The organism is Paenibacillus sp. GYB004, from assembly GCF_036577605.1.
In the GTDB taxonomy this organism is placed as follows: Bacteria; Bacillota; Bacilli; order Paenibacillales; family NBRC-103111; genus Paenibacillus_AB; species Paenibacillus_AB oceani.
In genome coordinates this window covers 1-55,811 of record NZ_JARBDB010000068.1, presented here as the reverse complement: position 1 = coordinate 55,811, position 55,811 = coordinate 1, and the positions used below count along the sequence as shown (strand labels likewise).

Below are 55,811 nucleotides of genomic sequence, written 5' to 3'. Positions count from 1 at the left end.
TCGTACCAGAGGTGGACGCGGGCCTGGTTTTTCACGTCGATCCGCACCGGGGCGTCGGCAAAAAGCGCCTGCGCCTTGCGTACCGTCCGGTCCTCCGCTTCAAAGCTCAGATCCCTGTCGTCGTAATAAACGAAATCCGCATCCTCGATTCCGTAAAGCGGGTCGTAGCCCGACAAAACGTTCCATACCGTCTGGACGATACAGCCGGCTCCCAGATAATAGCTGTGCTGTCCAAGGGAAGGCGCCGCCTCGAGCATGGCGGATAGCCACCGCTGTCCGGAAACCATCGACCACAGCAGCTCGGTCTGGGCGGTTATATCGCGGTTGTAGCCTGCACATTCGTTCACGCCGGTACCTCCTTTCAGGATGGATAGATGCGCCGGAAATGCTCGACGGTCGGGAACGGATCGTAGAAATGATGCAGCAGCCTTTTCCATTCCTGATACTTCTCGGAGCCGCGGAAGCCGATCGTATGGTCTTCCAGGGTGTCCCAGCGGACGAGCAGCAAATATTTGCGTTCTTCCTCGATGCAGGCATGCAGCTCGTGCGACCGGTACCCCGGCATGGACGAGATAATCGCCGACGCTTCGGCAAAAGCGGCTTCGAACCGCTCCGCCTCTCCCGGCTTAACTTGCAGCATGGCGGATTCCAAAATCATGATCATCTTCCTCTCTGGGCAGGACATTCGGCGAGTAGTCCCTGTTCGCGACATTATAAGCTACATCCCCTTGGAGGGACAACTATTTTGTGGAGTAGGCGGTACCACGATCGTACCCAATAGCCGCTGACGCAAGTGTCGCCTGAACTTATGACGAATTAATGCCGGTGCCGCCTAGTAAGCCGCCGTTTCCGGGATCGGAAGCCTCGGACCCGCTACAGGTAACCTGCCTCCCCTCCTGGTGCAACATACCGATTGCGCGGCCGGATTGCTTTTGTTAATATAAGAACATATGTTCTTATTATAACAGGTGGTGAAGGTGAATGAAACGTCAAATTCGTTACGAGCCGATGCCCGTCAAAACCATGCTTAACGCCGTTAAAGCCCCGTCCATGCCGTTTGAGCAGTCCATCAATCCGTACCGGGGATGCCAGCACGGCTGCGCCTTCTGCTATGCCCGTTCCACGCATTCGTTCCTGGGCGCCGAAGCCGACGATACGTTTCAAAACCGCATCTTCCTGAAAACCAATGCGGCCGAAGCCCTTAAGGAACAGTTGGAGAAGATGGCGCGGTCGCGTAAAGGCATCGGAGGTATAGGTCGGATTGCGATCGGCACGGCAACCGATCCGTATCAGCAGGTCGAGGCGAAAGCGCAATTAACCCGGCAGTGCCTGGAGGTGCTGGCGGATTATCCGGTCCCGGTATCGATCACAACCCGGTCGCCGCTGATTTTACGCGATCTCGACCTGCTTCGGCGCATGCCCGAAGTGTCGGTCAATATCAGCATCGGCACGTTGCGTACGGACATTTGGCGCAATTTCGAGCCCTCCACTCCTTCTCCGGCCAAACGTCTGGACACCGTCCGTCAGCTCGGGCAAGCCGGCATACCGGTCGGCGTATTCGTTGCGCCGATCTTGCCCTTTCTATCGGACGGGGAGGAGGATTTGCACAGCCTCATACAAGCGCTGGCAGAGCATCGTCCCGAGTATGTCATGTCTTCGTTCCTGCGGCTGAGTACCCGGGAAGTGAAGGTGTGGTTTTTCCACACGCTGCGGGAGGTGTATCCGCATCTGACCGAAACGTACGCGGCCTTGTATAATGGCACCTCCTCCGCACCGGAATCGTACCGGCACCCGCTTAGGCATAAGATCCGGCAGTGGCTTGTCCAATACGGTCTTCGGGACTCCGAGTCGGTCCGATTAGCCGCTAAACCGCAGCCTGACGATTCGGCTTGCTCTACTGCGGGTCCCGCCGTCCAACAGTTATATTTGTTTTAGCTGCGGGCGACAAAAAAAGGGAGGCAGCGCCAGGACAGCGCCCCTCCTTTGTATCAGATTAACCCTCTGCGGTGCAGAACCGTGATAATCCGGTAAAAGTCGTACGATCCGTTCTCCGGTGAATCGACCAGACCGGCTCGGACCGCCGCTTCAACGGCCGCCTCCGCCCAATCCGGCACTTCGGGCATGTTCAGCTGCTGCCTCACATCGGCCAGATCTTGCTTCGTCCCGGCCAATTCCCCTTTTAGAGCCGCGAGCTGCGTGTTCAACTCTTCAATCGCTTGAATCATCTGATCCGCCTCCCGGTCGTAAGCTGTCAATCCGTAACTCTCAATGATGCTGATCAGCTTGGACGCATAGTTCGGGTCCGTCGCGTATCCGGCAGCCTGCAAGGCGCGCGCGGCACCGGCGTAATCTCTTGCGGCGCTGTGCGCAAAAAAGCCTGCGTTCGCATACCGGCGGTTTTCATGCAAAAACCGCGAATGATCCTGGATGCTGTCCTCCCAGCTGGCATACGTACGGAAGCCTGCCCGAATCGTCACCCACTGGCCGTTTATATATTCCCGCGTATCCTGTGTCGTTCCGCTTCCTTTAATACCGAACAGATTGTTGCCGGGCACCGAAGCCCCCCAGCCGGTCTCCAAAGCCGCTTGCGCGATTGTAATGCTGGCGAGCACCCCGGATGTCACCATGTTCTCGACGGCGCCTCCGGCGATTCGTCCGATAAATGTCTGGTTCGTCATGATGCACCACCGCCATCTCGTCGAATTTCAAGGATTGGCCTCGTGTTATCTTATGAAAACGGAAGGCGCGCGGGAACGGCTTATACCGGGGGTGGGGGATGGAACTCATCCCGGGGGCGACAGGAAGCTTCGAAGCGGGTCCTTCGCTACTTATAATGCCCCCCGATCATCTTGGACCTGCGCTGAGCCTGAGCCGGCGGGGTGGCGGACGACGCCCTTATCAGCGCCGTATTGCCGTACTTCAGCTTGACTTCATCGACCGTCCGCTCCAGCAGCATCCTCCGCTCGCGGTCGTCCGGGAACATGGACATCTGGTACGCGTCGTCCGAAGTCAGATCGGACAAGGTGACGCCTACTTTACGGACCGGCATGCCGTTCCAATGTTTCTCGAACAGCCGGCAGACGGCCTCATACACTTCCCCCGTCAAGTTCGTCGTATAAGCCAGCTTCATCTGCCGGTAAAAGCCCGTCGGCCGGTCGAAATCCGCGCCCTGGCATCCCGCCGCGACGACCTGCCCCATCAGCCCCTTCGAACGGCACCGCTGGCACACCAGCTCCGACAGCTCGAGCAGCACCACCTTCAGATCCTCCAGGTTCCGGTAATCGACCGGAAGTGTCATCATGTGGCCGATCCCCTTCTGCTGCGTATCGAACGTATAGGGGGATACCGGGGAATCGTCGTGGCCGTTGGCGATCCGCCAGAGCACCTCGGCGTTGATGTCGCTATTTTTCCCAAACTTGCGTCCGAGCATTTCTTTGACTTTATCCAGCGGGGTATTTGCCAGCTCTCCGATCGTCGTAATGCCGAGCAGGTTAAAATGCTGCGTCATCCGCGAGCCGACCATGAACATTTTGTGGATCGGGAGCTGCCACAGCGTATCCGCAAGCTTCTCTTTATGGAGATAGAAGATGCCGGAAGGCTCCTTTTTCGCATAATTGTCGCAAGCCGTTTTCGCTAAAATTTTGTTCTCGCCGATTCCGACCCGCGTCCGGATCCGCGTCTCGTTCCAGACCTGCTCCTGGATTGCCTTGGCGATTTGCTCCGGTTCGCCGTACAGGGCGCGGGAGCCGGTCACATCAATAAATTGTTCGTCGATGGAGTAAGGTTCGACCAGATCGGAGAAACGTTCGTAAATGCGGGTGATCTGCAAAGAAACGTCAATATAGTACTGCATACGGGGCTTGATGATCTCAAGCTGCGGGCACTTGGCGAGCGATTCCCGGATTGACTCCGCCGTCGTCACCCCATATGATTTGGCAATCGGGCAAGCAGCCAGAATGATCCCGGACCGTCGTTCCGGATCGCCTGCGACTACGACCGGCTTGTTGTCCAGATCCGGACGCGACGCTTTCTCGACGGAGGCATAGAAGGATTGGCAGTCTGCGAGAAATACGATCCTTTTGTTCAACGCGGTTCCCTTACAGACGTCCGTCATATAGGCCCAGATAATAATCCATCAGCAGCTCGAGCTCTCCCCCGAACATACCGCGTATGAGCGTATACTTGGCCCGGCGCCCCCGGCAGTCGTACTCCCGGGAAACCTCCCTGTAGTTCCGTTCCTCCCCGTAAAGGACGATTCCGCGTCTGCGCAGCTCCCGCTCGGTTATCGCCATATCTTCGCCGATGCGGCTGATGGCCCGTTCCATTACGGCCAGATAAGGTGCGGAGAAGACGAACGGCCCCTCGTTTTCGGTTTTGTCCTTGTCTGCGGTAAAAATGGAAAGGACGACGGGCAGAAGGGTCGCGTTACGAAGTATTTGCATTTCCTCGGGAGAAGCGTCGAGATGCACATCAGATGATAAGGACATACGGAACACCTCCGAATAAAATAAGAACACATGTTCCTATTATAATCCGACCCGGCGTTTTTATTCAACAAATAACCCCCGACAAAAAAGCCCAATTCACGCATCGACCCAGGGACAAGCAGTGGGCTGGGCATAAGTGGGGGAATTAGGGGCGCTCCACAGGGCACGATCGGATAAACAAATGGATATGCCGCATGCACAGCCTGCCCTCCCCTGCCCTACCCGCCTCCCCTTGTCGGGTCGTGCTGGAATAAATTCGTGCACAGCCGGAAACGATAAGGGAAATCATGTCATCGAGAGGAGACCATTCGCATGACCGAGCACAGTACGGATCACAGCATGTTCGAACAAACCGCCTTTGAGACTGCCGGCATACCGACGCCTTACGATCAACAGGACATAGGCTCGACGGACGGTGTCAGCGATGCCATCCAGAGCATCATGGATCATATCGAGGAAGAGATCTACCATGAGCCGGAGCCGGATCGCGAAGCTGGCGATGGAGAGCGGCAACAACGGACGCAACGGGCATCACAGACATAACGGACCCACCAAGATTGTACGAACCGAACGGTCCAAAATGTACAACTCGGATTAAAAATCCCTTTCGGATACAAAACGTACAGGGAAAGCTTCTTCTAAACAAACTAAACGAAGCCTTTCCACGACGAATGACCCGGCGCATGAGGCAGCTTCCTTGTAAAGAATGCTTCACTTCACCTGCTCTAACGCTTAGTAAAGTTGAACATGGTTTATTAAAAAGCAAAACCGTCCGGTAATTCCCCCGGACGGGTCCTTTGACGTGCGAATCCATACGTATGCGTATGGGAGGGAATGGGGATCTTCACTCCAGCCGCGGCGATGAGACCTTGTACCATCTCAACTTTAAATGAGGCTCGTACACAGCTTTTCTGCGAACGGGTTGTGTTCGCCTTCGCCGAAACGTATGCACGCGGGCTCTGAACCATATAAGGGTCTTGGGCACCCTTTATTTTCGGCCTTTTCCAAAAACCGAACCAGATAAGGGCGGTTTGCATCCCTTATTTCAGCCAGTTGGTTTAGCTGCACCCTTTTCCCCGATTTTAACAGCCTCCAACCGCTCCTATTCCCCCAGCCAAGCAAGATTCGGACAAAATAAAGGTTGCGAACCGCCCTTATTCGGTTTCTTCTACCCATGAGCAGGGAAAGCCCCGACCTTGCGGCGCTTCCTCCCAAGCCGTCCCCAAAAGCAGCGGATGCGCAGCCGTTTTTCAGACCCATGAAAACCGTGATATAATAACGCAAGGGCTTGGGTTTAATCGTTCGAGGAGCGTTCGGGGGAGCAGCAGCCCCAGATCCGAATGTTTGTCTTTTCATTTTCTCCAGGCGGTTCAAAGTCAGAATGAATAATGAAGGATGTATAAAGGGAGATGAAACGCGTGGAGCTTCTGACCGCCCTGTCTTTCTTGGGGGTAGGCGTTCTGCTTACTCTGATGCCGGGTCCCGACAATTTGTTTGTGGTGGCCCAAAGCCTGTCGAAGGGCAGCAAAGCCGGGATCGCAACGGCACTCGGGTTGTGTTCGGGTCTGCTCGTTCATATAACAGCCGCCACTCTTGGAATTTCAACGCTCATTTATCAGTCAGCGGTAGCGTTTGCGGTGGTGAAGTACGCAGGCGCGGCTTATTTGCTTTATTTGGCCTGGATGTCCTTCCGCGAGAAGGAAGCGGATCTGACAATCGCCGCTGACCGTCGTCCGGCGGACTACAAAGCTTTGTACAAAAAAGGAATCGTCATGAACGTCCTGAATCCTAAAGTGTCGTTGTTTTTCCTGGCGTTATTGCCGCAGTTTGTTACAAGTTCGTCCGGCAGCGTCGCGGTTCAGATGCTGATTTTGGGAACGATTTTCCTGGTTCAGGCTTTGCTTATTTTTATCGGGATCAGCGTATTTTCTGAAAAAGTAGGGGGCCTCCTGCGTAAAAGTCCGGTTCTCTCGAAACGGATTAACATCATCCAGGGGACGTTATTTGGCATCATCGGATTGAAGATTGCTTTTAGCGAGAGGTAGAAGGTTGCTGGCTTATTTAGAAGTAAGCGAAGAATTCCCCGTTGGGCAATACCCAGCGGGTTGTTTGTGTTGGACCGCCTTAACAAAGCGTTGCTAAAAAAAACATATTCGCCCACCCTAATCTTTATTTGCATCGCAACATTTCTTCACTTTCATTTGCAACTTTTCCTAATATTAACTGTTTAATTAAGTGTAACGATTTTACATTAAAAAATTGGAGAGTGAAGAGAGATGAGGAGTTCCATTCGTGTAAACCGTTTTTTAAGGGTATGCTTTAGTACTGACATTAACAACAACTCTGGCTATAAGTACATGGTCAGCACCCGCCGCTCAAGCTGAAGAAAAGGAAAGCTTAAAGACCAAGATTCAACAAGCTGCACTAACTGAACGTGAAACCGCCATTTTAGATGATCAAGGAAATGTATGGATCTGGGGAAATATGTATAAACGGTTCAATGGCGGTATTTTTCCACAACCGGGTATTCCCCAAAAAGTTCCAAAACTTAAAAAAGTAACTTATATTTCTTACGGAGTACTTGATACATTAGCTGTAACGGACGATGGCAGTGTGTGGTCGTGGGGAGTAGGCTACCAACAGTTTGATGATGGTGGCGGTGGATCGTACTTCTTAGAACCTCTTAAAATCCCTAATTTACAGAACATAGTAAAAGTGTCGGCGTCTCACCACTTAAATGCTGCACTCGATAAGGACGGAAAAGTGTGGGTGTGGAGACTTTCCTATTCTAGTAAAGGTAGAGGAACGGACGAAATTGAGCCTCAAGTAATAGATAAGCTGACTAATATCGTAGATATTATACAGTCTGGACAAAACAGTCTTACCGTTCTTAAAGAAGATCGTACAGTCTGGACGTGGAGTTTAATTGGAGTAGCTAATACGGATTCTAAGCCTCAGTTTGTTATATCCAATGCTCCGACACAGGTAGAGGGACTAACAGACATCGTAAAAATCGCAAGCGGGCCCATAGCGCGCCACCAGCTTGCCCTAAAACAAGATGGTACGGTTTGGATCTGGGGATATAATGAAATGGGACAATTAGGAAAAGAGCCGAGCCTAGCTTATGAGAAAGTCCCTTCTCAGGTTGGGGGACTTCACGATGTTATCGACATCTCTGCCGGAACATACCATAGTCTTGCACTTAAAAAAGACGGCACTGTATGGAAATGGGGAACCAAAGTGGAATATGGAGCGATCGCTGCAAAAGTAACTCCAATACCACTTGCGCAGGTTAAAGGGTTAACTGATATTCGTACTATAAGCTCCGGTACCAATCACGATGCCGCCATTAAGCAAGACGGAACCCTGTGGATATGGGGGGACAATTATTTCGGTCAACTAGGCGATGGGACTAATCTTTCGAAGGAAACCCCTGCGCAAGTGGTATTCCCGTAATAGCTTTTTCAAAATCGCCGTCTATCATTTGATGGGCGGTTTCTCATTTGGTGAGGTTACTATTATGGAAAAATCGGTTGGGAATAATTTATGTAAAACAATAAATCAAAGGCGCAGGTTTCCCTGCACCTCCTTTTCCTACTATTCCAGTTCGGCAGTTTCGCCGCCGTTTTCAGCTGCTTCGCCCGCTTTGTCGCCCAGCGAAGCTCCTACGATCCCGCCTACCACTGTACCGACCGGTCCCAAAGCGGAACCGACGACAGCTCCTAACGCGCCGCCGCCTACCGCTCCTACAACCTCTTCCGTGCTGGCTTCTCCGTTACCGTTACCGTTGCGGTTACGCTCGTTGTGTTCAGCCATTCCGCTCACTCCTTGTCCTCGTAATTAGAACGCTGCCGATTCTACAGCAGACTACGAAGATAGGTTGCCCCAACCGGGCGGAAAAGATTATTAACAGAATCAGGAAAAGGCGCGCTCCCAATCCTACATTGATTTCAGGTCATATTGGTCACTGCTTTTATTCAAAATCAAATAGATCCCGCCAGTTCCATCCGTCGCTCCCCCAGCCCGAATCGTATTCCGGCTGTCCGGCTTCCGGTTCGGCCGGCTCTACAGTTTTGACAGGTGCCGCAGGCTTGGCTGGCTCAGCGACAGCTGGCTCCCCGGCAGGCAGCACACGGCGCGCCATGTTGTAGTGACTGTCCCAAGATCCGGAGTTGAGATCGGAGATCGTTACGCCGGGAGTGCCGTACGTATGAAGGATTTTACCGTCCCCAATATAAATCGCTACGTGATGGATCGGGGAATAAAAGAAAACCAGATCGCCGGGCTGCAGTTGATCGCGCGGCACGTAGGTCCCCACCTCAGACTGCTGACGCGACGAACGCGGTAATGTAATCCCGTTAAGCTTGTACACATGTTGAACAAAAGAGGAGCAGTCGAACGAGCGGGTATTCCCGGATTCCGCCCCATATTTATAAGGGACCCCCATGAATTGTTGGCCCGTAGAGATGATCGCAGATGAAGCCGAAGCGGACGAGGATGAAGCCACGGCTGCATGCGCCGAACCGGAATTAAGGAACAAGCTGCCCGAAAACATCAACGAAAGACTTATGCCCGCGACGACAACCGCTTTTGCAAACGAGTGTTTTCTTATGATATTCATAGATTCCTCCTCGAAATAGGTTGGTCTTGTGAATCGCTGCAACTATCGTAGCACAAGTCGAGCCGACTAAAATTTGGCGAAGCACGGAGAAGTTCTTCGCATCTGCGGGTTACGCTCGAATTATGAGAATTTGATTAGAACAACCGTTCACGATTTGTATTGACAAATCCAACATACGGGTTTCGGCACTTCCTCTGCGCACCGACCGGCGTTTCGCCGCCTCTTTAATGTGCTTGCTCGCCACCCTTGCTGCAGTTAATTTTCGATACAATAAAAAACGCACCCCCTCGATCACGAGAAGCTGCGTTAGTGCTGAGTTTATACGATGCTGATGAAGGGATTCGAACCCCCGACCTACGCATTACGAATGCGTTGCTCTACCGTGTTTTATTAAACGCGACATAATAAAGCGGTCATAAAGACCGCTTTCCCCCTTGAATAAACTCTTCAATAACGGCATGCATCCCATGTCTAAAGCCGTTCTTATAAATTTCCTTGCCCCCCAGTAGTTTTTGAGCAAAGCAATTTTCCATAGCGAAAAGAGTAGGCAACATAGATTCAGGAATACAACTCTTTATTTGATTAAATGCATTAGTAAATTCGTCAAATAAGTGCTTGTTCTCATTTTCATAAAAAATAACCATGTCGCATGCTCTCTCTTCGAGTGAAGGTTCCAATAATTCCATCAGCATATATTTTTCACTTCCTTCGGAAAAGTTATTAAAGAATATACTACCACGCAGGAACAAACGTTCCTACCAAAAGTCAGAAATGTCAGCCTAATAGTTTTCTTAGTGACTTCCGAGCGTTTTAAAAAGTATAATGATGGGTAAGTAAAACAACAGAGGTGAATCATGGCCCTCCATATTGGGAGGAGCCGATTACCGGAGCTTCTGGTAGCCAAGAAGTGGACTCAAGCAGACTTTGCCCGTCGTCTTGGAATTTCCCAAGGGTTCTTATCGCAAGTCATTTCAGGCAAAAGACACTTCTCTTACCCTATCGCAGCTAATGCGGCTTGGTTGCTTGATTGTCCTATGGAGGAATTGCACGAGATTAAGGTGATTTAAGGTAATCGGCTTAGGCAGGAGCGAAAAGCCCCTCCCTCAGAGAGTCTTAGCTCTAAGCTAAGGGGCCACTGGTACCTTAATGAATCCTCATGTTTTCATATCAATAAAATTCACGCGCACAAACTTACTTTGAAAAAAGACCCCAATTACTGTATCCTGATTATAGGTGAATATTTTTCGTTTGGTCCTACTGTTGGCGCAGTGGACCTTTTTATTTTTGGCACAATTTTCATCCTCTCACCTCCTTGCGGACAAGCATAGCACACAATGAAAGCGGTGTTTGTCACAATTTGTCGAGGATGATAAAATAATAGGTACAATAGTCTATATTTATCCATTCTTCCCTTTAAATCTCAATCCTTGTTTTTCCTCCAAAACGTCGATCTGATTACAGATGTCGTGTAACCATTCCATGTCCCCCGCCTGGTAAGCCGCAAAGGACATATTCTGGAGGGCTACCAGATCCCAGCAGTACTTTGCATTAGCTGCTAAACAATGGGTCATTTCCATCACTTCCGGATCGGTGAGCTGCCGACGCTTCTGCATCAAGAACAGTTCGGCCAGCCTCACATGATAAGGCATTACCCCCATAAGGACCACCACCCTACGCAAGCCAGCGCCCCAAGGACGAGGACAAACCATGCGCCAATAGTTTCGTGCTTCTCGTCCTTTTGCGGCTCCTGTGAGGCGTGCACGGCCTTAACTCGATTGTCTGCCGTATACCTGATCCGGTAGACTGTTTGCTTTTCCATACCATCAGCTCCATTCGCTTTGATGATACAGTATACGCCAGTTTGGTGTAAAAATTGCCTGTCCTATTCTTCTTCAACGAAAAAAATTTCGTTTACCGGTCGAACTAGCTTTTTACTGATATGTAAAGCTACTTCTAAAGTCGGTTGGCGAACTTGATTTTCGTACCGGTTGTATTGTTGCTGCTGTAGCTCTAAGAATGCAGCAAACTCAATCTGGTTCATCCTATGATCATGACGCAACTCTTTCAAGCGATTTCTAACCGCCATTATCATTCACCTCATCGAAGGACTTCGACGTTACCACCTGTCGAATCCTCCGATGAAATATGAGAACAAATGACGAATTCGAGGATGTTCACCTACTTTTTTCATCATTCTTTCTATCTTCATGTTCAATTATTTGCCCCACTGCTTCCCATATTTCTTTAACATCTGAATGGTCCATTTTGGAGTACATCCATTTTACAAAAGAACCAAGTTGCCTAGTGTATATTGCCTTATGATGTTTTTCGGCATCAAAAAAACGCGCATGAATACGCGACCCACTAAGGTTATCCGCTATGATTGTCACATTTTTACATTCGATTTCACGCACTTTTTCAAGCGATTTTGTTTCATCAATTTCGTAACTAACCATTGCAATAACTTTGTTGGTTTCAACTGGGAGCTTCTGCTCGATATCTTGAATTAACTCTTTCTCCTGTTTAGTCGTTAACGGGTTATCGATTCTCCTACGTACTATTTCGCTTGGCTTCATAGAATAACAACCCCTCCAATGGGAACGTTAGTTCCCATTATAGGACAAACATCGTAAAATACGCAAATAAAAAATCCCCCGCTAACCGAACCCAGCGGGGATTCTTCGTACTACTTCATTTTGCGCAAAGCCGCCCCAAGCTCTGCCCAGGTCGGCGCGGTATCCGGGTCCCGTACAGCATCGGTCAGTCCTTGGGCATTCAGCCATTCCACAGACTCCAGCTTCCAGTCCTTCGACTGCTCGACCGGCCGATCCGGCTGCAGGAAGATCAGCAGCGCATGATGGACAGCCCGCTCATTTGCCCCGACATTTTGATCTTGGTTAAGCCCGCCGGACCGGTCCGCGATCACGGAGCTGCCGCCGCCGTCACCATTGATCGCCCATACCGCTCCTTTGTCCAGCATGTAAAGCGCCATCTCCTCAAGGGTCAGCCCCTGATCGGATCGAGTACGGCCATCGGAGACCGCAAGCAGCAAGTTGCCTTCGGCGTCAATCCCGGCAAACGTCCGCTGACAGCGCACGAGGTTACCGTCCGCGTCCCGGCCGATATCCGTCGCCGTCTCCTCAACCTCCCGGTAATAGTCCCAAGCTGCTCGGCCATTGCTGACAAGCAAAGGAGTGCCCGGAAACGCACAGTCGCTATCATCGACGGCCGATCCCGGCAGGCGGATTTCCGCGCAGCCATCTTTAAATGCGAGAAAATGCCACTTGTGAGTCTTGCCCCACGCACCGTTGACGTAGCCGGTGCCGTCCCATACTGTGCCGACCGGCAGCTTCGCGGCGGGATCGAAATACGGGAAATTGAATCCGAAATCGGCGTCGTGCTCTTTGGTCAGCTCGGACACCTTCGAGCCTGGTCGGGCGACAAGCTTAAATTTGGCTTTGCCGCGCTCAAGCTTAAGCAGCCGGACATCGGTTCCCGGCTTGTTATAGTCGAACGTGAGGTATTCGAGTTTGCCGTTCCGGGCAATGATCCGCTCTTTAATGACTGCTGGTTTGTCCATCCCGCCTTTCTCCTCCCCGGTGATTCCCTGCCAATACGCTAAATCCATTTCGTTCATGTCGACCCGCCCAGTGATACCCGGGACGGTCCCGGCGTCGGAATATTGAAACATTGCCCACTTATCCCAGGTGCCGTTGCTCATCGGCGTATCGACACCATAGTGAGCGATCCACAGCGGCCAGCGGGCAAGCTTGCTGGCCAAGAATGAGCGAGCGAAAGAGCCACCGGTATAAACCATTACCGGGTGACCGGATCGCTTCTGGACTGTCTCCAGCCACTCATAGCACCAGTCGGTCAGTTTGGCAGCTCCGAGCTTGGCCGCATCGCCTTCAACGTCCAAGACGTACGGAAGTTCCGCTGGCAGCCCGGCCACCGTCTCCAGAAAGTGCTCGGCTTCGGCTTTGGCCGTGTTGGGCGTCTCCGGGCGGCAGTAATGGTAAAAGCCGACCTTCATCCCCGCGGCTGGCACACCGACCGCATTGCGACGAAAAAGAGGGTCGATATAGCCGACCCCCTCCGAAGATTTAACCACCGCCCCTTTGATGCCGGAAGCTGCGACTGCAAGCCAGTCTATCGGACCCTGATGCTTGGATACGTCAATGATCGGGAGGTTTGCTGGATTACGACTTTGCATCATTTCCAGCCCCCGTTTCAGCTTGCCGTTTTAGCGCGCGATTAACCTTCGAATCCATTTCACTCCCAACCCATTCGATCACTTTTTCAAGGATAGAGATAGGCAGCCATTCTGCCCAACCGGCTCGGATCGCATTGGCCGTCATGCTCTTTAGCGTATGATAGAGCAGACCAAGAGCAAATATGCCGAATAGGATTCCTGGAAGGCCGATCGTCTTGTCGAGCAAGTGTCCTCCAGCTGGAAGAAGAACCATGAAGAATGTCCGGAACACGCCATCGATACCATACTTTGAAGCGTATGTTTTATCCTTGCGGGCCGCACTGCTGCCACTCATCCAGTCCAGCAGAATGAAGAACGCCAGTGCAACCATCGTCGAAATCACTGCCGTTCCGCCGCCATACAGAAATTCAAATACCGGAAGCAACACACCTCCAGCAATAGCCGATACCACTTTCCCCGTTTGATCCATGACTCGCCTCTCTCTGCCCATTTCTTTGGGCAATAAAATAGCCCCGATCGGCTCGGAGCTAGACTTAATTCACGATTCGAATTGTCGGATTAGACACGAGCATCTTTCCCGTCAAGTTTGTCGCAACGACATAAAAATCGATCTTCGTTGTACCGTCCGGGATAACCAATTGTGGCGTGCTATGGATCGCATCCGTCAGCATCAGAGCGGGCCCGTCGAAATTACCCGTAAGGCTATACGTGTTTTGAGTGGTGCCGATGCAGTTTACCTTTACCGCGATCGAGTCCAACGTCGTTATGCCTTCGAATTTTATGCGGGCCAGTCCTTCCACTTTGGTTCCGGGTGTAAACCCGGTCGTTATGGACTGATACATGCTCACAGTCGCCTTCGTCGCTACATCGATTACCTGCTCGTTATATGCGATAGTACCGTCGTTATAAAAGTTCTTTGACCTCGTGCCGCCCACGAAACTCCAGCTTGTCGCGCCGCCAGAGCTATCACCGGTCAAAATGCCGTTCGTCAGCAAATTGTTCGAATCGTTATACGACTTCGAGAGCATGTTTTCCTTGCTAAACCGAAGGGCCGCGTTCAGATCTTCGTAAAGCTTCCGTCCCATTCGGGCCGCGCCTGCTGCATTAGGGTGCGTGCCGTCATCGCTAAGACCGGCGAGGATAAGTCGCCCGCTAGAATCAACGAGAGCGCTAAACATATCGCACAGGATCACATCTTTGTTGGCGTAGGCGTAGTCCCGGATGAACTTATTGATCGCGTTTAGATTAGCTAGCCGCTGATCGGTATTGCATTGGACGGACGGCGGTAGGGTCGCGATTACGAGTTTACTGCCGTTGTCTTTGATCCTTTTGTATATCGTAGCGAGATTTGCTATCGTCGTCGCGGCAGCCGTATCAGTAAGAACGTCATTTGTGCCGCCGAGCACGTGGACGTAATCGGACTTATATTGCAGCACGTCATTGTCGATCCGAGCAAGCATCTGCGTCGTTGTGTTGCCGCCGATGCCGGCCTGTCGGAGTATTTTGATATGTCCTCCAGTCAGCAACTGCACCCAGTAGAAAAATCCGGTAGGCTGCCAATAATAGTTAGCGGTGCCGCTGAATGGACCATTTTGGTTTGTAATGCTGTCACCAAAAAGTACAAACGACGGAAAATCGTTTCTATTTATGGCACCCATCCCGCCGCCTCCGGTCAAGGCTGCGTGTATCCCTTCCAGCAATTCCATTTGATTCATAACTGTTCCGTCTGCACGAAGCAGTCGGCCGCTGCGACTCATTTGAACCGCCCCCCATAAAAAATAGCCCCGAATACTCGGGGCGCGGTGTTACTCTGCCGGTTCCGTCGGAAATGGCTTGCCATTCTCATCCAGACCGAGCGCCAGCAGATCGGCCCTCACTTCATCGCGAATGTTTGCCGGTACATCTGAAAATTTGCGACGGCCAGCGATAATCAAAGCAACAGTTACTGTAACCATGGGCATGTGCATATCACCTCCCTTCCAAAACCCGAAGATCCACAACAAAAAACGCAACATGATCATTCGCCCTCTCCAGGCTGATCCGTTGCGTTTAATTGTTGTTGGACTAAAGTTCGTAGATGCTCCGGCACGTCTTCAATCGTTCGCCGTCCGGCCCTGATGAGTTGCACCGATAGCACTACCATACGTTCATCTAAACTATTCATGCCGGTGTACCTCCGTTTCCGCTCTGCATGTCGAGCACCATGAGATAAACGTCGAATAGAGCATCCATCGTGTTCAGGTTATCGCTCTTACTGACGGAAAGTTCAGATTCAAGTCGAGCAACCTTTTGCGCGTCTGACTCCGGGATCGGCGTCCCGGCTTCACGCCAGCCGTAAACATCATCGTATTCGAAGTCGCGTTCCTCAATCGTCGCACCTTCCGGCATTGGATTCGTCGGTCGGTCTTCGTAAAGTTCAACCTGGATAGTCTCTTCCGGGATAATGACTTCGTTACCCTCTTCGTCTGTCTCGGTTCGTTCCGGCTTTATCACAACCGTCTCATACTCGCCCGTAGGCATGGAGTGAATTTGCTCGTCCCATGGACCGATATTGATGATTACGCCGTCGTGGACTACGCATTGTTTGCGTTCTATCATTTCGCTTTCCACCCCGTGTTTCCCGATCCGGTTTCTTTAACCCAGAACGTCGTATTTGCTCCACCCGATTCATTAACATAAATAGCACCAATAAGCGCGGTAACCACTCCTTCCGGGCTTCCGGTGCCACGGACAACGCCAACGTCGTACCATTTACTATCTACCGCCGACAGGAACTGAAGCGCCCTAAACTGAGTGTTCTCTCGTAAACTACGCTCGTCCCAAACCATCGCCACACTTTCGCCCATGCTCCATCCGCCAACTTGTAGACGTTTCGACGTCGCGTCCATTCCGAAATTTATCGCGAAGTTTCCAGCGGAGTGGAGAGACATGTAAGGATCGTTGGTAGGGCCGTCCGATCGAATCTCCAAAGGTGAGGATAAAGCCGAGTCTGTGTCTTCCATCTTCATAATAGTCGGATTCGTATTCAGACGTCCCATTACGGTTAACTCTGTCCGTATGGTTTGCGCCACGCCTGTGTTACCATGAATAAGCGACTGATCTTCGGTCCCATTCCACCATCGCGGAGGCAAAGCGCTGTGAATCGTAGTAACAGACGCTGTATTCCCAACTACCACACCGTTGTCTATAGACACATAAATAATAGGGCGCTTTGCGGCATCAGTATACGTCCCTACAATTGCTACGTTATTAGGGAGTAAAACACCGTGAAGAGCTTTAATGCCAACGAAAGGAACTGTCGTAACTGCAAGTCCTTCATCCGTCCAAGTGATTGGATTAGCACCAGCTGCTGCGGTATATATACGTAGACCACCTTCCGTGGTTACTAACATTGATGCCGGATTGCTTGTATTTATGCGCAGCCAGCCGCCAGCAGAGCCGTTGTAGTAAGCGTTATTCGTTATATACGTTACGCCATTTGAACCAATAGTTGTACTCGCTAACTTATTGATAATTTGCATGCCGTTGCCGTTGTCAACCATCATGTAGATGCCATCGTCAACAAACGCAATTGGACCGGTCATTTTCCCGCCAGCGGTAGGAAGCTTTTCAGATAAAGCCCCATCGATAATATCCATATTGTCATTCTGATTCTGAACGTTGTAATAATCCGATGGATCAGGCTTCTTTAAACTATAGTTCGGAGTTTGTTGCATTCCCCTTCACTCCCTCCTAAGTGATGTCACTCGACCGTAACTGTTCATAGGTGAATTGAGCGAGATAATCATGCGTATATGGCGCAAGCTGCTGGTACTGGTTGTAAAGGAAAATATAGATGACGCCAAGATGGGCAGGCTTAATATCTTCGATCGCTAGTTTCAAATCCTGGAGATTAGGAGGCGTCCCTACGACACTCGTAAATGTAATCTTGATCGTTCCGTCGAATTGGACGACGACATCCCCGTTCGAAAAACTGTCCGCAACTAACTTGATTAAAGCCGCGTCCACCTTACCGGTACCCCGCATCTTGGATTTGACGACCGACCGGCGTTCCGCAATCGGCTTGCCTGACTCTGTCACGATGCCTAATTCAGCCTCGTACACCCCAAGCGCCCATGTCGCCGTATCGACGGACAACTGCAAACGTAGATCCGCAATCGCCGCATCCCGGCCGTCAAACTGCCCGGCTTCCGCATCGAAGATCGCTTTGTATACGGAGGATTTGCGCATAAACGGCTGCAGACGGAGCAGCATCTTTTGACTATGTGACATGGACCGTCACCGTCCCCAGCACCGCAACTTCTTCCGTATCGATCGGCACGTTGTTTGTGCTGCCGTTCACAGTCAAGCCGGTATAGTCAGCAACCCCTTCGCTCGCCAGGATCGCGGCCCCGGACCGGGCGTAGCTGACAACCGGTTCGATGAACGCAATTTCTTTCAGGTACTGCGTCATTCCGTCGGCAATGGACGCTTCAACTTGCGCCTGCGTATATCCCGCCGCGATTGTAATTGTCACATCTACATTAATGCTCACGCCGATTGCGCTTACTACGGTGGCGTATGCGCCGATCGGCGCAACCCCATCCCCAAGCCCTGACGCCCCGGGATCAATGTACGTTTGTGCCGCCGAAACGACGGCAGCGCTGGCCGGCGTCTTGTCGCTGTCGATAATGACCACTTTCACCGTATTGCTCCCATTCCATAAAGGGATAATGCGAGCATCCCCGACCCCTGACACCTCTTTTGCCCACGCCAGGTAATGCGCCCGATTCCCGCTCGTCGCAGGCGTCCGGACCCGATCATAATACCGCTGGAGCAAATCAGCATCCGATTCGGCTTCAAAACCGTCCTGTGTCGGATTTGGATTATTGACGGCCGTGAACCCGGACAACGTAACAGGGAAAAGCGTGATCGTGTTGGCCGCGACATTGCCGCTTGAACCGGCTTTTATGGCCTCGATCGCAATAAGTCCGCTTCCGGCGACGGCCTTTGTCTCCGTCGCCCGAAACTGCGTTCCGGCGACCGTCTCGAATAAATTCCCGATTTGGATCGTGCCGGTGCCGGTCACAATGACGCTACCGATTGCCCGCGTTGCCGCCTTACGCTCGATGCCGGTCCGCTCCCGGACGCGCTGCGCTAATGCGCCGCCAGAAAGGTTTTCGATACTGAGTTCGCCTTGTACCGCTTCGATACCGCGATCCGTCGCAGCAAACTGTTCTGCCGCAGGCGCAAGCGAATCGAAGATGAAGCTGCCGGGGCGTTTGTCATAATTACTAGACACACCGTCCAGCATATCGGAAAGAATTTGGTCTTTGTCTGCCATTACAACGCCACCGTCCCTTGCGTCGTGCCGTAGATGCTTTGTACATCAAAGGTGATGTCCAGTCTCGATCCGGATTGCGAAAACGCGAAATTATCGACTCTCGTTATTGCTTCATTTTGCAAAAGCGCCTCTCGAATCATCCTCTCGTACTCCGAGTCGCTAAACGAGGATTTGAAGTTTTTGCCGATCAGCGAATGATGCTCGCTGCCGTATCCCGTTCTCGCGTAAATTAAACTGTCCCGAATGGTCCGCAGCGCCTTTTGAATCCAAACTTGCAAATATCCGACTTCCTGCAGCACGATCGTTTTGCCGTCTTTCAAAACAAAATCACCAGCAGTAAAGTCCCACGCCAGTGTAGAATGAACGACACTGGCCGCAGCAGGAGCCGCGACATCCTCCGTCCGGAATTCCAGCTCGGCTACTTTGGGTAAGCTCATGGAGACACCACCTTGTCAATGACATACCATTTTTTGAGGGCATTGTCCGGAATCATCATCACCTCATCGCCGTTTTGCAGCTCATATTTACAGGTGACTTCCTTGGTTTCGCTGGATGACCCGTTGGAGTCGGTGTACTGCCCGGTATATCCATTCAACAGCGAATAGGATACCGCCAAATGCCGCGGCTCCAATACGATGCCGTCGCCGTATTGAATCCGGAGTGGATCTATTCCAATAACGGTCCCGGTTGTCATTCCGACAAGCGTCGGGTTATCCCGGGCCGCAAACATCATTGCCAACTTATCGAGGTTATTCATCAGCCCACATCCTCCGGAAAAACAAGTTCTATATCCATCGTGTAAATGAGATTCGCCACACGATGTTTGGCCGATGCGATCATGAAGCGCCCGGTCATGCCGGTAACCGGCTCGACCAGATCCAGGAGACGCCCCGCCTTAAAACGAATGTCGCCCATCAACTTAACCGCGTTTTTCTCATGCACCTTCCCAAGCCGCTGCAACATGATTTTTGCCACTTGCCGACTCTTCGCCGCGTCCTCCGCGTCAATCTTTATCGTTTCTTCGAGCAGCCCGTACCGAGCAATTAGCGCATCGTCCTGTTCTTGCGCCGTAACCTCGTATTCGGTTTCCTCATCATCCACGATGATCTGAATGCGATTACGCATCTCTTCGATCGATCGTGTACGGGATGGACTTCCTATCACCTGGGTAACGTCTGCTTCGCTTATGTTCTCAGCGAGCCGGAATGTCCCGGTAATTAAGAGGTCCTGCCTCTTTTCGAGGTAGAGCTTGCCCTCCCGCATTTCACCGTTGATTTGGTACCCTTCGTGTTTTTCAACGGTGTCAATGATATACTGAATGATTTTGCCCGGCGACTCCTGAATAAAGATTTTATCGATCAGCGTCGGCATGTCCGGAATCGAGCCGATGCTGATTCCGAAATCATCAACGATCTTCGTGATCGCCTGCGATGCTGAAATTCGGTTAAATTGATAGACGGACTTGGATTGTCCCAAATACCACGAAAAATCGTAGGCGGAATACGTCACCGGAGACCGGCCTTTTCTGCTTTCGCTGACGATGATCCCCCGAAACACCTCGTCTTCCCCTTTGGCCAAAATAACCATATCCCCTACGTCACAGGGAATCGTCGGGAAGAATCGTGTATCGGAGAATGCCACATCGAATTCAAACGCCGTCGTTATCGTAAAGTCGCTGTCCCAGGACATACCCCCTACGATCGGGGTAATGTCGTACCGGGCCGACCCATCGGACTTGATTAAGGCGACTTGGAACATATCAACCACTCACCTTTACAAAGGGAAACTCTCGCAAAGATAGGGTATACTCGATGTCGCCGCTCTGCCCTACTCGGTACGTAAAATCGTCGATGGTTACCGCCGTATTGATCTTATAGCCGTTCCGGTCCGTGTTAGCGACGATGAACCGGATCGGATAGCGCCGGTCTCTCCAGCGCTCAATCGCTTCCACGTATGCCATTCCCCACATTTCCTTGCTGCGTAAGAACGGATACTCCCGCACCGGAAAAAAGCTCTCGATCTCCATCAACTTCAAGCCGCGCACGCCGATTAGGTTCAGCTCCTGGCTTAACCCATCAAAGCTGTCATTGTTGTATGGCGATGCAGTCTCCAGTGATGGGGGAATTACGGGAAGCTCGATGACTTCCTCGTTGTTGTTTATGGATAGAAAAATAGAAATCATAAGCTTCCCTCCCTACGTGAATAGCTTGCGTTCGATGCGTGGAACGAGCTTGTCCGCAATCTCCTCGGCCGTCAAATCGCTGCCGTTCACGGTGACATTGATCGTATTTCCGCCGCCCCGCGTCTTCTCCATCATTCCGGTGTTGTTGTCCAGGGCTTCCACGAGATTGCTTTGTGAGACCGCTCGCTGTTCCTGTTGGACTTGCGCCTGTTGCTGCTGTTGGTTCATCTGCGCAATAACATCGTCAGGAGCCGCCTCTTTCTTGGTCCCCATCCGCCAATCGAAGGACTGGCCCTCCGTGTTGAATTTCGCTCCGCTGAAATTCGCCTCTTTCAGGCTGAATTCCAGTTCACCGATGTTCGACCCGGTAATCTTGTTAATTCCTTTTATAACAAGGTTAACCCCGTCTAGGGCGCCGCTGATCATTTTATTGATGAAACCAATCACGCTGTTTACGCCCCATTCCGCCGCGGAAACAACCCCATTCCACACCTTTTTCCCGGCAAGCTCCACGTTATCCCAATTCCGGATAAGGAGGACGCCCATTGCGATCAATGCGCCGATCCCTACAACAATCATCCCGACCGGATTCGCAGTCATTGCTGCATTCAGCCCCCATTGCCGGATTGTCATGATCGTCTGCCAAGCGGCCACGCCCATCTGAACCGCCTTTAGCGATGCGAGTGCGCCAACTATGCCGTATAGAAGCGGCGAAAGCAGCGACCAGTTATCGCGGAAAAAGCCATAAGTCGCAACACCGGCATTCAGCACCGCCCAAACGCCGCCCGCCAGATCCTTAACGCCCTGTACCAAGACGCTGATCCCGCCTGACTCTACCCAGGCGCGAAGAGGAGCGACAAACATTTTGTCAAATTCCGCGACACCACCGCCGCTCGTCAGGTTATCCATTTCCTTGCTTAAGCTCGATACGCCCGTCTTCATCAACTCGAAAAGACTGCCTTGCCGGATAACGCCTTCCGAGGTGACGCCGACCAAGTTCGACATCCCTTCCTTCCACGTCCCGGTGACGACCGCAACGATGCCTTTTAACGTGGTGGCCTGTTTCTCCATGCCGCCTTTAAACCGGTCTTCCATGAGAGCAAATAGGGCGTCGTTAAATTTGGCTTGATCGACAATCTGCCCCTGGTTGTTCACGACGACTTGATTCCGGTACATCTCTCCGGCCTTCTTCTCCAGCATGGCCTTCGTGATGCCGAATTCTTTCAGCCGTTCCAGCTCGCCGGTCTGCGCGTCGGCTACCGCCTCGATCGCCTGCATCAAATCCGTCCCCATGACGGCAGCCATATCGCCGATCGACCGCATCGTATTTTTGGCCTCGATTCCGTAGGCTTGCAAGCGAACGGTACCTTTGACAACCTCATCCGTTTCAAATGGAGTTGTCTTCGCAAACTGGGACGCCCACTTCATCATTTCCCCGGCCTTTTGGGTATCCTTGAGCACCGTTTCCAGCGTCAACCGATAACCCTCCAGGCTGGACGCTGCCTGAACGCCGGAGTTGACCGCGATCGCGCCAAATGATGTAATCCCGATCCCAAGCGCCGCTGTCGCCGCGATTGCCCCTTTTTTGACTGAGGACCAGGTGTCATTCGCTTGTGTCTTTAATTCCTTTAATCTCTTTTTGTAATCGACGGTTCCGCCAGATATCTTTTTAAGTGTACTGGTAACCCTGTCCTTAAGGGTTAACGTCCTGGAGATGTCTTTAGCGCTAATATCTCTCCTCCTCCATTCAAACTAAAAAGGGCCGATTCCGGCCCCCATCAGTTTGTTTTCGTCTTCAAGCTGGACAATCATCGATTGCATCATAAAGCGTTTGGTCATAAAGTCCACGTTCAGAAGATAGTCCGGAGCGAATCCGCGCTGGATATAGTAATGCAGAAAATGAAATTCGGAGTCGCTCCGGATTAGTTTTTTAGTTCCGCGTCGACTTTCCTGACAGTATGACCGTATCCCGCAAGCTGCAAGGCAAACCCGCTGATTGCCGCGATTTCGCCCGGACGGAACAAGATATCAACGATATCGGTCGGTTCTGCGCAACCGAATTCCTTTTGCAACTTCGGATCTTTTAAATTCGGCGATACGACCGTATGATACACAACATGTGCGTCGGCCTTGTCGCTTAATGTTTCGTCATTCGCCATTTCAAGAGCCTCCGCCGCAAGTTCCCTGCTCGGTTCTTCAATGACAATTTCGGCGTCGAGTGATTCCACGTAAAGTCGTTGTTGCCGGCCTTTCCTTTTTTTGAGCTGGTCCTTTTGAGCCAACAAATCGGTAATGGTAAGCGTCTTTTTCACTCGTATTCCCTCCATTAGCTGATCATATCGATCATTTCGTAATCGCTGAAATTAAACGGTATTTCTTCGCTCCCGAGCGTCTTTTGATCAAATTTAAGCAGCATAAATTCGCTAATGGTGACATCGCGTAAAGCTACCCTTTCCGCTCCGCGCGTATCCGGATCGGCAACCTTGCCGACAATTTCAAGGCGAGGATAGATTCCCCTACGCACATTCGCGGCCATCGTCCGCTGCACACGGGAATAAATCTTTTTGATGGTCATCGATCCTTCACCATTCCAGCCGGTTGCCTTCCTATGGGTAGCACCCGAGCCCGCAAAATTGACGTCCTCGTAATTGACCGTCACTTTCGCCTCGAACGCGTCCACTTCGGCCCACAACTCGCCGCCTACCCACACACGTCCGTACGTGCCGTTAATGATTTCATTTGCGTTTGGCATCGCCTACCTCCTTATACCGAAATTTTGAATTGCAAGTCTTCGACTGCGTCCAGAAACTTGAGAGAACCGGAAAGGAACACCTTGCTGCTGAATGACATTTCTTTGACCTGCTGGTCCGTCAGTCCAGATACGTCCGTTCCTTGTGCTTGCCAAGCGAGCCGCTGTGCCTCCACGTCCACACTGACCGAGTTATCAGCAGCAGGATCTAATACATCGCCTTCTAATCCGGTCAGATAGGCATTTAAGGCCGTGATGAATAAAACCTGATTGTCATAGCTGTTATTGACTTTTCCGACGTATTCGTTGTCGAAGGTGCGCTTGATGTCCTCAAGCACCATGTCATGCCCTTCGATGATTTTGATTTTCTTGAAATCCGCGCCCTTGCTAACGGTTGTCGTCGTTAGCGAGTTCACACCGCGACCGATTTTGAACTTTTCCCCATCGTTGATAATGATCAGCTCGCCGTCATCGATATTCTGGTCGGGCGTCGTATGTTCGGTAATCGCCTCGATCTCGGGCAGCTCGCAATATGTCGCCGATCGCGTCAGCGGCAGACCGGCCAGCATTCCGGCGATTCGCGATGTATACTCGGAAGCTGTATAGGGCGCACTCACGTTCTTCACCTTGATGCCGGTCGTCGTGAAATTGATAACCCCTTCATGGTCGCTGACGCTGTTCGGTAGAACCGCTTTGAACGTCCTTTTCTCGATATCTCGCCACGTTTTAACTTGAGTCGAGATCGCAGCGACATCGGCAGCGGGAATACCCGGCACGGCCAAGTAGTTCCACTTTTTATAGGACAGCCGGGTCAGCGCATCATTGTAATTCGTAGCCGCAATGTTCAGCCGTTCCACGATTACCTTAGACGGCACGCCAAGGAACGCCATATCAATAAATGCTTTATTAGCCGCCGTCCAATCCGCCGCGTCAATCTCCGAAACGGCTGAATATTCCTTTGTGGCAAACGAGGTGTCCGTGTCATCCTTGAGGATTAAGGCGACGATGCCCCGTTGACTCCGCTGGATCGCGGTTACGGCAAGGCTGGAAAAACTAATATTAATTTCGGGCAAGCCCATTACATTCACCCTTTCTTATAGCTTCTTTAAAATCCTGTCGAATTCGTTCTCCAGGATGTTCGTCCATTCTCTCTCGATTTCAGCCGTCGCCTTTTCGAATACGTAATGCCCCTGTTTGAATCCATGTTCGCTCCCGTCTTTTCCGACAATACGATGCCCGTATTCGATCAAATGGCTATGTGGAGCGCCGGAATACACTCTAACTTTGGTTTCATCCGTACTCAAATCGACCCACACCTTGCCGCGTTTAATGGATTTATGGTAATTTCCCGATTTTTTTTGAACAGTTCTCCGAGCTCTCTTCGACACGATCGCCCGCGCCTTCGTTCCCGACCGCATCATAAGCTGCCGGGCTTGCTTCGGGAAAAGCCGCTGCAAGTCATTCAGCTCTTTCGCAAACCGGTCCAACCCCTTGTCTTCCGCTTCAAAGTCAGCCATCGAAATGTAGCTCCTGCATCAGCTCGCCCGTCTCCGACTCCTGAGTGTCCTCGTAAAACGCGAAATCGAAATCGTAGTGGACCACCTTATCCACGATGTCGGCCGTCGCGCTTCCGATGGTGATGACCCGAGATCCGGCAGCGAAGTTCAGGACAAACAACGTCTCCAGCTTATCCATCACGCCGTAAGCTTCCTCTTTGTATAGGTGCTTGTCGGTCGGGAAAAACAGAATGCGACATGTCATCTCCCGAAGCCGATTCGACAGGTACGCCTCGGTTTGGGACGTTTCTAACGAAACAAAAAAAGAAGGCCGTTTAAAGCCTTCTTCCACATCGCGGCTCTGGATCTCAATACCCGGGAACGCCGCCTTAATTTTGTTGTTGATCGCCTTGTTGATCTCGACTCGGGTCAATCGGCTCATGGGATCACCCGCTTCGCCGTAATTTGCAACGTCTCATTGCGGTTGAATGGATTTTCGATGTATTCGATGTTCCATCGCTGCCCATTCACGAGCAAGAACATGTCCGGCGTAATACCGTCCCTATATACGATGGTTACCTTGAGGTTGTTGGTTGTCTCGATCACGTCACCCTCGCCCAAGCCGGTCCCGCCACCCTTGTAATCCACTTCGGCCTGCACGGTAAAAAGACGTTCCGGTAAAGGCGATTTTTCGCCCATGCTGTTTTCTGCCGATGAGTTGCCCCATATTTCTATGGTCGTCCTCAATCGAGACAGGTTGGTCCGGATGTCGTCAAACGCCGCACAAACCAGCTCCAGCATTCGATTGTCGGTATCATACGTGCGTATGACTTGATAAAGCGTGCCCTCATGAACGAGACGAGGCTCGTTTTGATATTCATCGAGCCAGACTTCAAAAATCGCTTCCGGACGGAGTGCGTTTGCCATTGCTTGGTAAAACTCGGATTGCCGAATCGATTTCTTTTTCGCAAAGATCTCCCGCGGCTCGTTCTCCGTGATCTGGTCGCCGGTAGCCGACTGCGAATACGAGAGTCCGATTAGTTGTACAACTTCCGGAAGCCTCATCCGCCTACCGCCCCCTTCGACTTTGCGAGCTGGGTCAAGAGCGTATGGAAGACTGGAGAAAACTCGGTTTCCCCGCTCTTGATATTCCAAAGGTCTGTTACGCCGAGAACGATGGCGCCGACCGCCAGGTCGCTGAGCATCGATTCCTCCGACACGCCCGCTCCCACCATGTAGCCTTTAACAGCCAGAAGCTTTTGCTTGAGTGTTCGGTTGTGTGCCGTGCTCGCAAGCGAGATGTTCAGCCCCACCTTACATTCTGCAATCAGCTCGTCGTCGGTCAATCGGGATCACCACGATCCGAGGATGATTCAACTCGCCCCATATCCTCCGGTTCAGGTTCCCCCGCTCCATCCACCGCCGGTATCGAATCGGTTATCGTCTCACCTTTTGGCTGTTCAACAATTTCGGGAGAAACCGAATAAGGAACAAGCACGATTTTGACACCGCTGTTCTCCTGCTCGAACCGGAGCTTGTTGGATAACTCCTCGTGTTCGCTCTCCGATAACGGCATAGTCGCTTTCCACAGTATGACAGTCTCGTTATCGGCTTCAATTTTAGTTGCTTTTTTCGCTTGTTTTCTCAACACTTGCTACCGCCTTTCAGAAGGGGCCGAATGGCCCCCGTAATTAGGTTGCCGAACCTTTTTTCACGATCACGACGCCGTTCGGGTCGAGCAGTTTGCCGTCTGCGATGAGGATCGCCTTATCTACCCATTCATTGGTATCATGGTCGAAATAACGGAACATGGTCATCTGCAGATTGGAATTCAAGGCATAGTTTTTGAGGTTACAGAAGACGGCGACCACATCGCCCGCAGCCGCGTCCGCGAATGGTGCAATAACATCGTCTTCAACCTCAATGACTTCCTTGCCGCCGAACCGGCCCTGCGGCCCTTCGGTAATGCCGTAGTTAACCCGGCCGATCGGCTGGCCGTTATTATCGACCATGCCGTTAATATAGCCTTCGAACGTGCTGGAGGCCATGATGAGGTTGGCGCCCGCTTTGTATCGCAAGGGCATTTTGGCGAAAATCTTCTTGGCCCACTGCTCCCAATCGGAAAATTCGGCCGGCGTCATCGTGACGATCTGAGAGGCAGGTACACGCGAGTCTTTCGTAATACCAAGCATTTTCCCGGTCCCATCGCCATTCATAACGGCCAAATCTACCGCTTGAATCATCGCTTCGACGATAAGATCCGTGATGGTCGTTTCAAAACCTTCGAGCGTCACGGTATCGGCCAACAAAGAAATGGATACTTTGCACTCCAATCCGTGATAGCTGAACGACACTTTGGTATTAGACTGAACCTTTTGCTTATCCGAAGGAGTTGTTTCACCGATCCATGTCGCAACGGGTTTGAGCGACAGGATGGGTACATCGACTCCGCCCTTAATGTTGAGTCTCCGAATACGACTAAAAATCTGCCCGTACGCCGTCAACTTCCGGATAACTTCATTGAGGATCGTTGTCGGAATGACCGCGGATACGTCCGTCGTCATTGTCATTGCATTCGCCCGCAGCTCCGGTCTGATTTCCCCTGTTTTGGCGAACACCATGAAAGCGCTCCGGTATTCCAGTGTGGCATATGGGTCAACCGGCCCCTGGGAGCGCTGTTGCTCTCCTGGAGAGCCCGCGCCGTTACCGAGGCCATACGAGCCCATAATATGAGCAGCGCTAGGCGCTCCGGAAGCAGGCACTTGGGCGCTTCGCTGCTCGGTAGCAGGAGGCGTATTCCCACCCGCGACCGGATCGTCCGGCATGCTGTCGATCATGCTTCGCAGCTCCGCGATCTCCACATTCAAGGTTTCCATCTCGGCGTTAATGCTCCGCAGCTCCGCTACCTCCGTAGCTGCCGCCCCTTTCGTTCCGAGTTCGGCCTTTCTTGCCTCTTTCTTTTCCAGCATTTTCTTAAGTTTGTTTTTCATAGATCGTCACCTTATCCCTTCATCAAGAGTAGATTTTTTAACTTCAATAGTTCCAGCTCGTCTTTCGAGTTATCCAACTGAGACCGGGCGTTCTCCAACGCCTGACGCGCATTATCCAATGCCGTCCGGTCACGAGCATTTATGTCAGTCCCGGTATAGGCCGGGAAGTTGACAGCACTTACTTCAATGACTCTCTTAATTTTCTGAATGCGACGAGTCGGCATGTCCGATTCGAGGTCTTCCCACTTCTCGGCGTCGATATAAAAGATAAAAGACATCCCATCGATGTCTTTTCGCTTCACCGCGCTGTATAGCGTCCTGGCTTCGGAGTTATTCTCCGCGTCCAAGTTCGCCCTGATGTACAGCCCGGTTTCGTCCAGCTGCAGCTGCATTGTTGAATTGCTGTTGTTCCTCCTGCTCCTGGCGAGCGGAATTTTCATCAAATCGTGATTCGTGCAAAAAAGTACATCATCAAAATTGCAGCTATCGAAAGCTCCGCGTTCAATGATTTCGTTATACCACCCACCGATATTCGTTCGTTGGTCGTAAACGGCCGGATGCCCTTCGATATAGGTGCCGTCATCGACGGCCCTTATGTCGAGAAGGCCAAAGCTGCGCTTGATCGGCTCATCTTTATTGGGCAAGCTAATCATTTTGCTCATCGCCCTTCCCTCCATTCGTTGTCGATTTCCGCCCCATCTGGTAGGCGTTCGCTAGGTTCACATCAATGTAATTAAGCGACATGGTTCGCCGCGATCCCGTCCCATCCTCCAGCGGGGGAAACCCGAGAATAGCAAGCTTCTGATCGTCGGTAAGCAGCCCTTGTTCACCCGTTGTTTTGATCAGGTTGAGTTTTGCCGCCGTACTCAGAAACATCATGTTTTTATGATAAAAAACAATCTCATTCCCCATGTCCAATTCACGCGGGGTAAAGATTGTTTTGGAAAAAGCTTGCCCTAGTCCGATGACAAGCGGTTCGAGTGTGCTTTCGTAAAACGCTTGATATTGCTCGTCGGTATAATCCCGGGAAAGGATCGCCTGGGATACGCCATACCATTCCTGGGCTGTACTTCTTAGGAAAGAAAGCGTGTCTTTATCGACCATTTTCGGATCGATGTTGACTGGAATGAAGTCCCCCTTCAAATCAAGAGGCATAATGCCGGAATCACCGCTCATCATAAGCTTTTCAAAGCGCTCCCGCTCCGCTTTTTGACTTTCGTCATCCAGCATAGTCGCGATCTTAATAACGCCCCGGACCGACATGCTGGTCTTAATCCCTTTTTCCAGCCCTTGCAGAACGACGTCGTTAATCTGCAACACTTTCAATAGTGCCGCATTGTCTGGCTGGCCGTTCTGCCCGCCGCCCATGATGTCGTTAACGGAAAACTTCTTCCGGATATGGATGACATCCGAATAGGGAAGTGTGAAGCTGTCTCCCGAACGAAAAAACAGTTTCACGAACAACATACCGGCTTCGTCCTGTAAGAAATCGACTTGGTATGGATTTAAGGGGTATAGCCCTTTGTACACCCGCGAATTGCTCTCGCTGTCCTGCTCATACATCGGGTAAATGAATACGTTGTAGTTCAGATATAGGAGCCAAATGACTTTTTCGAGAAAGTCCCGTGTCGTCATCAGCTCATTAGGGCCGAACTTGAACAGCCGGTTTAAATTACCCTTCGGCGTCACCTGCTTACCGGAGTTGTCATGACGGATATGCCGCGGCTGCAGCTTGCTGATTTCCGTCGCGATGATATCAATGCAGTTCTGCACGATATCCGAAGCGTAAATGTTATCCCCGAACTGCGAAAAGATCGGGATGTAACCATTCATCATCTTGGCCCGGATGTATTCTTTTCCTTTGTTGATCAGCCCCTTGAGGCTGGAGAGTAATGCCACTGTATCACCCCGCTCTCTTCACCAAATCTAGGAATTCCGTTCGGTTATCGATATAGACTTTATAGACGAAGATCATCGTTAGCGTTCCGTCGATCTTTTTATCGTCCTTGCCCTGGATCTTCACCGGACGGATCTCCATCTTGCCGTTGACTTCAACGGCCGTATTTTCTAAACACCATCGATCGATCGGGTGCTTGTTGTAGTTGACCAGCTTGCTACGTAAATCTGCTCCGAGGAGCTTCATCGGCTCGCTGAGACTCCCGAATTCCTGGCTGATCCGAACCATATCGAATCCGTGTTCTTCCATTTCCTTCACCCAATAGATCGCGGACCATTTGTCGTATCCGATTTTATAAAACCGGATTCCGTAATCTTTAAACAGACGAACAAACCATTTGGTCACATGGCGAAAGTCGTTTTCGTTTCCATCGGAGACGGTGATCATGTCCAGCTCGGTCCATTTTTCGAATCGTTCTCGATCTTCCTTCGAGAGCGTCGGGATTTTGGATGCCGGAATAAAGTATCGCTGGATCATAAGCTTTTTCCCGTCCTTCATCAACAAAGCACGGGCCGATGCAAGATCGCCGGATTTGGAAAGATCAACTGCCCCGATTGCAAACGCTCCTCTGAACTGATCAATATCAAAGGAGTCCTCGCTTGCGATATCTTCGTCAGCTAACCAGGCAGCAGCATTGTTTTGCTTGACGTTGAAATCCTTCGCTAACACGAAAGCTCGCATTTCTTGGCTCGTCTTGGACTCTTCCACCATCCGGCGCAAGAAGCTCCATTTCTTGATCGTGCCAAGGCCGGGATTACTCTTCGTCCACGTTTTTTCGTCCTGCCAGATCTCACGGGAATTGTCCTGCGTGTACATCCAAAGGAGCCAACGCGGGCGATCCAGCTCGCCGTCCAGCACTTGACGCGCCTCGACCATCCGGCCATCCAAATAACCATCATTCGTAAACCCTTCCGTTGTCAGCTCAATATAAAGAGGCTCGTCCTGTGTGGATAGAGCCTGTCGGATCGGCATGACGGAAGTGTTGTCCTTCATCTCGTGGGCTTCATCGACTGCACCCACGCCAATGTTCCGGCCTTCCTTCGCGCCGGTCTTGGCCGATATTTTGCGTATGGAGCCTTTATTCCGGTAGCTGTATTTCCCTGTCCGGACAGGCTTTTTCGGATTGCCGAAGTAGATGCCCTTGATATTCTTTCGCGTTTTGAGGTCCAGTGTTCGGCTTTCCTCGCGCATCGAGTTGATCGCCTGGAACATCAAGTCCGCTTGCTCATAGTCGTTGCTCGAACAAAGAATCTTGATTCCTTCGGGGCCGCAGAAGAATTCGGCTAGGCATATCGCGCTTACGAGTGGCGTCTTCCCATTCTTCCGGCCGACCACGTATAGAATGTCCTGGTAGAGCCGCACCCACCGCCCGACTTCTTCGTCGTAAATCTTGAACGAATAGATCGCCTCGATGAACGCCTTTTGAAACAGCATCAGCAAAAAGGGCTTCCCGGAGAAAGGCGCCTCGTAGTGCTTGCACTGCGTCTCGATGAACTTGATCCGCTTGTGTGCTTCATCCAGCTCGAAACGAATGTCCGGATTATCGAAATGCGAAAGCAGGATGTCGAACATCTTTAGCAATTCTTGGCCGACGATGATCTTTCCGGATTTGCACAATTCGATATATTCCAGCAAATGCGAATGTGGTAAAGCATTTATCATTCGAATTCACTCATATCGTCATCCAGCTCAAGGACATTTTTGCTTAATACGCCGTTAAGCGTCTTAATGACAACCGCATATAAATTCAGGTTTTTCAGATACTGCTTCGCAGCCTCGACCGGCCTTTGCTGTAAAGGATTTGCTGGGTTAATTTGAACGGTCCCGGTCTTATCGATCACGCTTCGCAAAACGTGATTTTCGGAAGCCAGACAGGCAGCATCCGCAATCAGCCCTTCAACGAGCTTCGCTTTGCTGGGATCTACATCGGCGAAAATCTCGGTCAACTTTGCATACTCACGCTGATACACATCCTTTTTTTCCATAGTAATTTCGCCCTCCTCGAATTTCGAAATTTTTGCCGTGTACCAAAATTGTGTCCCCTAGACGGTTATTAGAATGCTTTACCCAACGAAAGCACCGGGGGGCCCTTTTTCACCTCTGGCAATCCATTCTCTTTAGCCCAGGCATTGTATTCATCCGTTGCTAGTTCCAATCGTTTGCAATGAAGTTCCAACTGCTCCCTATTGCTCTCGGCCATCTCTTCATGAAAAGCGATAGCTCTACGAATCTGCTGACCCATCATGTAATGCTCATGGAACCAATGCTCCATTTGTGCAGCATATAATTCCTGTTCACTAAAATTCTCAAGTGCTTGCGCCGGTTTCACCGTCTCCGCCTTACAATTATCACAAATAACTCCATCCTTAGGTGGTCCTTTTCCCTTCCATACATTTCCGCATTTTGCACAAAGAAAGTCTGCCACTCTTTCACCCCCGATATTGTTCGAACCATTTGTCAATATACTTAACCCATTCGTCCTGCCGGTGCCGTAGCTGCTCGTCCGTTGCAAGCCGGTTCAAACATTCATCCCGACTCGCTTCACAGAATACCAGTTCAGCTCCCAGGTCATCGGCAAGCCGATCGCGCTTAAACCTTTCGGCATAACCACCAATTACCCAAGCATTCCCCCACTTGCCGAGGCGAGTCCGGATATTGTCGATCAATAGGCTATGCAGGCCGATCACATTGCCGAACAGACCGTCCGGCTTGTCATAGGCTGGTAACCCCGACACAGCTTCGTAAAGCCTATCCATATCGACAATAATGTCACCGCGCCGCATCTGCTGACGGACAAGCGTTTTCTTCCCGGCCAACGGAGGACCGTAGACCAAATAGACGCTCTTCTTGGATTGATAACCGAATCGCCTATGCTCCTGGTTGTGACAATCGCTACATACCAGCTCGACCCGTTCAGGGTTTAGGCTGATGGTATGGTCTTGGACATTCTCCGGCGTTAGCTCTATCTTATGGTGACCGATAATATCAATCGGTTTCGCAATGATGTGAGCGCATCTCTCGCACCTGTTCCCCCGTTCGGCGATCAGTCCCAAACGAAAGTTTCGCCAGGAAGAGGATGCATAGAAGGTTTGCAGTACTGCGAATTTAGCCACATTACCACTCCTGGGAAGCCATAATTTTATTCTCACGCTGTAACTTCTCGATTCGCGCCCGCGTCTCTTCATCGGACAATTGGCGTGCCTCGATCTTGCACTTGAGTTCGATACATTTTAGTTTCTTGTCCTGTACACGGGTTAGCGCTTCTTCAATCGCCAAAATACGTTCAAGTTTCTGTGATTTCTTGACCGTTCGTTCAATCTCGACAGGAATGATATCAATGACGGGAATCATCTCCATCGTTCCATCCTCGTCAAAATCCGGTTTTTCGCCGATCTTCTTTCGAGCAAATTCATGTTTGCTGACTATGGAGGCTTCGTCCCAGCCGTTCATAATATTAGCTCGAAGTTGGAGCATTCTTCTTTCTCGAAGCTCGAAAAAACGAATATGATTTTCGACTTGCACAAGAGGATCAGTCTCGACAAACATTAGCTTCGCTTGCTCTTCCGGATCTAAGACATCTTCCCAAATGGTTGCGTACTCCCCGTGAATGAGTGCATTAACATTTCGCTTCGGCGCTCCACCGTTGTTTCCCACGGCATTCTTATTCCCTTTAGGTGCGCCTCGTTTTCTTCGCCCTGGGTCCGGAAGCTCATCCCAGTTGTCAAGAAACTTCCATTTACGGATCAAGCCTGGAGCGATCCCGAGTTCCTTCGCAATTGAAGATAGTTTCCGCGTTCGCCCACCCTCGCACCACAGTTTAAACGCCTTGTCACGGTTCGGACTTCGTTCTCTCGCCACTACATCACCTCCACCTCCAAAGCGTCTTAAAAGGCAAATTTGGGCCTCTCATCACGTCGAATTGAGTTGTAAGAACGCTTTTTCTTTTCGGTCACGCTTTGAATGAGAATGACGGCCGAAAATGGACATCACAAAGAGGCAGTTTTCCACTAAAAAATGGTTCTGCAATAACCCATAACCTATATTCTGTTGCACTCATAAAAGCTCGATTTTTCTTGATCCTTCTAGGAGATTCCGTCTCTTCGTAAAATGAGTGCCACACAATCTGTTTTATGCGTATCTCAAGCGAGTGATTGCCGCATCCATCATGTCCTGTGTAAGCCCTAAATACATCAAAGTCGTTGTCTCCGTGCTATGGTTAAACATCTTCATTAGTAACGCTAGGTTACGTGGATCGGCCATGTAAAGATGGTATCCCCATGTCTTACGCATGGTGTGGCAGCCGATGTCCGTAAGGCCAAACTTTCGAGCTGCGATATTCAGCATCTTATAGGCGCTGCTCCGATCTAAGGGCCGGTTAGGAAGGCCGCTCGATCGCTTCTTTTGACGGCTCGGAAATAGAAAATCCTGATCCTTCATCCCTGAAATATAGGAATCGAGGTCCGGCCGGATATCCGGATGGATGATGAATCGTTTTTTCTTGCCGGTCTTCTGTTCACGTATTTCGATATGCGTGCCTCGGACAAGGCCCACTTTCAAGTTCAGCAAGTCGGATACACGCAAACCACTGTATATGCCCAGGCAGAAGAAAATATAATTCCGTTCGTTCGTAATCTTGAAATGCTCCTTAATCGCTTCGACAACAGTAGGGTCGCGGATCGGCTGCACAAAGTTCATGGGTCTTCACCTTCTTTGACACATTTCTGCTTGGAGCAAAATTGCTTCACCCCATCCCACTGGCCCCACATGCAACCTTTGCATTTCGCTGGCTGTTTGGGTGTCTCATAAGGTACAAATAATTTTAGTAGTTTCTTCACCGTTCATCCCCTCCAGCGAGAGCGCCGGTATCGACGCACTCTAGCAATTGATGAACAAATCTATACATGGAAAAGAGTCGCCACAAAAAGTGACGACCCTTGTTTCATAGGGGCTTCCAACCCCTACTCACCACCGCACCCTTGACGACAAGCGTCTAAGGCAATCCTGCCCACAGCACGGCCGAGTGCCGATAGTGATAAAGGTACAATCGGCATTACCATGGGAACTGTTGTTCCCCGATATGCAAATTGTATCTTGTATAAACCGAATTTTGCCCCTCGTCCTAGCTTCCGTTTACCTTCTGACCACCGTCAGAATTAGACCCTATTTCGCCCCATAGCTTTAGGTTCTCAGCGATTTCTTTAATGCCTTCCGCTATTCGCCTATCTATCGTGCTTTCGCTCATCTTCTTTTGGAATTCGATTATGGTTAGGTTTCGAGCCTGTCCTATAGGATTCAAGAAACGGAAATCCGTTACCTCGCGAACCTCATCTTCCGATATGGCCCTAACCGCCATTTCCAGCACTGTCGTTGTATGCCGCAATCCGTCAATGGTTTCCTGCTGCTTCAAAGTCTTGTACTCTTCTTTTTCCATGGATTGAAGGTTTTTTTTAAGTTGTTTGTAATCTTGGAGGAGGAGCTTCGTGGTGATCTTATCCTCCTCGGTTACTTCTGGAAACATCAGCATCTGTTTCCCCACTGCTCTCCCCTCCCTTTTCTGTATAATCAAAAATCGCGTTCTGCCATAACGCCCAGATGACCAAGCGCTATTTCTATGTGCTCCACCGCGAGACTTGCAGCAGCTATTTCATCCGGATCCCGATCATTAGCCACCAGATACAACCTGCAAATTTCCGCTTTCTCCTTGGCCCTCACTAAAGCTCGAACAAGGGCGTCCTTTCGGAGTTGATCATAGTTGTTCATTGGTTTTGTTCCTTCCATTAGGCTAATTCATCCGCTCGAAAGAAGTTGCCGAACTTATCTCGATGAGGTAGACCCGTTTCCGGATCCGTACTCTTTGATGCCGGTCTGACCTTATGGGGCGTCTTGCATTCATGGCATTCGGTCTCAGTATCATCGGGAAGAATGTACTGGCTGCCTTGATGTTTGCATGCCTGGCATCAGTATCGGCAACGGTAATGAGGGATGCCTCCTTTATCTTTGATCCCCGTTTTCCACCATTCCGGCTGTTCCTCAATATCGGCTGGAACACTCAACCTTTCCCCGATCGATGTCATGAGTGTTCTGTCACTGTTAAGCAACGGTATTTTTCGAGAGATTTCTTTTGCGGATTTTGCGAAATTATCCATAGTTTGTTTTACTTCACTTGCATATGCTCTAGTCGGGCTGTACTCAGCGTGCAACTCCGCCTTCGCCTTCTCTACTTCGTTTCTCGCTTTCTCTTGCAGATCGATTTTGAAATTGATCGGAACCGGCTCAGCTTCCACCAGTTTTCTTGATTGAATGAACGCTTCCAAGCTCCGTTGGACTTCCGGATTTGACCCAAAGAATCCAAACACGCCGCTAATGATAGCCATCTTCTGCATTTCATTAGCTTGTTTCAGCTCTAGATCCAAGGTCTTATTCTCGTCGTAAATGTTCAATTTCACCTGAACCATATTTAACCGCCCCTTTATAAGATTAATAGGAATTATTCCACTGGTTCGCTTCTTGCACATTTTCGTGGGCTTTCCATTGTTCCACGAACTTTTGAAACTCCGGAGTCAACCCACGGGACTGTATAAATTCAGCCATCATGTCGTTTGTAATGGACAAGATCTCGATCATTTCAATCAGTTTTTTCGAATCCTTTTCACCGGTGCGTGGGTCATTGGTTTTCCCTAATAGGTAATCTGCAGAAACTCCAAGAATTGAAGACATCTGATTGAGCTTTTCACTTGGCGGCTGACTCTTATCCCTTTCATAACTTGAGAAATTAGCTTCGGTCATACTAAGCTTGGAAGCCATTTGACTTTGCGTATATCCGCACTTAAGCCTGCATTCTTTAATTCTTTTTCCTAGTGTCATAATAAAAACTTCCCTCCTCTTACTGTTTCTTTATCTGCGTCACCCATGCAAACGCCCTTCCCGATCGTCCTGGGTCTTCGATAATGTAGGAATACCCCGGTGGTACATAGTGACTTGGATTCACTCTCAATTCTCCGAATTCAGTCTTTATTGTGTCGTGCTTAGCAATTTCTGATGTTGCACAAACAAATATTTTTAACCGATCCGACTTTTTGCCACGCCTGATCATAGGCCGAAGCGCTTCTTCAATTATTCGTACAGCCTTTGGTACAAGCTGCGTTGGATTATTGCTCATGATGTGCCCGATCCAAGGATAGAAACTTGTTGTAATTTTTCAGGAAAGCCAGCTCTACCGTTCCAACAGGCCCATTCCGATGCTTTGAAATAATGATTTCGATGATATTTTTCTTTTCTGATTCTTTGTCGTAGTAATCATCTCGGTATAGGAACGCTACAATGTCGGCGTCCTGTTCGATTGCGCCTGATTCCCGGAGGTCCGACATCATCGGTCGCTTGTCCTGTCGCTGCTCAACCGCCCTGCTTAATTGTGATAGAGCAATCACCGGGACATTCAAATCCCTGGCTAGCTGCTTCAACGTGCGAGAAATTTCGGAAACTTCTTCTTGTCGGTTGTTCGATTTCTTGCGCCCGGCGATCAGTTGCAAATAGTCGATGACGATAAGGCCAAGCCCGCGTTTTTCCTTGAGTCTCCGGCTTTTCGCCGCAATGTCGTATACGGTTTGGACTGGCGTATCATCGATAAAGATGTTTGATCCGCCAAGCACACTGGCCGTCATCGCCAAGTTGTCCCAATCATTGCTTTGCATGTATCCCGTGCGCAAGCGATCGCCCTCTATGTTGCCTTCGGCCGACATCATGCGCTGAACCAGCTGGGGCGCGCTCATTTCCAAGCTGAATATAGCAACCGTTCCCTTTGACCGAACACCAACGTTTTGAGCAATATTAAGGGCAAATGCGGTTTTTCCGACCGATGGACGAGCAGCCACAATAATCAAGTCCGATGGCTGGAAGCCTGCCGTAAATTTATCCAGATCTGGATAGCCAGACGGAGCGCCCGTTACATGACTCCCGAAATTCGCAAACCGATATTCGACCGTCTCGAAAACTTGGATCGTCACGTCTCCAATCGGTTTAAAGTCTTGATGCTTGGTTGCTTGGTCGGTCAAAGCAATCGCGGAAGCTTGCATTTCAGCGATCGCCGCTTGTGGCGATTCTTCTGACCAAGCAAGTTCCATTGCGCGACGGGCTGCCTGGATGGTTTCACGGTGTACATGTTTGTCAATGACAATACCGACATAGTGCTCCAGGTTTGCGGCCGTTGGTACCGATCCAGCCAATTCGCTCAAATAGTTAACTCCACCGATCTGATTAATCTCCTGTTTTTCTTGGAGCCTTGCTGTCGTCGTGACTATATCAATCGGACTTCCCTTGTCGGACAAATCCCGCATGGCCGCGAATATCGAACGGTGACGACCGACGTAGAAATGATCCTCCCCAAGCTGATCAACCGCGCCAAACTTCCCGGTCATCAGGACTGCACCAAGGACGGCCTGCTCAGCTTCGACATTATGCGGAGGGATCCGCTCAGCAGCCTGGTTTTCCATGCGTGACGCTCCTCGCTTTTGCTCTTTGCTCCTCCGTTGGGGCAACTGCGGAAGCTCGCAACTGCTCAAGCTTCTCCAACGTTAAAGCGCCCAGTTGCCGCATATCCTCGTGGTACTGCTCGGATTCTGTTTTTGAGGATAACGGTTTTGCAAGCACTCCGGGATGAGGTGGGAACTTATTATCCGGGTCCAGGCTGTAACGTTTTAAATTCTCAATCGCTTGCTCGACCGGCACGTCGGATAATGTTTCGTGCCAATCCTTTACCATTTCCCTTGCAGCCTCTAGCTCCTGCGGGATCGGAAACATCGAATAGACCCGCTTGATTCGCTTAAACAAATTCGTTATGTCCGCTTTATCCACGCTCTTCCTCCTCCACGATTTGATCCAGTAAATCAAATGTTTTTTGGCTGGCCTGCCTACTGCCGCTATGACTCACGGTATCTGTTATCCCTGAATCGAATCGTGCATCTACTTCCTTGGCCGCTTCAAGCGTCTTCGCCCCAGCCCTGAAATAGTCGTTCAGAATTTTGGTGATGAGGTTAAACCTATAGGCACTTCCTTTATTCGCAAGGGCGGCCCGTTCAATGGACCGCACCACAACTGATTCGTCCATTCCATCCTGGTCGATGTAAACCGCTAGTTTATTCGCTTGGAACTGGTTGCACTCAAATCCATACACCCGGATATGTGCAGCGTAAAAGGATTCGTACTCGTTTCCGCAGGCAGCTGTTGTAGAAGTAGTAGAATGATTTAAATCTTTAAGATCTTTTAATAATGCTGAACCCTCTACACCCTTCGTTACACCCCGGTTTACTTCCCCTTTTACACCCTCTATTACTGTATTATTTCCAGTAAACGAGACCATTTGATATTTTCCAGCTTGTTTTTTCCCTTGGTTCTTGTACTGGAGTCTTCCTTTTTGAACCAGCAAGAGCCGATGCTTAATCAGAGACTTTTCGGAAATCCCCGTCTTTGCCATTAGCGTTAGATTGGTTACTGCAAACCACTCTGGAGAACCACTCTTATTTGCGATCGCCATAAGGTGAAACCACAAAGCTTGTGTGGTTGCGTCCAACGGGTTTGTTTCGAGCCAATCTATGAAGGCGTTTATTTCCGAATTGTAGTCCATCTGTTCCTTCCCCTTTGCGTCTCCTTACTCAAATTGACAATTGCAACTGTCCGACCGTATCGGTGTAACGCTCGAAGCTGAACGCCTTCCCCGACCCGGTGCAGAGATCAGGCAGATTCGCCCTTACCAGTGCTTCGGAAAACGGTGGTGGAACGGCGTTTCCGCATCGGGCTACTTGCGCGCTTTTGCTGTAGCTCTTGCCGTCTGCATCCCGGTTGATGATATAGTTTGCCGGGAAGCCTTGCGCCGCGAATAACTCGTGCGGCTCCAGCATACGCATGCCGATGTCAACGATCTGGTACTCCGTTCCCTCGATCGTAACCAGCCCGAACCGGTCTTTTGTCGTGACCGTATGCAGCGGTCCGTCGAGCGTTTGACCGTTGTCTGCGCTGCCGTAGTATTTAAGCAGAAAGGCTCGAACCTCTCCGACATGCAGTCCGCCGGCTGTGATCGTCGGTATAGGGTCGGTGACCTCCTGACCATCCTGGCAGGTACCGCGCAGCTTGATGAGGTGACTGGCGACAAGTGCGCTCTTTCCGCCACCTCCGGCCGTGATAGTTCCGATCGGCTCATCCATTGGACTGCCAACGGATTCCCCAAAGTGCCGGGCGATGTGCGCCGTGACAAGTTGATTCTGTGTCCCGCGCATGGTGATCGTCGGGAATGGGGTGTCTGCCTCGACGCCTGTCATTCCTCCGTAGTGCTTGGCTATAAACGCCGCTACTAGGGCGTGCTTTCGTCCGCCAGCAACGACCGTTCCGAGAGGCTTTTGCAAACCCGGCGCCCGCGGGCTCTGTCCCGGACCCTCGCCATATCCGATTTCGATTAGTGTAGGGCTGACAAGCAAATGCTCAGCTTTTGTCGTGATCGTTGTCAGTGGATCGGAAACTTTGTATTGCAGGCGGTCACCGCCGAAGCCGGTTTGCCCAATACGGGCGATATACGGGGTTACGACTCCCCAGCCGTTTTTTGCTGTGACAGTCTGCAGCGGCTCATCAGTTGCCTGGCCTCGGAATTGTTCACCGGGATGATTGACCTTGATGATAAATGGATTCGGATTGTCGATCACAAACCGCTGAATCCCCCGGGCGATTCGGCGCATCGTGTTTTCAGCCAATGGCCGCTGCCTCTCGAAAATACTCGGGCAAGGGATTGACCAGTCAATGATTTCTGCAGCCGTCCGCCATTGCTTCCGCTTGCTGGCGAGCACTTCGGGACTGTCCGGCGCTCCATGTGTCGGTTCCGGCCAAACGATAGGACGCCCATCGCAGCGAGCTATCAGAAAGAATCTTTTGCGAATAGTCGGGGCTCCGTAATCACATGCCCTGAGTTCCTTCCAATCGACTCTATACCCAAGACGCTTTAGCGCGTTGACGAATGTTCTGAACGTCCGCCCTTTCTGCTTCGGATCTGGATATCCATCCTTAATTGGTCCCCAGGTAACGAATTCCTCGACGTTTTCCAACATAATAACCCGTGGTTTCACTGTTGCAGCCCATCTGACTGCTACCCACGCTAATCCTCTAATGCTTTTCTCTACTGGTTTTCCGCCTTTGGCCTTGCTAAAGTGCTTACAATCAGGGGAGAACCATGCCAATCCGACTGGACGACCGCCAGTTACTTCACGAGGGTCAACATCCCAAACCGACTCGCAATAGTGCTCTGTTTCCGGGTGATTAGCGCGATGCATGGCGATCGCCGCGTGATCGTGGTTGATCGCGATGTCCACGCTACGACCTGTCGCCATCTCGATTCCGGTACTCGCTCCGCCGCCTCCGGCGAAATTGTCAACTATGATCTCGACCAACGGTTCCCATCCCCCATGTTTAGTAGACATTTCCGTTCCTTTCCATAGAAGGCCACCCTTGCACGCAAAACCGAAATGCGGTACAATATCGCACAAGGGCAATAGCCTCTACATATTAATGGTTCGCCTCCGTGTCCCCGCCAAGGTTAGGAAGGCGAATTTTGCTTTTCTTAAGCATCTCTTTTACCAGTAACCACCCGTTCAAACCGCTCTAGAATACTTTCCCGTTCCACCCGAAGCGCTTCGATCTTCGCTTTCATCGCTTCTCGGGGCTTCGGATTGATCTTTGCTTTCGGATCGCTGAGCTGACGAGCGAGTGACGTATGTTCCTTCATGATTTCAACCAACCGATCCCCGTATTCGGAATTAGCGGCTGCCCATGTGACACGCTGACTAAAAGTCCGTTCCACTGGTTTATCCCTCCTTTACTGTGCAATTGCCGTCAAAAATATCAGTACAAAGGCGAATGTAGGAAATACAATGAAAACCGCTATTACTGTTTCAACCACTTCTTTTTTAGTCATGATCGAATATATTATTTCTGGTTAATCTCGACTTGAGCTTGTCGGCGATCTCTTCGGCCGTTAAAGCGATTGATAGTCCGTCTTGCCTCTTAACCAATTCTTCCTGAACAATCTGCCGGATGCGTTTCTCCTGAAAGGCTGTACGCTTCTTATTCCATTCGTCATACAACTCTTCAAATTTGTTATCAGGTGAAAACATCTCCTGAATCACCCGTATTGCCAGCTCATCAAGCTCCTTGATCGATTTCGCATCCTGAATCTGCTGCTGCTTCAATTGATCGTTATTCAGTTTTGTTTACCTCCCCTAAAGGTTTTCTCTCCTGCCTGTTGAATTGGTTAGTTGTCCAGACTTACCAAATTTGTAACAGGGAGGAGGTGCACGTATGAGTCAGGCAGAGATTACGAAAGACATCGTTGTCGCCGCAATACAAAATGGCCTTTTGCCAAAAATACCAGGAACCATTGGTGAAGAAGCAGCGAAGCAAAATGCAGAAAATATTGCTGAATTCTATAAAACCATTTATAAAACTGTGCTAAATCCACATGATTAACGATCGACCGCTTTAATCAATTCAGCAGTTGCAGTAACTAAGCCCGGCAGAGTGTTTACAGCTTCTGCTGGGTTTCTTTCTTGAATAACTTGATCGATAAGCTGCAATAATTTCGTTATGGTTTCCTCAGCTTTCCCGTTCAAAGACAGCATTGATATTCCCTCCTCTCACTTTATTAACTTCATGTCAGGCGAAAAGTCACCATTCCTCAAGAGATCGCGTCCAGAGCAAAGTCGAATACTTCAACCTCTTTTCCTCCAGGCGTTACCACTATACGCCCTTTCCCGAGTGTTCCGAGGAAACCATACGCTGCCCAATTGCATCCGCTACTGGTTTCATCCACCCGCCCAATACATTCCTGATACGCAGAATTTGCAGCTTGGGAGACTACCTCGTCACCACCACCTTTTACTAACCCGATGAAATCGAAGGCGCTTTGCACGTTACCACAGGACGGACATACAAACTTCCAGTGTCGGGCGCTTTGGCCAAAACGTTCGGCTGCTTCCGCCTGCCACTCCTTCAATGTCTGACGGACCATCTTGGGTTTACTCATCTGCTGCTTCAATTGTTCACCTCCCTTGGTGTCAAAGAGCGTTTTCCCCTACTGCGCTTGCTTTAACATCCTCTTTCTTCTCTCTTTCTCAATCTTGTAAATCAATGCTGCAACGTTCAAAAGCGTCTGTTTAGATGGTTTATTGATCTCCACGACTTTATGCATGGAGATCACCTGCCGCGCACAACGCGGCCTGAATAAGCTCCGCTTTGACCCCGGTTCGCGCCGAAATCTCGCCAACTCGTTCACTCGGTTTGCACGATGATCCATACCAATAACCCGCCAATTGAATGATTTCGTACCCGAGGTTTCTCAACTGTTCACCTTTCACGCTGTCCCCTCCTTGTGTTGTTTATACAACATCTCGGGTAAAAAAAATTTCTCTTGGGTCCATATTTCTCTTGGGTCCTTGTTGAAAAAGTGAGCTACCTTTAGCATAAGCATACCGCTGATAGAGCCTCCACTCTCCATGTGAGCGATGGTTCTGCGCGAAACACCAAGAGCCTTCGCCAATTCTTCTTGGGTAAGATCATATTCACGACTTCGACGAAGATGCTTGACATTATTAATCACCTGTACATTACCTCCTTTCGGTTTTGTTGTGTTGTATATCTCACAACCAGATAATAACACCGCTCATATTGTGTTGTCAACAACATAAAAAAACAATCCATATTGTGTTGTATACTTTACAAAACGTGAATTGTGTTGTACAATTTGAATTGTTAATTAATGAGAAGGTTGGTGTAGGTCATTGAATGGACTGGGTAAGTATCTGGAGCAATTGAGAGTAGAGCGGAAACTATCTTTGAGGGATGCAGCTTCCTTGAGTGGACTTTCTTATACTTATATCCGCGACATTGAACTCGGAACAAATCGGAAAACCAAAAAGGACGTTAATGCATCTCCGCAAACACTCAAAAAGTTGTCCGATGCTTACAAAGTTGATTATTACCAACTTTTAGAGCGAGCTGGCATTGTTGATGAGCCCGCCATTAAAGAAGCGACTTCTAAGATTTCTGAACTGCTTAAAGAGGAAAAAACTCAATACAATACATCGCGTTTCGTCCCACTGATCGGCAATATTTGCGCTGGTGATGGCATCGTTGCAGAAGAGAACATCGAAGAGTACGTTGCCTACCCATTTTACAAGAAGGCTCAACCAGATTTTGCACTTCGCGTTAAAGGTGACTCAATGATTGGCGCGGATATAAAGAATGGTGATATTGTCTTTTTCCGTTCCGCAAATTGGGCTGAAAGAAACGGACAGATAGTTGCAGTGGTCGTTAACGGCGAGGAAGGATCGCTTAAACGAATGTTTTGGGATGCTTCATCCCCTAAAATAAAATTGGCACCAGAAAACGATGTTTACCAAACTAAGGAAGTGCTTCCGAACGAACTACAAGTATGTGGCGTGTACTACGGACATTTCCGGGAACCGGAGGATGAATAATGAAAGCTGCTATCTATATTCGAGTTTCTACACAAGAGCAAGCCCAGGAAGGATTTTCAGTGTCTGCTCAAAAAAACCGTTCTATTTCATACTGTGACTCGCAGGGATGGGAAATATTTGATTTTTACATTGATGAAGGTTTGTCTGCCAAGGATATGGAACGTGATGATCTAAAGCGAATGTTAGATGATGCTAAGAGGCGAAAGTTTGATGTTATTGTAGTATACAAGTTGGATCGTCTAACACGTAGCGTTCTCGACTTGTATAAAATACTTGAAGAATTAGACAAACACCATATTAAATTTAAGTCCGTGACAGAGGTTTATGACACAACCACCGCAACAGGAAGATTGTTCATTACGTTGGTTGCCGCACTTGCACAGTGGGAAAGAGAAAATTTGGCCGAGCGAGTTTACTTCGGAATGGCAGAGATGGCCTCACAAGGAAAACGCCCGGGAGGCACGGTTTGTTATGGATACCGGATTGGGGAAACTAAGAAATTAGAAATCGATGAATCTCAAGCTAGGATAGTCAGAATGATTTTCGACGCTTACGAACGCAACCAAAGCATGAGGGATATACAAAATACAGTCTTAAAGGACATAAAGCCTCCAAAGCTGCATTGGTCCACTACGACAATCAACTACATGCTTAGGAATCCTGTATACACAGGACGGATTAGATGGAATTTGCGTAAGCGAGGTAAAGGAAAAACCAATGCGGCCATGATTATGCCTGGTGAACATCCTCCAATTATTTCTGACGAACAATTTAATCGAGTTCAACGAATACTTGATAAACGTAGAATTCTTCCATCCGCAGCAGCTACCTCGGATTTTATTTTTTCGGGTATATTAACATGCAAAAAATGCGGCTACTCTATGAGTGGGACAAGCCGAAAATACAAAAGCGTTCGAACTAAATATTACGCTTGCGTAAATAGGCAAAAGAATTTTAAGTGTACTCAACCTTATATCAGAGAAGAATTAATGGAAGATGCTCTGGTTGCCTATATACAGAAATATATTGATACATTAGAAAAAGGCGATCTTACTCAACTTGAAAACAATGATGCTTCTGAGGATATTAATGGCGATCTTGAGAAACTCGAAAAGCTACAAAAAGAAGTAATGAAGATACAGGAGCGTAAAAAGAAATTCCAGAACATGTACATTGATGAGTTGATCTCACGGGATGACTACATCAAGCGTAAGGAAGAACTTGATCAAGAGGAACAAGAATTAATTTCCACAATTAACGATATTTCTTTTGAAGACAACGATGGCACTGATGAAGTTGAACTAATTAACGTTCTGGCAAGTATTCAGAATAATTTCTCGACTTATACTACAGACGAAAAAAAGACTATATGCCAAGAATATTTCAAAAAGATTGTTGTAGATGAAATTGGAAAAGGCGTAAATGGAACTCCGATCCTCGAACTACACCCCGAATATAATTGATCACTTCCCTAAAATAAAAACGCACCCCTTCGAAGCGAAAAGGCGCGTTGACAACGAGATATGATGCTGATGAAGGGAATTGAACCCCCGACCTACGCATTACGAGTGCGTTGCTCTACCCCTGAGCTACATCAGCGTATTTAGTGATACACGGTCTACCAGCTGAGCTACATCAGCGCATCGGATATGAATCACACTTAATCTATAATACTCATTTTCAGAAGAAAGTCAACACGAAATTTCACGTACAGAAACATCCCGCAGGGCGCCCCCTATTATTCCCAACCCACCCAAAATTCAAGCTACCGCAAGGCGTCACCGGCCAGTCCGATCCGGCAATAACTCCGCTAACGCATTGGAACCCAGGACGAAATCGTGTATGATTACTTTAGAAGCGCTTACATGTTTCCTGCAAAAACAGGACGAAACGCTTCATCCACATCGTAGACGGAGGTTGTGCCATGATCAGGCGGTTCCGCTTGTTCCGCAGTCTTCCTTTCCAAAAGAAACTGCTTCTCTCCTCGCTGCTTTTAAGCGTACTGCCTGTGCTGCTGCTTGGCAGCGCCGCTTCTTATTTTGCCGCCTCCAGTATTCAAGATGAAGTCAATGCAAAGCATGCGTCGACGCTGCGGCAGCTGGAGAGCCAGGTGGACTCGCTGCTGAAGCGGCTCGATTACATGTCGATCCAGATCGCCGGAGATTTGACGATCGAGAAATCGGCCCGTCTCGGCATCTCGATGGACGACCGGGTGACGCTCGAGACGACGCTGGATATGGTCGAGACGTTTCGCAAATACCGCAGCTTATCGGATCTGCCCTTCCATTCCTACTTGGTGTACAACCATTTCGATATCGTATACTCGAGCAGGGACGGACTTCAGAACACCTACCAGTTTCCTTATTACGACGCGTTGCGGCAGTATGTGCCCAAGTTTACCGGCTCGTTGTTCCTCCCTTCGAACACGTATCCGAATCAAAGGGATTTTCTGATCGTCCGTCCGGTCGGAAGCTCGTCCACAGTAGACGGCGTCCTCTTTTTGCAGGTGGAGCCGGAGCGCCTTTTCGAGCTGCTGCAATCGGTGGAAATCAGCGGCGACAGCCAGCTGCTTGCGGTAGACAGCACCGGGCGCATCGTGCTAAGCCAGAAACCGATGGAGGTCGGAACGGCGCTTCCGACTCCGTTCGCGAAGCGGCTGACGCAAACCGTCCAGCCTTCCCCAACCGATACGGTCGCCTACGGGGACGAGTTATATCACGTATCCGTTCACCGGTCCGGCTATAACGACTGGACGTACGTCATCATCGCTCCCCAGGGCGGGCTGACCGCCAAGGCGGACCTGATCAAGCAAGTCACTTGGCTGATGGCCGGCTGTCTGGCTCTCGTATGGGGTCTGATCGCCCTGTTCGCTTCCAAGCGGCTCTATTATCCGATCCGCGCCCTGCTGATGAAGCTGCCTCAGCGGACGAAGCCGTCCCAGGACGAGCTGCAGCAAATCGACGCCTTTATGCAGCAAATGATGGATACGAATCGCAGGCTGGACTACGAGCTTCGCGAACAGATTCCCCAGCTCAAGGAAAATACGCTGCTTAAGCTGCTGCACGGAGAGCTGAACGACGCCGAGTTCGCGCTCAAAACCGAAGAGTATGCCTTGCCCCTTCGCGGGCGCTCATTTGCGGTATGCGTCTTTGAAGTAGACGCCTTTATGGAATTCAGGACCAGCTATATGGGCAAAGACCGCTCGCTCATGATGTACGCCCTGACGAAGCTGGTCGACGAGATGGCGGCTCCTTTATTCCCCGCCGTATGCGTCTCCCCTTCCTTCGGTCAGGTGGCGCTGATCGCCGGCACGGACGACCCTGCCGCTCTGGGAAGCGATATCGAAGACCTGTGCGGACGCGTCCGGATCAAGGCGAAGGAGCTGTTCCGGTTCACGCTGACCGCCGGCGTCAGCCGGGTCCGGCCCGAGGTCCGCAGCATTCATGAAAGCTATATGGAGGCGGTCGAGCTGCTCAGCTTCCGGCTGCTGCTCGGTCACGATCTGACGATCAGCCAGCGTGCCGTCGAGCCGATGGACACGGTCAAGCAGTCGGCCCGCAATTTGATCATGCGCCAGAAAGCGATCGTCAAGCGGATTTCTGAAGGAAATATAGCAGAGGCCGTAACCGAATTCGAAGATATGGTGCGGGAGATTCCGCGGCAGTTGACCGGGTTTAAGCCGGTCACCGGTATTTTTACGAACCTGATCGGCGAGATCGACCACTTGCTGAGTCAGCTCGGGTACGAACTGCATCAGCTGTTCCCGGACAATGTGTACGCCAAAGTGAACGAAGCGGAGACGCTCGACCAGTTGAAGGATTGGTTTGTCGATTGCTTCTTCCCGGCGTTCCGCCATCATTTCGAGCGGCTTACCGTCCCGAACCAGACCAAAATCGCCCAGCAGGTTGCGGAATACGTCCAGAACGGGGCTGAAGGAGAACTATCGCTGCAGGAGGCGGCGGACCGGTTCGGCTTATCGCCCTCTCAGCTTAGCCGGATGTTCAAGGAAGAGATGCGGGTCAACTTCATCGATTACGTCATCGAGATGCGGATGTCCCGGGCGAAGGAATGGCTGGTCCACTCGGACATGCCGATCAAGCAGATCGCCGACCGTCTTCAATACACGACGACGCAAAATTTTTCCCGCGCCTTCAAGCAAACGACGGGCATGTCCCCCGGACAATACCGGGAATCGGTCCGGCACCAGCAAGGGGGTTCGGCCTAAATACCAACAACAGTCGGGCGGCGGGAGACGTTACGCTGGATCAGCTACAAGCAGATAGACGGGACCTTGCATCGCCCGGACGACATCCAGGAATACACCGCGCTTGACCCAAGCCCGCACTTATACGCAATCCGGAAGCTTTCCAACTCCTGTTTGCAGGGGGGCCGAAAGCTTCCTTTCACGTTTCCGGCATGTTGCTTGTTCTACTAGTTGCTCCGGCTCCCGATCCGCTTTGAACCCGCCTGCCCAAGCTGCAAGACATCTGTTCCGACATTGCATCCTCCCGCGCAGACTTTTATGCCCTGATGATCTTGTTCCATTCCGGACAAGACCGCCTGCCCGCCCGCTGATCGTCATCCCCCATCCATCTCTCCCTCTCACCGCTCCAAAACCGCGTCATTACAAGCTTTCCCGGCATTATTCGGACATGTTTCAAATTTTGCATACCGGTATCCTTGTTTGCGGAGCCGCTTGAAAAAATAGATCGTTTACACGCCGCATCCGTTTTTTCTATGATGACCTCATACAACCGACAAGAAACTACGGTCGTACCGGAAAGGGGGATAACCTACATTATGAGAACGGTTTCAAATCAATCAGCCGCACAAGTCCCTGTTACGTCCGGCTCCAAATGGAACCTGATACGGCGGAAACTATGGAGAAGCCGTATGATGTATTTGTTTGTTCTGCCGGGCACGCTGTACTTTCTGATTTATAAGTACGTGCCTCTGCTCGGCTCGGTTATTGCATTCCAGGAATACAGTCCGTTCCAGGGGTTTCTGCACAGCGATTGGGTCGGCCTTGCCCATTTCCGGAAAATTTTCGACAATCCCGAAGTGGTGCAGGTGCTGATCAATACGATCACATTATCGTTTCTGCAAATCGCCGTCGCCTTCCCCGTTCCGATCGTGCTGGCCCTTATGCTGAACGAGACGCGGCACGAATGGTTCAAGCGGCTGATCCAGTCGCTCGTCTACTTGCCTCACTTCCTGTCCTGGGTCGTCGTGGTCGGGCTCGTGACGATTTTCCTGCGCAGCGACGGCGTTGTAAACGGTCTTCTGGAGCATGTGTTCGGGATCGAACCGATCCTGTTTCTGCAGCAGCCCTACCTCTTTAAGCCGCTTATCGTGCTGGAGGTTATATGGAAGGAAGCCGGATGGGGCACGATCGTGTTCCTGGCCGCGCTGGCCGGGGTGAATCCGGAGCTGTACGAAGCGGCGATCGTTGACGGGGCGAACCGGTGGCGGCGCATCTGGCATATTACGCTTCCCGGTATCCGCAGCACAATCGTGATTTTGCTTATTTTGCGGCTCGGTACGGTGCTGGACAACGGGTTCGAGCAAATTTTCCTCATGCTGAATCCGTACGTACAGGAGGTCGGCAACGTGCTCGATACTTATGTGTACTATAAAGGTATTTTGCAATCCGACTTCAGCTTCGCTACCGCGGTAGGGCTGTTCAAGTCCGTCGTCGGACTCGTCCTGGTCGTGGCGGCCAACAAGCTGGCCAAGAAGTTTGGCGAGGAAGGCATCTACTAGTTTCAAAAGCCTCCCTATAGGGGGACTACCATCACCACGAAGGAGGTGCAGCACGTTATGCAGCACCGGACTTGGCTCGGCCGGGCGGCCGACTGGGTGAACATCCTGGCATTGACTTTAATCGCGGCAGCCATGATCGTCCCGTTTCTGTACATTTTCTCGGTGTCGTTCTCCTCGATGGAGGAATATTTGCGCAAAGACTTTATTTTATGGCCGGACCGCTGGGTGACAGATGCTTATCAATACATTCTCGCCAACGACAAATTCGTCAAATCCGTTCTCATCACGATCTGGATTACCGTACTGGGCACGACGCTGAACCTGGTCTTTACGTCGACGATGGCTTATGCGCTGTCCAAACCGTTTTTCGGACAAAGAATGTTCCTGTTCCTGGTGCTGTTCACCTTCCTGTTCAGTGCGGGCATCATTCCGACCTATCTGGTCGTCAAGGAAACCGGCTTGCTGAACTCCATCTGGTCGCTGATCATTCCCGTCCTCATCAGCCCGTGGAATCTGATCGTGTTCAGCCAATTTTTCAAAAGCATACCCGAGGAGCTGAACGAAGCCGCGCTGATCGACGGGGCCGGGGAATTCACCGTTTTCTGGCGCATCATCATCCCGCTGTCGAAGCCCGCGCTCGCCACATTCGGCCTGTTCTACGCCGTGATGCACTGGAACTCATATTTTACCGGCATCCTGTACTTGAGCAATCCGAACTTATGGCCGATCCAGATGCTGCTGCGCCAGATCGTTGTTGTCAACGACACGAGCTCGCTGATGACCGAACAGGTGCTGACCGACCCGCCTCCTGCGGAAACGATCCAGATGGCTGCGATTTTGCTCGCCACCCTGCCGATTCTGATCGTATATCCGTTTCTGCAAAAGCATTTCGCCAAGGGGGTGATGATTGGTTCAGTCAAAGGATGATCGGACTTTGAAGTGACAGACCGGGGGGCAACCAGGAACAGCTGAACCGTATCGGTCACGAACGTGAACGCATCGCATGTTTACAAATCTATGGAGGTGTCGCAAGTGAAAGGAAAAAAACTTGTCAGCCTGATGACCGTCTCCCTGCTCAGCATAGCCGTAGCCGCTTGCTCCGGCGGCGGCAAACCCGCAGCCGACCCGAAACCGGGAGATGCGAACGCACCTAAAACGGCCAAGATGCACGATATCAGCTTCCTCAACTTTGCCTACACCATCTTCCCCGACCCGAACGGCAAAGGCGTCGAAGCGATCAAGCAGAAATTTAACGCGAACATTAAAGCCCAGTTCGTGCTCCAGTCCGACTACAAAGAAAAGCTGAACGTCATTATGGCTTCCGGCGATATGCCGGACGTCGTAGCAGTGAAGGACCTCGATTCCAACTATTACAAATGGGCGAAGCAGGGCGCTTTCCTGCCGCTCGACGACTATATCGACAAATACGCGACGTTTAAAGGCGTCCCGAAAACGATCTACGACCAGTTCCGCGTCAACGGCAAAATATACAGCATCCCGATGTACGCGCCGACGTATACGTTCTCGGGGACGATCCGTCAAGACTGGCTCGATAACCTTGGCCTGAAAATGCCGACCAATTACAAGGAGCTGCTCGACGTCGCCATCGCCTTTACGAAAAACGACCCGGACAAAAACGGCAAAAACGATACGTATGGCTTCGCCCTCGGCCAGGACATCTCGCCGACGCATGCAATGGGCGCTTACTGGTCGCCGGCTTGGTATCATAAAGACAAGGACAGCAACTATATCCCCGGCTTGATCGGTCCGGGACGCAAAGAAGTGATCGAGACGCTCGCCGCCGCTTACAAAGAAGGCGCGGTAACGAAAGACTTCGCGGTGCTCAACTGGGCGCAGACGAACAAGGAATTCTACTCGGGCAAAGCGGGCATTTTCATCGGCACGCCTACCGGGATGGTCGAAGAATATTATACCGGCCTGCTGAAGGTGAACCCGACGGCCAAAGTAGCCCCGATCCCGTTCTTCAAAGCGCCTGACGGCTCGCAGGGCAATCCGAAGGCGAGAGGCTTCTTCGGACTGACGACGCTGTCCGCCAAGCTGAAGGACGATCCGGACAAAATCAACAAAATTTTGGAAATTCTCGATTACGGCCGTCAATTTATCCCGGTTGCCGAGCGGACTCCGCAAAACCAGCAGTTTGACTGGATCATGGGCGGCAACGGCATCGGCTACGACATGGTTGACGGCAAACCGGCTCCGAAAGCCGGACAGGAAGCGAACACGCCGATCCAGTATATGCTCCAGCGCCACGAGTTCTGGAAGCCTTGGTCGCCGAACGATGAAGCGAATCAATACTCGATCGCCTCCTACAGCACGAAGGAAATGCAATCGTTCATCGCTACGATCGAGCAAATGGAGAAAACGTACAACAAAACGCCTTACGACGACCCGTCTTATCTCGTTTATTCCGAGACGCAGGCGTCCAAAGGAACGGAGCTGGACAAATATTTGCTCGGCGAACAAACGAAGATGATCTCCGGCCAGCGCCCGATCGCCGATTGGGACAAAGTGACCGAGGAATGGAAAGGCCGCGGAGGCTCGCAGCTGATGAAGGAAATCAACGACGGCATCAAAGCGGTTAAAAAATAAATCCTAACAGCTAGGGCAGCCATCCGTACGGCGCCGCCGGGCTCAACCAGGCCGGGCGGCGTCCTTTCGGCCGTTATGACTGCCCCTGCGCTCAGGGAGGAGTGCTGCGAAGATGGAACGCCCTACCGAATCCGACGAAATAGTAACGCTGACCCGAATGCGTGAGATGCTGCAGCAGTACGTGCCGGTCATCCGGCGCTGGACGACCCCGGACGGCAGACTGCCCGACCCGTTCGAGACCGTATACAGCGAAAATTACGCGCCTGCCAACGCCGCTGCGGTGCTCGCCTCCGTATGCAGCACCCGATCTTCTCAGGAAACTTCGGACTCGCTCAGCATAATGCTGGAGCGGACCATGCAGCTGCTGGGCGACAAGCAAGGGGTTAACCCGTTTTGCCGCGTCTTTTTGTACCATTACGGTCTGATGGCGCTCCTGCTCGCACCAGAAGCCGATCGCTCCAGGCTGATTGGCCGGTTCGGACCGGATCTGGCAGCTTACGAGGACGACTGTGCCGTCGTGAACACGAATTGCGCCGCGCTTCAATGGGCGATGGAGCTGTTCACCGGGGCTCTCGGCCTGCGTGCCGTCGATCATGCGCTCCTCTCCCACCGGCTGAAGTTCATCGCGAACGCGCAGCTGGAATCGGGCTTTATCAACGACGAGGTCAACGAAACGCACAGCCATGACGGCATGCCGATCGCTTACCATGCGTTTACGCTGTTCCTGCTTACCGGCGCGATAGCCGTAATCGAGCGTTGGCCGGACGAGTGGCTTGTATCCCACCGTGAAGCGGAATCGATCATCCGCCGCGGAATGGATTGGCTTCGTCATGCGATCACGCCGGACGGCTCGTTCGCCATGGTCGAGCGCAGCAGCTACCAGACGTTTACCTGGGGCGCGCTCGTCGCCCTGCTCGCTTATTGTTCCGGCGAATCCGGAAACGAATACGGCGCGGCCGCCCGGGACGCCTTCCGCAGCTGGCTGCCGTACGCCCATGAGGACGGCACCTACGGCAGCACCCCGAACGTCCTGCCGCATTCGCTGCGGGTCGGCTACGAGTCGTACACTCACCTCAACATGTACAATCTGCTCGGTTTGACCGGCATTGCCGTTGCGGTTCGGCTGCTGGAGCGGGGCGTTCGGCTGCCGGCCGGAGACAATCCCGCAGCAACCGGGGATTCGCACGGGCATGAGGGGCATGAAGACGAGGCAGTAGTCCTGGCAGGCTTGCAGGCCGGCGCCGAATCGTTCGTCGACAAGCATAGCGGATACGCTTTTTATAGGGGCGGACCCGGCAGCGCGAACTTCTTCGGCTGTACGCTCCGGATGCATAACCGCAAGTACGCGCCGGCGATGCAAGGGTTCCACTTCCGTCTGGCCGGACAGCGGCTTCCGCTTGCCGAGCCGCGTCTGCCCGAGTATCAAGAGGTGAGCGATCGGACGCTCCGGGACGGCGTGTGGGAAGGATTCGCCGTGACGGACGATAACGGCGTCCTGCATATCCCCGCGATTACGGGCAACGTCGAAGTCCGTCCGTCAGACAACGGGTTTACGATGACGCTGGAGACGGGACTGCTCCGCTGCGAAAAGACGATCGCCATCTCCGATTCCGGCATCGAATGGAGCTATGCCCTGACAGCGCTTCAGCCGCTCCGTTCGTGCCAGCATGTCGTCCCTCTCCTCGTTCACGATGGACGGAACGCCCTGGAGATCGCTTCCCAGGGCGGCGGACTGCGGCTTCGCTTTGCCGGCCGGATGTACCTGCTCGAATGCCCCGAAGCGGTCTCGCTGGACATGAACCTGTATCGTTCCCTGCTGTCCGTCAGCGGAGTATCCGCCCAGGCGCGCGCCGTCGTGGCCGGCCCCCTGCAAGCGGGAGACACGGTGCGGTGGACGACATCCCTGCGTCCCGTCACCTCATAAGCCCGCCGCTCGATCTCAGCCGGCTTCCGGCCCGATGCACCTTCGAATTCCGCGAGGAATTCGAAGGTTTTTCATTGGGAACAATCTATTCAAAAAATTGGACCCTATGTATAATGAAAGAAGAGGAAACTTCAATTTTTTACATAATGGAATGTTGCCGATAACTCTCCTCCTTCAAACGTTAGGCGAGTATACGTTTTTAACGAAGCTGAACCTCTCGGCACGCAAGACAACCTACCTCTGGCGCAAGGGGTATCATGGTGGGAATGGTTTCGTTTCAACGCCTGCCTCCTATCGTGCCAGCAAGTGTCGCAGCCGTTCATCGTGGGAGCTCGACCTGATGCGCCCGCTTATAGGGACAGGGATCGTATAAGTGTGCGCATAAGAGCGGTTTGTACCCTTTATTTTGTCCGAAAACCCGCTTGGACACGGAATAAGAGCGGTTTGAGGCTGCTAAAATCGGCGAAAAGTGCACACTCCATCAGTTGGATGAAATAAGAAGTGCAAACCGCCTTTATTTACCTCAAACATCCCAAAACGCCGAAAATAGAGGATGGCGGAGACTCTTATTTGCAGGTGATGCCTGCCCCGGAAGGTTTTAGGTTAGACTTCAAACTTTAAACTTACTTCAAGCTTTAAACTAACTGCAAGTCTTAAACTTCAATCTTCAAAACTTCACACCCGCTTTCGGTCTCCATCCAGAGCTCGAACCTCATCACTCGAATTCCACTCCAGACTCAGACTCAATCACCTATAGTTGAGACTGCGCGCTTCGAAGAACCTTTTCGCCGGCGGACGGATGGAACGCCGTCGCTCTCTCGCCTGACTCACGCAGCAATCGAACCTGCACGAAACCTAATCGTTTGAACCTCTCATGACTAAAGTCACGAGATTCTTGGGTAGTCCCTTCTAACGAAGAGAAGTTCACCAAGCTAACCCTGTCGTTCCGACAGTTCGTGTAAGGATTACACAGCAAGAAGTCTTTT

Annotated in this window: 69 protein-coding genes, 1 tRNA gene and 1 pseudogene (1 of these 71 running past the window's edge); 13 read left to right on the top strand and 58 right to left on the bottom strand. The window is 51.0% G+C overall.

Annotated elements, in window-relative coordinates:
- Both PV433_RS31205 and PV433_RS31200 read right to left on the bottom strand, forming a co-directional pair.
- Positions 1–347, bottom strand: partial view of a nucleotidyltransferase family protein gene (locus PV433_RS31205; protein ID WP_332075879.1) — the 5' portion only. Its footprint begins 262 nt before the window's first position; the window shows 347 of its 609 coding nt (coding positions 1–347); its start codon is at positions 345–347; the stop codon falls past the left edge of the window.
- A 14-nt stretch (positions 348–361) separates the two neighbouring features.
- Positions 362–658: an antibiotic biosynthesis monooxygenase family protein gene (locus PV433_RS31200; protein WP_332075878.1), complete on the bottom strand. Its 297-nt coding sequence runs from the start codon at positions 656–658 to the stop codon at positions 362–364.
- Positions 659–981: 323 nt separating this feature from the next.
- On the opposite strand from PV433_RS31200, the gene PV433_RS31195 reads away from it, so the two are divergent.
- Positions 982–1,935, top strand: a complete 954-nt coding sequence (locus PV433_RS31195; protein ID WP_332075877.1) for an SPL family radical SAM protein — start codon at positions 982–984, stop codon at positions 1,933–1,935.
- Positions 1,936–1,988: 53 nt separating this feature from the next.
- Here the strand turns inward: PV433_RS31195 and PV433_RS31190 are convergent, their stop codons facing one another.
- From PV433_RS31190 to PV433_RS31180, 3 genes are all read right to left on the bottom strand, one after another.
- Positions 1,989–2,678: a glycoside hydrolase family 73 protein gene (locus tag PV433_RS31190; RefSeq protein WP_332075876.1), complete on the bottom strand. Its 690-nt coding sequence runs from the start codon at positions 2,676–2,678 to the stop codon at positions 1,989–1,991.
- 146 nt (positions 2,679–2,824) lie between these two features.
- Positions 2,825–4,087, bottom strand: a complete 1,263-nt coding sequence (locus tag PV433_RS31185; RefSeq protein ID WP_442951595.1) for a DNA polymerase IV — start codon at positions 4,085–4,087, stop codon at positions 2,825–2,827.
- A gap of 10 nt (positions 4,088–4,097) precedes the next feature.
- Complete coding sequence (locus PV433_RS31180; protein WP_332075874.1) at positions 4,098–4,487, bottom strand: hypothetical protein; 390 nt, start codon at positions 4,485–4,487, stop codon at positions 4,098–4,100.
- Between the two features lie 312 nt (positions 4,488–4,799).
- Between PV433_RS31180 and PV433_RS31175 the strand changes: the two genes are divergently transcribed.
- The 3 genes from PV433_RS31175 to PV433_RS31165 all read left to right on the top strand — a co-directional run bounded on the left by PV433_RS31175 (position 4,800) and on the right by PV433_RS31165 (position 7,943).
- On the top strand, positions 4,800–5,030 hold the full coding sequence (locus PV433_RS31175; protein WP_332075873.1) for a hypothetical protein: 231 nt from the start codon (positions 4,800–4,802) through the stop codon (positions 5,028–5,030).
- An 875-nt stretch (positions 5,031–5,905) separates the two neighbouring features.
- Positions 5,906–6,532 (top strand): LysE family translocator, encoded by a 627-nt coding sequence (locus tag PV433_RS31170; protein ID WP_332075941.1) that lies wholly within the window; start codon positions 5,906–5,908, stop codon positions 6,530–6,532.
- 439 nt (positions 6,533–6,971) lie between these two features.
- Positions 6,972–7,943 carry an RCC1 domain-containing protein gene (locus PV433_RS31165; protein WP_332075872.1) on the top strand — a complete coding sequence of 324 codons (972 nt, stop codon included), beginning with the start codon at positions 6,972–6,974 and terminating at the stop codon, positions 7,941–7,943.
- A 141-nt stretch (positions 7,944–8,084) separates the two neighbouring features.
- Here PV433_RS31165 and PV433_RS31160 read toward each other — a convergent pair whose 3' ends face one another.
- The 3 genes and pseudogenes from PV433_RS31160 to PV433_RS31150 form a co-directional block, all read right to left on the bottom strand.
- Positions 8,085–8,303, bottom strand: coding sequence for a hypothetical protein (locus tag PV433_RS31160; RefSeq protein ID WP_332075871.1), 219 nt, complete (start codon positions 8,301–8,303; stop codon positions 8,085–8,087).
- Positions 8,304–8,613: 310 nt separating this feature from the next.
- Positions 8,614–9,108: pseudogene (locus PV433_RS31155) on the bottom strand (C40 family peptidase); the annotation flags it as partial.
- A 413-nt stretch (positions 9,109–9,521) separates the two neighbouring features.
- Positions 9,522–9,800: a hypothetical protein gene (locus PV433_RS31150; protein WP_332075870.1), complete on the bottom strand. Its 279-nt coding sequence runs from the start codon at positions 9,798–9,800 to the stop codon at positions 9,522–9,524.
- A gap of 162 nt (positions 9,801–9,962) precedes the next feature.
- Between PV433_RS31150 and PV433_RS34275 the strand changes: the two genes are divergently transcribed.
- Positions 9,963–10,175 carry a helix-turn-helix transcriptional regulator gene (locus PV433_RS34275; protein WP_442951594.1) on the top strand — a complete coding sequence of 71 codons (213 nt, stop codon included), beginning with the start codon at positions 9,963–9,965 and terminating at the stop codon, positions 10,173–10,175.
- Positions 10,176–10,505: 330 nt separating this feature from the next.
- Here the strand turns inward: PV433_RS34275 and PV433_RS31145 are convergent, their stop codons facing one another.
- From PV433_RS31145 to PV433_RS30930, 45 genes are all read right to left on the bottom strand, one after another.
- On the bottom strand, positions 10,506–10,766 hold the full coding sequence (locus PV433_RS31145; protein ID WP_332075869.1) for a DUF7667 family protein: 261 nt from the start codon (positions 10,764–10,766) through the stop codon (positions 10,506–10,508).
- Positions 10,757–10,927: a hypothetical protein gene (locus PV433_RS31140; RefSeq protein WP_332075868.1), complete on the bottom strand. Its 171-nt coding sequence runs from the start codon at positions 10,925–10,927 to the stop codon at positions 10,757–10,759. Before PV433_RS31140 ends, PV433_RS31145 begins: the two co-directional genes overlap by 10 nt.
- A gap of 63 nt (positions 10,928–10,990) precedes the next feature.
- On the bottom strand, positions 10,991–11,194 hold the full coding sequence (locus PV433_RS31135; RefSeq protein ID WP_332075867.1) for a helix-turn-helix transcriptional regulator: 204 nt from the start codon (positions 11,192–11,194) through the stop codon (positions 10,991–10,993).
- A gap of 88 nt (positions 11,195–11,282) precedes the next feature.
- Positions 11,283–11,684 carry a hypothetical protein gene (locus tag PV433_RS31130; RefSeq protein ID WP_332075866.1) on the bottom strand — a complete coding sequence of 134 codons (402 nt, stop codon included), beginning with the start codon at positions 11,682–11,684 and terminating at the stop codon, positions 11,283–11,285.
- 110 nt (positions 11,685–11,794) lie between these two features.
- Entirely contained in the window at positions 11,795–13,324 is a 1,530-nt protein-coding gene (locus tag PV433_RS31125) for a GH25 family lysozyme (protein WP_332075865.1), read from the bottom strand.
- Entirely contained in the window at positions 13,308–13,790 is a 483-nt protein-coding gene (locus tag PV433_RS31120; protein WP_332075864.1) for a phage holin family protein, read from the bottom strand. Before PV433_RS31120 ends, PV433_RS31125 begins: the two co-directional genes overlap by 17 nt.
- Positions 13,791–13,854: 64 nt before the next feature.
- The gene (locus tag PV433_RS31115) at positions 13,855–15,078 is read right to left on the bottom strand and encodes an SGNH/GDSL hydrolase family protein (protein WP_332075863.1); all 1,224 of its coding nucleotides are present in this window, start codon (positions 15,076–15,078) and stop codon (positions 13,855–13,857) included.
- 48 nt (positions 15,079–15,126) lie between these two features.
- Positions 15,127–15,342 carry a CD1375 family protein gene (locus PV433_RS31110; protein WP_332075862.1) on the bottom strand — a complete coding sequence of 72 codons (216 nt, stop codon included), beginning with the start codon at positions 15,340–15,342 and terminating at the stop codon, positions 15,127–15,129.
- The gene (locus PV433_RS34270; RefSeq protein WP_442951598.1) at positions 15,339–15,464 is read right to left on the bottom strand and encodes a CD1375 family protein; all 126 of its coding nucleotides are present in this window, start codon (positions 15,462–15,464) and stop codon (positions 15,339–15,341) included. The genes PV433_RS31110 and PV433_RS34270 overlap by 4 nt, the downstream gene beginning before the upstream one ends.
- Positions 15,465–15,481: 17 nt before the next feature.
- Entirely contained in the window at positions 15,482–15,919 is a 438-nt protein-coding gene (locus PV433_RS31105) for a hypothetical protein (protein WP_332075861.1), read from the bottom strand.
- Positions 15,916–17,037 carry a hypothetical protein gene (locus tag PV433_RS31100; protein WP_332075860.1) on the bottom strand — a complete coding sequence of 374 codons (1,122 nt, stop codon included), beginning with the start codon at positions 17,035–17,037 and terminating at the stop codon, positions 15,916–15,918. The genes PV433_RS31105 and PV433_RS31100 overlap by 4 nt, the downstream gene beginning before the upstream one ends.
- A gap of 16 nt (positions 17,038–17,053) precedes the next feature.
- A complete protein-coding gene (locus PV433_RS31095; RefSeq protein ID WP_332075859.1) occupies positions 17,054–17,593 on the bottom strand; it encodes a putative phage tail protein in 540 nt (179 codons plus the stop codon).
- Positions 17,583–18,644 (bottom strand): baseplate J/gp47 family protein, encoded by a 1,062-nt coding sequence (locus PV433_RS31090; protein ID WP_332075858.1) that lies wholly within the window; start codon positions 18,642–18,644, stop codon positions 17,583–17,585. Before PV433_RS31090 ends, PV433_RS31095 begins: the two co-directional genes overlap by 11 nt.
- The gene (locus tag PV433_RS31085) at positions 18,644–19,081 is read right to left on the bottom strand and encodes a DUF2634 domain-containing protein (RefSeq protein ID WP_332075857.1); all 438 of its coding nucleotides are present in this window, start codon (positions 19,079–19,081) and stop codon (positions 18,644–18,646) included. The genes PV433_RS31090 and PV433_RS31085 overlap by 1 nt, the downstream gene beginning before the upstream one ends.
- Entirely contained in the window at positions 19,078–19,401 is a 324-nt protein-coding gene (locus PV433_RS31080; RefSeq protein ID WP_332075856.1) for a DUF2577 family protein, read from the bottom strand. Before PV433_RS31080 ends, PV433_RS31085 begins: the two co-directional genes overlap by 4 nt.
- Positions 19,401–20,402: an XkdQ/YqbQ family protein gene (locus PV433_RS31075; protein ID WP_332075855.1), complete on the bottom strand. Its 1,002-nt coding sequence runs from the start codon at positions 20,400–20,402 to the stop codon at positions 19,401–19,403. Before PV433_RS31075 ends, PV433_RS31080 begins: the two co-directional genes overlap by 1 nt.
- Position 20,403: 1 nt before the next feature.
- Complete coding sequence (locus PV433_RS31070; RefSeq protein ID WP_332075854.1) at positions 20,404–20,826, bottom strand: hypothetical protein; 423 nt, start codon at positions 20,824–20,826, stop codon at positions 20,404–20,406.
- Positions 20,827–20,838: 12 nt separating this feature from the next.
- Positions 20,839–22,302, bottom strand: a complete 1,464-nt coding sequence (locus PV433_RS31065; protein ID WP_332075853.1) for a hypothetical protein — start codon at positions 22,300–22,302, stop codon at positions 20,839–20,841.
- A gap of 446 nt (positions 22,303–22,748) precedes the next feature.
- Positions 22,749–23,138 (bottom strand): phage tail assembly chaperone, encoded by a 390-nt coding sequence (locus PV433_RS31060; RefSeq protein ID WP_332075852.1) that lies wholly within the window; start codon positions 23,136–23,138, stop codon positions 22,749–22,751.
- Between the two features lie 14 nt (positions 23,139–23,152).
- The gene (locus tag PV433_RS31055; RefSeq protein ID WP_332075851.1) at positions 23,153–23,578 is read right to left on the bottom strand and encodes a phage tail tube protein; all 426 of its coding nucleotides are present in this window, start codon (positions 23,576–23,578) and stop codon (positions 23,153–23,155) included.
- Positions 23,579–23,589: 11 nt separating this feature from the next.
- Positions 23,590–24,654, bottom strand: a complete 1,065-nt coding sequence (locus PV433_RS31050; RefSeq protein WP_332075850.1) for a phage tail sheath C-terminal domain-containing protein — start codon at positions 24,652–24,654, stop codon at positions 23,590–23,592.
- Between the two features lie 15 nt (positions 24,655–24,669).
- Positions 24,670–25,092 carry an HK97 gp10 family phage protein gene (locus PV433_RS31045; RefSeq protein ID WP_332075849.1) on the bottom strand — a complete coding sequence of 141 codons (423 nt, stop codon included), beginning with the start codon at positions 25,090–25,092 and terminating at the stop codon, positions 24,670–24,672.
- Positions 25,085–25,513, bottom strand: coding sequence for a phage tail terminator family protein (locus PV433_RS31040; protein ID WP_332075848.1), 429 nt, complete (start codon positions 25,511–25,513; stop codon positions 25,085–25,087). Before PV433_RS31040 ends, PV433_RS31045 begins: the two co-directional genes overlap by 8 nt.
- Positions 25,510–26,136, bottom strand: coding sequence for a phage head closure protein (locus PV433_RS31035; protein WP_332075847.1), 627 nt, complete (start codon positions 26,134–26,136; stop codon positions 25,510–25,512). Before PV433_RS31035 ends, PV433_RS31040 begins: the two co-directional genes overlap by 4 nt.
- Positions 26,133–26,417 carry a hypothetical protein gene (locus tag PV433_RS31030; protein ID WP_332075846.1) on the bottom strand — a complete coding sequence of 95 codons (285 nt, stop codon included), beginning with the start codon at positions 26,415–26,417 and terminating at the stop codon, positions 26,133–26,135. Before PV433_RS31030 ends, PV433_RS31035 begins: the two co-directional genes overlap by 4 nt.
- On the bottom strand, positions 26,414–26,722 hold the full coding sequence (locus tag PV433_RS31025) for a hypothetical protein (RefSeq protein WP_332075844.1): 309 nt from the start codon (positions 26,720–26,722) through the stop codon (positions 26,414–26,416). The genes PV433_RS31030 and PV433_RS31025 overlap by 4 nt, the downstream gene beginning before the upstream one ends.
- A gap of 40 nt (positions 26,723–26,762) precedes the next feature.
- Entirely contained in the window at positions 26,763–28,061 is a 1,299-nt protein-coding gene (locus PV433_RS31020; RefSeq protein ID WP_332075843.1) for a phage major capsid protein, read from the bottom strand.
- Positions 28,062–28,072: 11 nt separating this feature from the next.
- Positions 28,073–28,723: an HK97 family phage prohead protease gene (locus tag PV433_RS31015; protein ID WP_332075841.1), complete on the bottom strand. Its 651-nt coding sequence runs from the start codon at positions 28,721–28,723 to the stop codon at positions 28,073–28,075.
- Positions 28,707–29,960: a phage portal protein gene (locus tag PV433_RS31010; protein ID WP_332075840.1), complete on the bottom strand. Its 1,254-nt coding sequence runs from the start codon at positions 29,958–29,960 to the stop codon at positions 28,707–28,709. Before PV433_RS31010 ends, PV433_RS31015 begins: the two co-directional genes overlap by 17 nt.
- 4 nt (positions 29,961–29,964) lie before the next feature.
- Positions 29,965–31,680: a terminase large subunit gene (locus tag PV433_RS31005; protein WP_332075839.1), complete on the bottom strand. Its 1,716-nt coding sequence runs from the start codon at positions 31,678–31,680 to the stop codon at positions 29,965–29,967.
- Positions 31,677–32,003: a hypothetical protein gene (locus PV433_RS31000; RefSeq protein ID WP_332075838.1), complete on the bottom strand. Its 327-nt coding sequence runs from the start codon at positions 32,001–32,003 to the stop codon at positions 31,677–31,679. Before PV433_RS31000 ends, PV433_RS31005 begins: the two co-directional genes overlap by 4 nt.
- Positions 32,004–32,071: 68 nt before the next feature.
- On the bottom strand, positions 32,072–32,443 hold the full coding sequence (locus PV433_RS30995; RefSeq protein WP_332075837.1) for a hypothetical protein: 372 nt from the start codon (positions 32,441–32,443) through the stop codon (positions 32,072–32,074).
- A 4-nt stretch (positions 32,444–32,447) separates the two neighbouring features.
- Positions 32,448–33,131: a hypothetical protein gene (locus PV433_RS30990; protein ID WP_332075836.1), complete on the bottom strand. Its 684-nt coding sequence runs from the start codon at positions 33,129–33,131 to the stop codon at positions 32,448–32,450.
- Between the two features lies 1 nt (position 33,132).
- Positions 33,133–33,876, bottom strand: coding sequence for a phage terminase small subunit (gene terS, locus PV433_RS30985; RefSeq protein WP_332075835.1), 744 nt, complete (start codon positions 33,874–33,876; stop codon positions 33,133–33,135).
- 270 nt (positions 33,877–34,146) lie between these two features.
- Positions 34,147–34,713 (bottom strand): tyrosine-type recombinase/integrase, encoded by a 567-nt coding sequence (locus tag PV433_RS30980; RefSeq protein ID WP_332075834.1) that lies wholly within the window; start codon positions 34,711–34,713, stop codon positions 34,147–34,149.
- Positions 34,714–35,137: 424 nt separating this feature from the next.
- Positions 35,138–35,554, bottom strand: coding sequence for a hypothetical protein (locus PV433_RS30975; RefSeq protein ID WP_332075832.1), 417 nt, complete (start codon positions 35,552–35,554; stop codon positions 35,138–35,140).
- A gap of 26 nt (positions 35,555–35,580) precedes the next feature.
- Positions 35,581–35,796, bottom strand: coding sequence for a hypothetical protein (locus PV433_RS30970; RefSeq protein WP_332075831.1), 216 nt, complete (start codon positions 35,794–35,796; stop codon positions 35,581–35,583).
- Between the two features lie 179 nt (positions 35,797–35,975).
- Entirely contained in the window at positions 35,976–36,473 is a 498-nt protein-coding gene (locus PV433_RS30965) for a hypothetical protein (RefSeq protein WP_332075830.1), read from the bottom strand.
- Between the two features lie 22 nt (positions 36,474–36,495).
- Entirely contained in the window at positions 36,496–36,882 is a 387-nt protein-coding gene (locus PV433_RS30960; protein ID WP_332075829.1) for a helix-turn-helix domain-containing protein, read from the bottom strand.
- 284 nt (positions 36,883–37,166) lie between these two features.
- Positions 37,167–38,507, bottom strand: a complete 1,341-nt coding sequence (gene dnaB, locus PV433_RS30955) for a replicative DNA helicase (protein ID WP_332075828.1) — start codon at positions 38,505–38,507, stop codon at positions 37,167–37,169.
- Positions 38,488–38,868: a hypothetical protein gene (locus tag PV433_RS30950; RefSeq protein WP_332075827.1), complete on the bottom strand. Its 381-nt coding sequence runs from the start codon at positions 38,866–38,868 to the stop codon at positions 38,488–38,490. Before PV433_RS30950 ends, dnaB begins: the two co-directional genes overlap by 20 nt.
- Positions 38,861–39,637, bottom strand: a complete 777-nt coding sequence (locus tag PV433_RS30945) for a DnaD domain protein (RefSeq protein WP_332075826.1) — start codon at positions 39,635–39,637, stop codon at positions 38,861–38,863. Before PV433_RS30945 ends, PV433_RS30950 begins: the two co-directional genes overlap by 8 nt.
- A 28-nt stretch (positions 39,638–39,665) precedes the next feature.
- Positions 39,666–41,474, bottom strand: coding sequence for a DNA cytosine methyltransferase (locus PV433_RS30940; RefSeq protein WP_332075825.1), 1,809 nt, complete (start codon positions 41,472–41,474; stop codon positions 39,666–39,668).
- Positions 41,475–41,614: 140 nt separating this feature from the next.
- Positions 41,615–41,854 carry a hypothetical protein gene (locus tag PV433_RS30935; protein WP_332075824.1) on the bottom strand — a complete coding sequence of 80 codons (240 nt, stop codon included), beginning with the start codon at positions 41,852–41,854 and terminating at the stop codon, positions 41,615–41,617.
- Between the two features lie 106 nt (positions 41,855–41,960).
- Complete coding sequence (locus PV433_RS30930) at positions 41,961–42,242, bottom strand: hypothetical protein (protein WP_332075823.1); 282 nt, start codon at positions 42,240–42,242, stop codon at positions 41,961–41,963.
- A 109-nt stretch (positions 42,243–42,351) separates the two neighbouring features.
- Here PV433_RS30930 and PV433_RS30925 point away from each other — a divergent pair, with 109 nt between their 5' ends.
- On the top strand, positions 42,352–42,519 hold the full coding sequence (locus tag PV433_RS30925) for a hypothetical protein (RefSeq protein WP_332075822.1): 168 nt from the start codon (positions 42,352–42,354) through the stop codon (positions 42,517–42,519).
- Here the strand turns inward: PV433_RS30925 and PV433_RS30920 are convergent.
- The 4 genes from PV433_RS30920 to PV433_RS30905 form a co-directional block, all read right to left on the bottom strand.
- Complete coding sequence (locus tag PV433_RS30920) at positions 42,516–42,671, bottom strand: hypothetical protein (protein WP_332075821.1); 156 nt, start codon at positions 42,669–42,671, stop codon at positions 42,516–42,518. The two genes, PV433_RS30925 and PV433_RS30920, sit on opposite strands and share 4 nt — an antisense overlap.
- Before the next feature lie 56 nt (positions 42,672–42,727).
- On the bottom strand, positions 42,728–43,087 hold the full coding sequence (locus PV433_RS30915) for a VVA0879 family protein (RefSeq protein WP_332075820.1): 360 nt from the start codon (positions 43,085–43,087) through the stop codon (positions 42,728–42,730).
- A 145-nt stretch (positions 43,088–43,232) separates the two neighbouring features.
- Complete coding sequence (locus PV433_RS30910; RefSeq protein ID WP_332075819.1) at positions 43,233–43,406, bottom strand: hypothetical protein; 174 nt, start codon at positions 43,404–43,406, stop codon at positions 43,233–43,235.
- Positions 43,403–43,648: a helix-turn-helix transcriptional regulator gene (locus PV433_RS30905; RefSeq protein WP_332075818.1), complete on the bottom strand. Its 246-nt coding sequence runs from the start codon at positions 43,646–43,648 to the stop codon at positions 43,403–43,405. Before PV433_RS30905 ends, PV433_RS30910 begins: the two co-directional genes overlap by 4 nt.
- Before the next feature lie 181 nt (positions 43,649–43,829).
- On the opposite strand from PV433_RS30905, the gene PV433_RS30900 reads away from it, so the two are divergent.
- A complete protein-coding gene (locus tag PV433_RS30900; RefSeq protein ID WP_332075817.1) occupies positions 43,830–44,528 on the top strand; it encodes a helix-turn-helix domain-containing protein in 699 nt (232 codons plus the stop codon).
- Positions 44,528–45,991 (top strand): recombinase family protein, encoded by a 1,464-nt coding sequence (locus PV433_RS30895; protein WP_332075816.1) that lies wholly within the window; start codon positions 44,528–44,530, stop codon positions 45,989–45,991. The genes PV433_RS30900 and PV433_RS30895 overlap by 1 nt, the downstream gene beginning before the upstream one ends.
- A 64-nt stretch (positions 45,992–46,055) precedes the next feature.
- Here PV433_RS30895 and PV433_RS30890 read toward each other — a convergent pair.
- Positions 46,056–46,127 (bottom strand) — tRNA-Thr (locus tag PV433_RS30890).
- A 325-nt stretch (positions 46,128–46,452) separates the two neighbouring features.
- Between PV433_RS30890 and PV433_RS30885 the strand changes: the two genes are divergently transcribed.
- The 5 genes from PV433_RS30885 to PV433_RS30865 all read left to right on the top strand — a co-directional run bounded on the left by PV433_RS30885 (position 46,453) and on the right by PV433_RS30865 (position 54,825).
- Complete coding sequence (locus PV433_RS30885) at positions 46,453–48,753, top strand: helix-turn-helix domain-containing protein (protein WP_332075815.1); 2,301 nt, start codon at positions 46,453–46,455, stop codon at positions 48,751–48,753.
- 668 nt (positions 48,754–49,421) lie between these two features.
- A complete protein-coding gene (locus tag PV433_RS30880; RefSeq protein WP_332075814.1) occupies positions 49,422–50,291 on the top strand; it encodes an ABC transporter permease in 870 nt (289 codons plus the stop codon).
- 57 nt (positions 50,292–50,348) lie between these two features.
- The gene (locus PV433_RS30875; protein WP_332075813.1) at positions 50,349–51,218 is read left to right on the top strand and encodes a carbohydrate ABC transporter permease; all 870 of its coding nucleotides are present in this window, start codon (positions 50,349–50,351) and stop codon (positions 51,216–51,218) included.
- A gap of 105 nt (positions 51,219–51,323) precedes the next feature.
- Positions 51,324–52,901 (top strand): extracellular solute-binding protein, encoded by a 1,578-nt coding sequence (locus tag PV433_RS30870; protein ID WP_332075812.1) that lies wholly within the window; start codon positions 51,324–51,326, stop codon positions 52,899–52,901.
- 112 nt (positions 52,902–53,013) lie between these two features.
- Positions 53,014–54,825, top strand: a complete 1,812-nt coding sequence (locus tag PV433_RS30865) for a hypothetical protein (protein ID WP_332075811.1) — start codon at positions 53,014–53,016, stop codon at positions 54,823–54,825.
- Positions 54,826–55,811: the final 986 nt, after the last annotated feature.

Bases quoted from the DNA above. Each gene is read 5' to 3' on its own strand.
- PV433_RS31165 (WP_332075872.1), top strand. From the start codon at position 6,972: ATGTATAAACGGTTCAATGGCGGTATTTTTCCACAACCGGGTATTCCC.
- PV433_RS31055 (WP_332075851.1), bottom strand. From the start codon at position 23,578: ATGCCAAACGCAAATGAAATCATTAACGGCACGTACGGACGTGTGTGG.
- PV433_RS31080 (WP_332075856.1), bottom strand. From the start codon at position 19,401: ATGAATAACCTCGATAAGTTGGCAATGATGTTTGCGGCCCGGGATAAC.
- PV433_RS31200 (WP_332075878.1), bottom strand. From the start codon at position 658: ATGATTTTGGAATCCGCCATGCTGCAAGTTAAGCCGGGAGAGGCGGAG.
- PV433_RS30940 (WP_332075825.1), bottom strand. From the start codon at position 41,474: ATGTCTACTAAACATGGGGGATGGGAACCGTTGGTCGAGATCATAGTT.
- PV433_RS31085 (WP_332075857.1), bottom strand. From the start codon at position 19,081: ATGAGCTTACCCAAAGTAGCCGAGCTGGAATTCCGGACGGAGGATGTC.
- PV433_RS30865 (WP_332075811.1), top strand. From the start codon at position 53,014: ATGGAACGCCCTACCGAATCCGACGAAATAGTAACGCTGACCCGAATG.
- PV433_RS31125 (WP_332075865.1), bottom strand. From the start codon at position 13,324: ATGATGCAAAGTCGTAATCCAGCAAACCTCCCGATCATTGACGTATCC.
- PV433_RS31095 (WP_332075859.1), bottom strand. From the start codon at position 17,593: ATGTCACATAGTCAAAAGATGCTGCTCCGTCTGCAGCCGTTTATGCGC.
- PV433_RS31050 (WP_332075850.1), bottom strand. From the start codon at position 24,654: ATGGGCTTGCCCGAAATTAATATTAGTTTTTCCAGCCTTGCCGTAACC.
- PV433_RS31090 (WP_332075858.1), bottom strand. From the start codon at position 18,644: ATGGCAGACAAAGACCAAATTCTTTCCGATATGCTGGACGGTGTGTCT.
- PV433_RS31110 (WP_332075862.1), bottom strand. From the start codon at position 15,342: ATGATCATGTTGCGTTTTTTGTTGTGGATCTTCGGGTTTTGGAAGGGA.
- PV433_RS31035 (WP_332075847.1), bottom strand. From the start codon at position 26,136: ATGAGGCTTCCGGAAGTTGTACAACTAATCGGACTCTCGTATTCGCAG.
- PV433_RS31195 (WP_332075877.1), top strand. From the start codon at position 982: ATGAAACGTCAAATTCGTTACGAGCCGATGCCCGTCAAAACCATGCTT.
- PV433_RS31190 (WP_332075876.1), bottom strand. From the start codon at position 2,678: ATGACGAACCAGACATTTATCGGACGAATCGCCGGAGGCGCCGTCGAG.
- PV433_RS31100 (WP_332075860.1), bottom strand. From the start codon at position 17,037: ATGCAACAAACTCCGAACTATAGTTTAAAGAAGCCTGATCCATCGGAT.
- PV433_RS31020 (WP_332075843.1), bottom strand. From the start codon at position 28,061: ATGAAAAACAAACTTAAGAAAATGCTGGAAAAGAAAGAGGCAAGAAAG.
- PV433_RS31040 (WP_332075848.1), bottom strand. From the start codon at position 25,513: ATGAGCCGATTGACCCGAGTCGAGATCAACAAGGCGATCAACAACAAA.
- PV433_RS31075 (WP_332075855.1), bottom strand. From the start codon at position 20,402: ATGTTCCAAGTCGCCTTAATCAAGTCCGATGGGTCGGCCCGGTACGAC.
- PV433_RS31105 (WP_332075861.1), bottom strand. From the start codon at position 15,919: ATGATAGAACGCAAACAATGCGTAGTCCACGACGGCGTAATCATCAAT.
- PV433_RS30960 (WP_332075829.1), bottom strand. From the start codon at position 36,882: ATGACACTAGGAAAAAGAATTAAAGAATGCAGGCTTAAGTGCGGATAT.
- PV433_RS30875 (WP_332075813.1), top strand. From the start codon at position 50,349: ATGCAGCACCGGACTTGGCTCGGCCGGGCGGCCGACTGGGTGAACATC.
- PV433_RS31000 (WP_332075838.1), bottom strand. From the start codon at position 32,003: ATGGAAAAAAAGGATGTGTATCAGCGTGAGTATGCAAAGTTGACCGAG.
- PV433_RS34275 (WP_442951594.1), top strand. From the start codon at position 9,963: ATGGCCCTCCATATTGGGAGGAGCCGATTACCGGAGCTTCTGGTAGCC.
- PV433_RS30885 (WP_332075815.1), top strand. From the start codon at position 46,453: ATGATCAGGCGGTTCCGCTTGTTCCGCAGTCTTCCTTTCCAAAAGAAA.
- PV433_RS31175 (WP_332075873.1), top strand. From the start codon at position 4,800: ATGACCGAGCACAGTACGGATCACAGCATGTTCGAACAAACCGCCTTT.
- PV433_RS30925 (WP_332075822.1), top strand. From the start codon at position 42,352: ATGAGTCAGGCAGAGATTACGAAAGACATCGTTGTCGCCGCAATACAA.
- PV433_RS31045 (WP_332075849.1), bottom strand. From the start codon at position 25,092: ATGGCTGACTTTGAAGCGGAAGACAAGGGGTTGGACCGGTTTGCGAAA.
- PV433_RS30920 (WP_332075821.1), bottom strand. From the start codon at position 42,671: ATGCTGTCTTTGAACGGGAAAGCTGAGGAAACCATAACGAAATTATTG.
- PV433_RS30880 (WP_332075814.1), top strand. From the start codon at position 49,422: ATGATGTATTTGTTTGTTCTGCCGGGCACGCTGTACTTTCTGATTTAT.
- PV433_RS31120 (WP_332075864.1), bottom strand. From the start codon at position 13,790: ATGGATCAAACGGGGAAAGTGGTATCGGCTATTGCTGGAGGTGTGTTG.
- PV433_RS31145 (WP_332075869.1), bottom strand. From the start codon at position 10,766: ATGGGGGTAATGCCTTATCATGTGAGGCTGGCCGAACTGTTCTTGATG.
- PV433_RS31070 (WP_332075854.1), bottom strand. From the start codon at position 20,826: ATGATTTCTATTTTTCTATCCATAAACAACAACGAGGAAGTCATCGAG.
- PV433_RS31150 (WP_332075870.1), bottom strand. From the start codon at position 9,800: ATGCTGATGGAATTATTGGAACCTTCACTCGAAGAGAGAGCATGCGAC.
- PV433_RS30895 (WP_332075816.1), top strand. From the start codon at position 44,528: ATGAAAGCTGCTATCTATATTCGAGTTTCTACACAAGAGCAAGCCCAG.
- PV433_RS30945 (WP_332075826.1), bottom strand. From the start codon at position 39,637: ATGGACTACAATTCGGAAATAAACGCCTTCATAGATTGGCTCGAAACA.
- PV433_RS31140 (WP_332075868.1), bottom strand. From the start codon at position 10,927: ATGGAAAAGCAAACAGTCTACCGGATCAGGTATACGGCAGACAATCGA.
- PV433_RS31015 (WP_332075841.1), bottom strand. From the start codon at position 28,723: ATGAGCAAAATGATTAGCTTGCCCAATAAAGATGAGCCGATCAAGCGC.
- PV433_RS31135 (WP_332075867.1), bottom strand. From the start codon at position 11,194: ATGGCGGTTAGAAATCGCTTGAAAGAGTTGCGTCATGATCATAGGATG.
- PV433_RS30980 (WP_332075834.1), bottom strand. From the start codon at position 34,713: ATGAACTTTGTGCAGCCGATCCGCGACCCTACTGTTGTCGAAGCGATT.
- PV433_RS31005 (WP_332075839.1), bottom strand. From the start codon at position 31,680: ATGATAAATGCTTTACCACATTCGCATTTGCTGGAATATATCGAATTG.
- PV433_RS31160 (WP_332075871.1), bottom strand. From the start codon at position 8,303: ATGGCTGAACACAACGAGCGTAACCGCAACGGTAACGGTAACGGAGAA.
- PV433_RS31115 (WP_332075863.1), bottom strand. From the start codon at position 15,078: ATGAGTCGCAGCGGCCGACTGCTTCGTGCAGACGGAACAGTTATGAAT.
- dnaB (WP_332075828.1), bottom strand. From the start codon at position 38,507: ATGGAAAACCAGGCTGCTGAGCGGATCCCTCCGCATAATGTCGAAGCT.
- PV433_RS34270 (WP_442951598.1), bottom strand. From the start codon at position 15,464: ATGGTAGTGCTATCGGTGCAACTCATCAGGGCCGGACGGCGAACGATT.
- PV433_RS31130 (WP_332075866.1), bottom strand. From the start codon at position 11,684: ATGAAGCCAAGCGAAATAGTACGTAGGAGAATCGATAACCCGTTAACG.
- PV433_RS30970 (WP_332075831.1), bottom strand. From the start codon at position 35,796: ATGGAAGGAACAAAACCAATGAACAACTATGATCAACTCCGAAAGGAC.
- PV433_RS30965 (WP_332075830.1), bottom strand. From the start codon at position 36,473: ATGGTTCAGGTGAAATTGAACATTTACGACGAGAATAAGACCTTGGAT.
- PV433_RS31180 (WP_332075874.1), bottom strand. From the start codon at position 4,487: ATGTCCTTATCATCTGATGTGCATCTCGACGCTTCTCCCGAGGAAATG.